Raw genomic sequence first — 54204 nt, forward strand, 5'->3', positions numbered from 1 at the left:
CACGCCCATGCCCACGGCTACCGGATCGTCGGCACCGACGAGGAGGGCAGCCCGCTCGCGGACGTCACGCTCGACGGACGGCTGATGGTCGTCGTCGGCAACGAGACCACCGGGCTGGCGTCGGGCTGGCGGGCGGCCTGCGACGAGATCGCGAGCATCCCGATGGTCGGCACCGCCTCGTCGCTCAACGCGGCCGTCGCGGGGTCCATCGTGCTCCACGAGGCCCTGCGCCGGCGCGGATGACCCGGTGGAGGCGATCCTCGACTGGGTGGTCCTGGTCATGCGCACCGTCGGCTCGCCCGGGGTCGGCCTGGCCACGGCGCTGGAGACGGTGTTCCCGCCCGTGCCGAGCGAGCTGGTGCTGCCGCTGGCCGGCTACACCGCCAGCCAGGGCCACTACGGCCTGGTCCCGGCCGTCGCCTGGGCCACCGGCGGGTCGCTGGCGGGGGCCCTCCTCCTCTACTGGCTGGGCGCCGCGTGGGGCCTCGAGCGCACCTGCGCGGTGGCCGACCGCATCCCGCTGATGCACGCCGACGACGTCCGCCGGGCCGTCGCCTGGTTCGGCCGCCACGGGCGTACGGCCGTGTTCATCGGACGCCTGGTCCCCGGCGTGCGCAGCCTGATCTCGATCCCCGCCGGCATCGACCGGATGCCGCTGCTGCGCTTCTGCGTGTTCACCACCGCCGGCAGCCTGGTGTGGAACGCCGCCCTCATCCTCGCCGGCTACGAGCTCGGCGCCCAGTGGCACGTGGTGGAGCGGTACGTCGGCGGGGTGGGCAACGTCGTCTATGTCCTGCTCGCGGTGGTGCTGGTCGTCGTGGTGGCCCGCCGGCTGCGGCACGGCGTCAGCGGCGAGCCGCGGCGTAGCACGCCACCGCATCAGCAGCCGCGACGTTGAGCGAGTCGATGCCGGCGCGCATCGGGATGGTCGCGCGGCGGTCGGCCGAGGTCTCCCACCGCGTGGAGAGCCCGTGGCCCTCCGAGCCCAGCACGAGCGCGAGCCGGTCGACGCCCGCCACGGCGTCCTCGATGGGTACCGAGTCGGCCGACAACGTCAGGGCGACGGTCGTGAAGCCGCGACCCGACAGGTCCGGCAGGGCGTCGTACCAGTCGGGCAGCCGGGTCCACGGCGTGGCGAACACCGCACCCATCCCCACCTTGACGGCCCGGCGGTAGAGCGGGTCCGCGCACCGCGGGGCCAGCAGCACGGCGTCGAAGCCGAGGGCCGCCCCGGAGCGGAACGCCGCACCCACGTTGGTGTGGTCGACCAGGTCCTCGAGCACCAGCACCGACCGCGCGCCGGCGAGCACCTCCTCGACCGTCGGCAGCGGACGGCGGTGCAGCGAGGCGAGCGCGCCGCGGTGCACGTGGAAGCCGGTCACCTGCTCGATGAGGGGCTCGGGCATCACGAAGCAGGTGCCCCCGCTCCCGGCGAGGACGTCGGCCAGCCCGTCCAGCCAGCGCGGGGCCATCAGGAACGACCGCGCCTCGTGCCCCGCCTCGAGGGCGCGACGCACCACCTTCTCGCCCTCCGCCAGGAAGAGGCCGTGCTCGGCCTCGAGGCTCTTGCGGAGCTCGACGTCGCGCAGGTCGCGGTAGTCGGCCAGGCGAGGGTCGTCGGGGTCGGTGATGTCGACGAGGTCAGCCACGGCCGTAGTGTGCCGGACGCGCCACCGCGACCACCTCGCCGATCACGATGATGGCGGGCGGGACGACCCGGTGCGCCACCAGGTCCTCGGCCAGGGCGCCGAGGGTGCTGAGCACGGTCCGCTCGGTCGGCATGGTCCCGTCGACGATCACGGCCACCGGTGTCGCCGCGGACCGGCCGCCCTCCAGCAGCGCCGTCGCGATGGCCGGCGCGTTGTCGACCGCCATCAGCAGCACGAGGGTGCCCCGCAGCCCCGCCACGGACTCCCAGGCGACCAGCGAGTCGGGGTGCCCCGGCGGGATGTGGCCGGAGATGACGGTGAACTCGTGGGCCACGCCACGGTGCGTGACGGGGATGCCGACCCGGGCCGGGACGGCGATGGCCGACGTGAGACCTGGCACCACGGTGACCGGCACGTCCGCCGCGGCGCAGGCCAGCAGCTCCTCGTAGCCACGGCCGAAGACGAAGTTGTCGCCCCCCTTGAACCGCACCACGCGCTTGCCCGCGCGGGCCCGGTCGACGATCACCGCATTGATGTGGTCCTGCGACGCGGACCGTCCCCGGGGGAGCTTGGCGACGTCGATGAGCTCCACGTCGGGGCCGAGCTCGTCGAGCAGCTCGCGCGGCGCGAGCCGGTCGGCAACGACCACGTCGGCGGAGGCCAGCGCGTGGCGGGCGGCGACCGTGGCCAGCTCGGGCTCGCCCGGTCCGCCGCCGACCAGCACGACGCCCGGGCTGCGGTCCAGCGCCTCCGAGGCGGTGAGCTGACCGTCCCGCAGCGCGGTGACGATGTCGTCGCGCAGCGACGCCGACCTGCGCGGCTCGCGGTTGCCCAGCACGCCGATGGTGACGGAGCCGTGGTGACCGACGGCGGGGGTCCACGCGGTGCCGCCGAGGGCGTCGTCGCTGCGCACGCAGAAGGTGTGGCGGCTCTCGGCGGCCGCCGCCACGCGGGCGTTGACGGCCGCGTCGTCCGTCGCGGCGACGACGTACCAGGCGCCGTCGAGGTCGGTCTCGGTGAACTCGCGCAGCACGAGCGTCAGCTCGCCGCCCAGGCCCTCGATCGCCGGGGTCACCTCCGGGCTCACCACGGTGACGTCGGCGCCGGTCGCGAGGAGGGCCGGGACGCGCCGCTGGGCGACGTGGCCGCCCCCGACGACGACGACCTTGCGGGCCTCGAGCACCAGCCCGGCGAGGTAGGGAAGGGGCTCGGCATGAGCCTCGCCAGAGGCCTCGTCGGTCCGGGTGCGACTCATGGGTGCATTGTCTCTGGCCGGGATGCGGGGGCGGTGGCTAGGTTCGCCAGATGAGCATCGAGCGACCTGTCAGCCCTGATCCGTACGACTACCTGCCGCCGACCGCGTCCTTCACCGTCACCAGCGACGACGTCACCGACGGTGCGCCGCTCAAGGACGACCAGGTGGCGCACCTGGGCAACACCTCACCCCAGCTGAGCTGGTCGGGCGCCCCCGAGGGCACCCGGTCCTACGTCATCACCTGCTTCGACCCGGACGCCCCCACGCCGAGCGGCTACTGGCACTGGTGCCTGGTCGACGTCCCGGCCGACGTCACCTCCCTCGACGCCGGCGCCGCCGCGGGCCACCTGCCGGGCGACGCCTTCCACGTCCGCAACGACGGTGGCGAGGCGGGCTTCATGGGAGCCGCCCCACCCGAGGGCGACCAGCCCCACCGCTACTTCTTCGTGGTCCACGCCGTCGGGGACGACTCGCTCGGCGTCGACGCCGACGTGACGCCCGCCGTCGTCTCCTTCAACCTCGCGTTCAAGACGCTCGGGCGCGCCGTCCTGCACGGGACCTACCAGCACTGAGCCAGCACTGAACCACCCCTGAACCACCCCTGAACCACCGCTGAACCATCGCTGACCGTGCCGAGAGGCCCGGTGGCCCGGACCGTCGCGGTCCAGACCACCGGGCCTCTTTTGCGCGTTCGGACCATGCACGAACCGTCAAGCCGTTTTGATCTGTCCTGACGGTTCTTGCGGTCGTCATATCCGAATCTTGATGAAGTTCACCGGCGTGTCCGCGCATACATCGGCGGCGTCTCGACTCTTCCCACCCCAAAGGGCTAGGGTCCCTCTCGATTGTCCGAAGATTTTCTCAAGATCCACAGCACTCCTCCGGAGGTGGATCTGCTGCTGGAGGACCGAACCGTGCGACACCCCCGCCCCCGATCGCTGATGACGAGCCTCGCGCTCGCGGCCGCCGTCCTGTGCGGCCTCCCCGCCACGGCGCAGGCCAGGACGTGGTCCGTGCCGACGAGCGTGCCGGCCTCCGCCGGCGACGCCTCCGCCCGGTCCAACGAGGGCCTCGAGGACGCGCTCATGGTGCGGATCAACGAGGCTCGCGCCCAGCACGGCCTGCGCAAGATCTGGAACTTCGACGTCTGCACCGACCAGCTCGCCGAGCGGTGGGGCGCCCGCATCGCCCGGACCGGTCTGCTCGAGCACCGGGACCAGAGCGACGTCATCCGTCGTTGCGACAACTCCTGGGCCGGCGAGACGCTCGTCCGCGGCGCCAGCCTGACACCCGACGTGATGGTCGAGCTCTGGCTCGACTCCCCCGGTCACCGCGAGATCCTCCTGAGCCCGCGCGCCCGGCGTGCCGGCGTCGCCATCACCGAGGACGCCCAGGGCCGGATGATCGGCGTCGTCAACCTGGTCCGTCACAACTGACCCACCCGTGACGCGGCACCACGCTGCCGCGCACCGCGCACGACGTACCACTCGCGAACGCGACCTGTGCCGCAGCTGCGCCCGGGTGGATGGGGCCCCGGAGGTCAGCCGCCGAGGCTGCGCAGCCGCTCGGAGTCACGCTCGGGCGACGTGAGCGGCTGCCGCTCGAGGACGAGCATGGCCCGGTCGTCGTCGCCGCGGGGCACCTGCTTGAGGACGCGCTGCGGCATGCCGGTGAAGCCGCGGGCGTCCACCGCCTGCAGGGCCACCTGGCGCAGCCAGTCGATCCCGTCGTCGAGGTCGCGGTCGGTCCTCTCGATGACCCCGTCGGTGTAGAACATCAGCGCCTCCCCGGGACGCAGCCGCCCCCTGCTCGGGGTGAACTCGGCCTCGTCGATGACGCCCAGCGCCATCCCGCGCGCGTTGTCGACCGCCCAGCCGCGCTGGCCCAGGTGCCAGTGCAGCGCGGGCGGGTGGCCCGCGCTGGTGATGGTGTAGTCACCGGTCACCAGGTCGATCTTGATGTGCACCGCCGTGGCCAGCGACTCGTCCGACTCCTGGCGGAGGAGGAAGTGGTTGGCCGCCGCCATGAGCTCGGCCGGCGGCAGGGCACCGATGAGGCCGCCGAGGGCCCCGGCGAACTGCAGCGCCTGGGGACCCACCGACGTGCCCTTCCCGCACACGTCGACCAGCGCCATCTCCAGCCAGCGGCCCTCCCGGAGGTCGGCCACGAGGAAGTCGCCGGCATAGCTGGGGCCGTTGGCGGTGATCGTCGCCGACTCCGAGCGCCACCCGTTGGGCAACGAGGGCACGACGCCCTGGCGCTGCAGCCGGTCGCGCAGCTGGGTGAGGACGGCCTCGCTGAGGGCCATCGGCAACCCGGAGCGCTGCCGGCTCGACTGGTGGATCGCCACGATGACGGCCAGCGCGAAGATCAGCAGCGCCGACGTCCGGCTCGCGGTCGCGAAGTCGCTCTCCACCGAGGTGTAGCCCGCGGCGGCGCTCAGCACCGCCACCAGCAGCAGCAGCGGCACGAACCGCAGCAGCATGGTGCCGACCATGAGGAAGAGGAACCACAGCGACACGGGCACGACGACCTCGGCCACCGCTCCGACGCCCACGGACGCCACGACGAGCGCCACGAGGAGCGTCAGCAGGAACGCCTGGCTCCCCCGTGAGCCGGTGCGCCAGCCCTCGACGCGCTGCCGGACGTACGTCGAGGTACCACGGACCACGGTTCCCCAGGCGTTCGACACCAGCGAAGGGTAGGTCGACCCCCTCGGACGGCGGGGACTAATGGGAGAACTGTTACCTGCTGGTGCTCGAGCAGCGTGTCGGGGCGGATCGGTAGGGTGCGGCCATGCCCCTGCCGCAGCAGGCCGACGTCCTCGGGCCTGACTTCCGGGTGGAGACCTTCTCCCTCCCACCGGACGACGAGGGCCCGGTCGTCGCCACCCTCGTGACGCTCGAGCCCGCGCGTCCCCACGGGCGCGCCGTCCTCCACGTCCACGGCTTCGCGGACTACTTCTTCCACGCCGAGTACGCCCGGTGGTGGGCCGACCGCGGCTACACCTTCTACGCCCTCGACCTCCGCAAGTACGGCCGGTCCCTGCGCGACCACCAGACGCCGCACTTCATCACCGACCTCGGCGAGTACTTCGGCGAGATCGACCTGGCCTGGTGGCGCATCACCCAGCGCGACGGCCACCGCGAGGTCGTCGCGTCGGCGCACTCCACCGGTGGCCTCACCATGTCGCTGTGGGCCCAGGAGCGTCGCCCGGCTGAGCTGGTGGCCATGGTGCTCAACTCCCCGTGGTTCGACATGCAGGGCCCGAAGTGGTTGCGCGGCCGCGCCGCGCGGGTCGCGCTCGAGCGCGTGGGCAGCCGCCGTCCGCTGCAGGAGATCCCGCGCCGCACCAGCGACGTCTACGGCCGGTCGCTGCACCGCGAGCACGGCGGCGAGTGGGACTACGACCTCGGGTGGAAGCCGCTGGAGTCGCGCCCGGTCCACGTCGGATGGCTCCGGGCCGTGCGCCGCGGCCACGCCCGGCTGCATGCGGGGCTGGACCTGGACTGCCCCACCCTGGTGCTGTCCTCGGCCCGGTCGTTCTTCGGCGAGCAGACGCTGGAGACCGCGACGACCCACGACATCGTCCTCGACGTCGAGCAGATCAGGCGATGGGCGTCGTCGGTGGGCCGGCACGTCACCTCGGTCGCGCTCGAGGGCGCCATGCACGACATCGTCCTGTCGCGTCCGGAGGTGCGCGCGACGGCGTACGACGTCATCGACCGGTGGCTGGCCGCATGGGTCGGGACGGGCTCGACGAGCCTCGCCTCAGACGAGCAGCACGAGCAGCGCGGCGAGGCCCACGACGGCGATCACGGCGCGTAGCAGGGCCGGCGGGAGGCGCCGGCCGACCGTCGCGCCGATCTGGCCGCCGACGACCGAGCCGAGGGCGATCAGCCCGGCGACGACCCAGTCGACGTCCGCGACGGCGATGAACACCAGCGCGGCCACGGCGTTCACGACCAGGGCGAGGACGTTCTTGGTCGCGGTGTGGCGCTGGATCGAGTCGGCCACGCCGATGCCGAGCACCGCCATGAGCAGGACGCCCTGGGCGGCGCCGAAGTAGCCGCCGTAGACACCGGTGACCGCGACGGCGGGCCACACCCACCACACGCCGTGGTCCGGGATGCCGCCGCGCGTCGCCGCCCGGGCGGCGACGCTGCGCTGGATCCACGGTCCGAGGACCACCAGCAGGACGCCGAGCGAGATGAGCGCCGGCACGATGGTGTCGAACGCCGCGGACGGCAGCCACAGCAGGAGCAGGGCGCCGACGATGCCGCCGAGCAGCGACGCCGAGCCCAGCCGGACGACCCGTGAGCGCTGGCCGGCGAGCTCGCGCCGGTAGCCGACGACCCCCGACAGGCTGCCCGGCACCAGGCCGACCGTGTTGCTCACGTTGGCCGTGACCGGGGGCACGCCGAACGCCAGCAGGGTCGGGAACGTGATCAACGTCCCCGACCCCACCACCGTGTTGATGGTGCCGGCCGCCACTCCCGCGAGGGCGACCAGCACGGCTTCGATCGGACTCACTGGCCGGCGGGTGCCCCCGGACCGGTCGCGTCGGTGCTGCCGACCGGCGGGTCGGCCGGGCCCGACAGCGGGTCGGGCTCGGTGGCCGTCGCCGCCGGGTCGATCGAGCGCGCCGTCCGGCCCGGGCGCGCTGCCCTCTCCGCTGCGGCGATCGCCTCCTGCACCGCCTCGTTGGTCGCCCGGGTCTCGGCGTCGTCCGACCCGCGGGGCAGCTGGGGCTCGGACGCGCCCATGTCCACGCGGGTGCGCGGGGTCGCGTCCCGCGGGATGCCGGCGATCTCGTGGATGGACGAGCCGAGGCCCTCCATCGCCTTGGTGATCTCGGAGGGGATGACCCACACCTTGTTGGCGCTGCCCTCGGCGATCTTCGGCATCATCTGGAGGTACTGGTAGGCGAGCAGCGACTGGTCGGGCTGGCCGTCGTGGATGGCCTGGAAGACCGTCTGGATGGCCTGTCCCTCACCCTGGGCGCGGAGGATGGCGGCCTCGCGGTCCGCCTGGGCGCGCAGGATCAGCGACTCCCGGTCACCCTCGGCGTTGAGGATGGCCGACTGCTTGTTGCCCTCGGCGGTCAGGATCGCCGACTGGCGCTGACCCTCGGCGGTGAGGATGAGCGCGCGCTTGTCGCGGTCGGCGCGCATCTGCTTCTCCATCGCGTCCTTGATCGACGGCGGCGGGTCGATCCCCTTGATCTCGACGCGGTTGACGCGGATGCCCCACTTGCCGGTGGCCTCGTCGAGCACGCCCCTCAGGCCGGTGTTGATCTCGTCGCGGCTGGTGAGCGTCTGCTCCAGGTCCATGCCGCCCACGATGTTGCGCAAGGTCGTCATGGTGAGCTGCTCGACCGCCTGGATGTAGTTGGCGATCTCGTAGGTCGCGGTCACCGGGTCGGTCACCTGGAAGTAGATGACGGTGTCGATGGACACCACCAGGTTGTCCTCGGTGATCACCGGCTGCGGTGGGAAGCTCACGACCTGCTCACGCAGGTCGATGAGGTAGCGCACCTTGTCGATGAACGGCACGACGATGTTGAGCCCGGCCGGCAGCGTCCCCTTGTACTTGCCGAAGCGCTCGACGATGCCGGCACGCGCCTGGGGCACGATGCGGACCGTCTTGGCGAGCATGACGACGACGAACAGGACGACGAGCAGGAACAGGACGAGCAAGGCTGTCGTCACTGGTCTCCCCCGATCTTGTTGTGGCGTGGTGGTGGTGTGGCGCGGTGGTGCGGCGTGGTGGTGTGCTCGCTCAGGGCTCGAGCGTGCCCACCGGGTGGACGTAGGCCGTCGCACCCTTGATCTCGAACACCTCGACGGTCTCCCCCGGGGCGATCCGCAGGTGCTCGTCGTAGGGCAGCGCGCTCCAGATCTCGCCGCCGATCTTGATCCGGCCCGGCGTCAGGCCGGTGATCTCGGCGGTCACCATGCCGCGGGTGCCGACGAGCTTGCCGTGGCCCAGGGAGAGCTCGGGTCCGCTGTGCAGGCGCTTGACGAACGCCGGGCGGACGAACGCCACCATCGCGACGGACGCACCGAGGGCGACGAGGACCTGCACGACGACGGGCAGCCCGATGAGGGCGGCGACCATGCCGACGACGGCACCGGCAGCCAGCATCGCGAGGATCAGGTCCAGGCTGAACATCTCGGCGACGCCGAGCGCGATCGACAGCGCCAGCCAGGTCTCCCAGAGATGGTCGCGGATCCAGTCCATGGCTCGACCCTATCCAGTCAGGTGGAGGACGGGCGGTGGGCCGGCCGACGCCGCGCGGCGAACCTGTCGTCGGCGCGGCTGAGCAGCAGCGGCATGCCGAACGTCTCGGACAACGTCTCGGCGGTGACGACGTCCTCCACCGGTCCCGAGTCGACCACCCGGCCGTCCCGCAGCAGGAGGGCGTGGGTGAATCCCGGCGGGATCTCCTCGACGTGGTGGGAGACGAGGACGGTGGCCGGCGAGTCGGGGTCGAGGGCGAGCTCGGACAGCGTCGCGACGAGGTCCTCCCGGCCGCCGAGGTCCAACCCGGCGGCGGGCTCGTCGAGGAGCAGCAGCTCGGGGTCGGTCATCAGCGCCCGGGCGATCTGCACCCGCTTGCGCTCGCCCTCGCTGAGGGTGCCGAACGTGCGGTCCGCGAGGTGGCTCGCGCCCATCTCGCCCAGCAGCTCGCGGGCCCGGTCGTGGTCGAGGTCGGCGTAATCCTCGCGCCACCGGCCCACCACGCCGTAGGACGCCGAGACCACCACGTCGAGGACGTGCTCGCTGCGCGGGATGCGGTCGGCGAGCGCGGCGCTGGTGAGACCGATCCGCGGGCGGAGGTCGAAGACGTCCGTGGTGCCGAGCACCTCGTCGAGGATGCCCGCGACGCCGGAGGTCGGGTGCAGCTGTGCGGCGGCCACCTGCAGCAGGGTCGTCTTGCCGGCGCCGTTGGGGCCGAGGACCACCCAGCGCTCGTCCTCCTCGACCTCCCAGGACACGTCGTCGAGCAGCAGCGACTGCCCACGCCGCACCGTGACCCCTGCGAACTCGATGACGGCGACCACGGCCTCACCCTATCCAGCACCGGTCGCGTCGCCGGCCCTGACACGGCGGGGCCGGCACGGCGAGTAGCCTCGCCCCCGATGTCGTCCTCATCGCCCGGTCCGGGCACCGGCCTGCCGCACGCGGCGACCCTGGCGTGGTGGCTCACGGCCTGGCTGCGCGGCCACGAGCAGACCGACCACGTCCTCGACGCGCTCGCCGACGACGTGCACCTCATGGCGGGCGGGTCGGCGCTGGACCTGCTCACCCACTCGCGCGGGACCGGGGCGTCGTACGCCGGCCTGGCCCTGCCGGTCGAGGGCGACCTGCTGGGACTGGGCGGCCCGCGCGACTTCAACGCCGCGGCGCTCGAGGCGGGGCAGGCCGTCGTGGTCGGCGACCTCGGCCTGGTGCCCCTCGAGCAGGGCGAGACCGTCCAGTGGCAGGCGCTCCCCGCCGCGCGCCGACAGCTCCCCGACGTCGGCGAGGCCGACCGGTCGCTGCGCGAGACGCTCCTCCGCGCCGCCGGGGACCTCGCGGACCTCGACGTGGCGCGCTGGCGACCGGAGGCGGCCGACGCGCTGATGAACCTGCACCGCCGTCCGGCCCTCGACGCACCGCTCGGCACGCCGCCGCGCTGCGTCGACCTCGCGGCCCGGGGGCTCCAGGCGTGGGCCATCGTGGACCTCGCCCTCGCGGACGACGGCGGGGCGCTGTCGTCGTACGAGGTCGAGCAGCGCCGCGGGCTCCTGCAGCCGCTGGGGCGGGCGGCGCGGCGCGCGGTCGTCGCCGCCTGCTCGCCCGAGGTGTGGCCCGACCGGTGACGGCTCACCGGTGACCGGCCGGGCCGGTCAGGTCGGCCGTCAGGCCGAGGCCCACACCCCGAGCACGTTGCCGCTCGGGTCGGTGAACTCGAAGCGCCGACCGCCGGGGAACTCGTAGGGCCCCGCGGCCACGGTGCCGCCCGCCGCCTCGACGGCCGTCACCGTGGCGTCGAGGTCGTCGGAGAAGAGCAGCACGAGCGGTCCGCCCGGACCGGGCGTGCCGGTGGCGTTGAGGCCGCCGACCTCCCCGTCGCCCGAGGCCGCGCGGATGCCGGAATAGGTGGGCCCGTAGTCGTTGAAGGCCCAGCCGAAGGCCTGCTCGTAGAACGAGCGGGCGACGGACAGGTCGCTGACGTTGATCTCGACGTAGTCGATGGTGTGGTGGACGCTGGTCATGGCCCGACGCTAGGGCGGGGCACCGACAGTCACCACCGAGGTGCGGACGCCGGGGCCGCGGTCAGCCGCCGTACTGCCCGGAGCCGTAGGGGGCGGCCGGCGGGGGCGGCGGGTAGCCGCCGGCGGCTCCCGCGTGCTTGGGGTTCGGTCCCCACTGGTTGTCCGGCTTGGAGTCGGTGCAGAACCAGACGATGAGGATGATCCAGCCGATGAGCGGGATGAGGCCGAGCAGGATCCACCAGCCGCTCCGGCCGGTGTCGTGCAGGCGCCGCACGCCGACCGCCAGCGAGGGCAGGAGCAGGGCCAGCGCACCGAGGGTGTTGAACAAGCCGCCGGTGCTGTCGTCGTAGCCGGTGCCGAGGATCGCGTCGAGGATGCTCGTGACGATCCCGACGAGGAAGTTGAACAGCGCGAAGTACCAGTACTCCGAGCGGCGTGCCCGCCCCGAGAAGTCGACGTACTTGGACAAGCACGTGCGGACCGCTGTCATGAAGTCCATCTGTTCCCCCTGGTGGTGGGCGGCGCCTGGGACGCACCGCGACGTGAGCAACGTAGGGCAGCGACGGCTCCCCCGGCCAGCACCGGAGCCGGAGCGGCGTCGCCGAGCCCGGTGAGCGGACGGCGAGGACGCTAGACGCGTGAGCGGGGATAGCCTTCGTCGCACCATGGAAGACGAGCCGAAGACCCTGCTGGTCACCCTCACGGGCAAGGACCGGCCCGGCGTCACCTCGGCGATCTTCGCCGCGCTCGCCGCAGCGCACGTCGAGGTCATCGACATCGAGCAGATCGTGCTCCGACGCCGGCTGGTGCTCGGCATCCTCGTCACCGCGCCGCGGGACTGGAAGAAGCTGCGCGACGTCATCGAGCGGACCGCGGCCGAGCTCGACATGACCGTCGACGTCGACCGGGGGGCCGGCGACAACCGGAGCCGGCGCGGCGAGCGGTCCCACATCACGATCATCGGCCACCCGCTGAAGGCGTCCGCGATGTCGGCGATCGCCGGCCGCATCGCCGACTCCGGCGCCAACATCGACAAGATCGAGCGGATGGCGCGCTACCCCGTCACCGCGATCGAGCTGCACGTCTCCGGTGCCCCGGCCGACACGCTGCGACCGCTGCTGGCGGTCGAGGCGGTCAAGCAGGGCATCGACCTCGCCGTGCAGCGCGACTCGCTGCACCGGCGCGGGATCCGGCTGATCGTCATGGACGTCGACTCCACGCTCGTGCAGGGCGAGGTCATCGAGATGCTCGCCGCGCACGCCGGCCAGGAGGCCGAGGTCGCCCGCGTCACCGAGGCGGCGATGCGGGGCGAGCTCGACTTCGAGCAGTCGCTGCGCGAGCGGGTCGCGCTGCTCGAGGGCGTGCCCGCGTCGGCGCTCGACGAGGTGTACGACTCCATCGTCCTGGCGCCCGGGGCGCGCACGATGGTGCGGACCCTGCGGCGGCTGGGCTACCGGTTCGCGATCGTCTCGGGCGGCTTCACGCAGGTCACCGACCGCCTCGCGGCCGACCTCGGCATCCACTTCGCGCGCGCCAACGAGCTCGAGATCGTGGACGGCCACCTCACCGGTCGCATCCTCGGCGAGGTGGTGGACCGGGCCGGCAAGGCGACGGCGCTGCGCGAGTTCGCCGCGGAGGTGGGCGTGCCGCTCGACGCGGTCATCGCCATCGGCGACGGCGCCAACGACCTCGACATGCTCAACGCGGCCGGCCTCGGCATCGCCTACAACGCCAAGCCGATGGTCCGCGACGCCGCGGACACCGCTGTCAACGTCCCCTACCTCGACGCGATCCTCTACCTGCTCGGCATCTCCCGCGAGCAGATCGAGGACGCCGACGCGGCCGCCGGCATCGTCACCCCGGCTCCCCCGCTGCCGGGCTGACCCCGACGGCGACGCGTCCGCTGACGTCCTCGTCGACGACCACGTCGACCAGCAGGCCGGCGCCCTGCATCGCCGCGGCGGTCAGCGGCGCCTGGTGCGCGCTGGTCTCCACGAGCAGCACCCCTCCCGGCGCCAGCCAGTCGCGGGCGCCGGCGGCGAGCCGCCGGTGGACCTCCACCCCGTCCCCTCCGCCGTCCAGCGCGGCGTGCGGCTCGTGGTCGCGGGCCTCGGGCGGCATGTCACCGATCCGGTCCGTGGGGACGTAGGGGGCGTTGGCGGCCAGCACGTCGACGCGCCCGCGCAGACGCGGGGGCAACGCCTCGAAGAGGTCGCCGAGGTGGACCCGGGCGCCCGGCGCGTTGAGACGCGCGCAGGCCAGCGCCTCCCGGCTGACGTCGGCGGCGTGCACCTCGACCGCACCCTCGACCGCACCCTCGAGACAGGCGGCGACCGGGGCCACGCCGCAGCACATCTCCACCACGACGACCGGCGCTCTCCCGGAGTGCTCGCGGGCCGCGACGTGCGCGAGGGTCGTCCGCGCCAGCAGCTCGGTGCGACGCCGCGGGACGAACACCCCGGGCGCCACGGCGAGGCGGCGCCCCAGGAAGGCGGCCCACCCCAGCACGAGCTCGAGCGGCTCGCCGGCGACGCGTCGCCCGACGAGGGCGTCGAGCTCCGCAGCCGACACCGCGGCCTCCCCGAGCAGGGCGGCCTCCTCCTCGGCCCACACGCATCCGGCCGCCCGCAACCGGGCGACGACAGCGGGACCGGTCACGCGTCCCCGGCGTGGAAGGCCTCGAGGCGACCCGTTCCCGGGCCCAGCTCGCTCCACGGTCCGCTGACGACGAACACCGCGACGGCGCCCGGCGGGAAGCCGCGCGTGAGCATGCCGGTCGTCGCCTCGTCGTCGCCGTCACCGTCGTCGAGCAGCTCCGCGAGCGACGCCATCGTCGGGTTGTGGCCGACGGCCACGAGGGTCGTCGTGGCCGGGTCGGTCTCGCGGAGCAGGTCGAACGCGGAGTCGGCGCTGGCGGCGTAGAGGCCCGCCGAGAGCCCCGGTCGGCAGTCCCAGCCGGCGGCCGCCGCGACCTCCTCCCACGTCTGCCGGGTGCGCAGCGCGTCGGAGACGAGGGCGGCGTCCGGCTCCACGCCCTGCTGGGCGAGCCAGCGACCGGCACCCTCGGCCTCGGCCCGGCCGCGGTCGGCGAGGGCGCGGTCGTGGTCCGACGCGGCCATCCCCTCCGCCTTCGCGTGGCGCATGACCACCAGCCTCCGCGGCCCGCCGCCCGATCGCTCCTGCGCTGGCTCCTGCATGGGTCCACCTTTCCAGCCGCTAGCCTGCCTGTCATGCCCAGGGGACCGCTCATGATCATCGGTGGCGCCGAGGACAAGGTGCGCAAGCCCACCATCCTCAAGCACTTCGTCGCCCTGGCCGGAGGCCCGGACGCGCGCATCGCCGTGATCCCCACGGCGTCCTCGCTCGGGCGCGAGGTCGTCGACGTCTACGACGCGCTGTTCACCAAGTTCGGCGCCGCGCACGTGGACGCCGTACGCCCCGAGTCGCGCGACGAGGCGCAGGACGCGGCACTGGTGAAGGTCCTCGACGAGGCCACCGCGGTGTTCATGACGGGCGGCAACCAGCTCAAGCTGTCGGCCATCGTGTGCGGCACGCCAGTGGGCGACGCGATCCTGCGCGCCCACGAGCGCGGGGCCGTCGTCGCGGGCACCTCCGCGGGTGCCAGCATCCAGTCCTCGCACATGGTCGCCTTCGGCGTCGGAGGGGCCACGCCCAAGCAGCGAATGACGCAGGTGGCGGCGGGACTCGGCCTCGTCCAGGACACCGTCATCGACCAGCACTTCGACCAGCGCAACCGCTACGGCCGGCTGCTGATGATCGTCGCGCAGAGCCCGCAGCTGCTGGGCATCGGTGTCGACGAGGACACCTGCGGCCTCGTCGAGGACGTCGACGGCGACCTGGTCATGCGCGTGCTCGGCAAGGGCGCGGTCACGGTGTTCGACGGGTCGCGGATGGTCTCCAACGCCTACGAGGCCACCCGCTCCTCCCCCCTCCTGGCCAGCGGGGTGGTGTTCCACACCCTGCCGGAGGGCGTCGTGTTCAACCTGACCACCCGCTCCCTGGTGGCGCGCGAGGCGGCCGTCGCCCAGGAGGACGCCGAGGAGCTGGCCGAGGCCGGCCGCGACCTGCGCCAGCTCGCCCGCGACATCGCGGCCGCCGACGCCGCCCCGGCAGCGATCCGCCGCCGGCTCAAGCTGCGCCGCTCGTCCCCGCGGCCCGGAACCACCTCCACCCCCGACCCGCAGGAGGACCCGACCCATGAGTGAGCGCCCCACCCCCGACCTCGAGATCGCCGAGACGCGCGTCTACCGCGGCGCCAACGTCTGGTCCTACGACAAGTCGATCCACCTGGTGGTGGACCTGGGCTCGCTCGAGCAGTTCCCGACCAACACCCTCCCGGGCTTCTCCGACGACCTGGTCGCGATGCTGCCGGGCCTGCGCGAGCACTCCTGCTCCCGGGGGCGGCGCGGCGGCTTCGTCGAGCGGCTCAACGAGGGCACCTGGCTCGGCCACGTCGCCGAGCACGTCGCCCTCGCGCTGCAGCAGCTGGTCGGCCACGACATCCGCCGCGGGAAGACCCGGCAGGTCAAGGGGCAGCCCGGCCGCTACAACGTCATCTACGGCTACGTCGACGAGAACGTCGGCCTCACCGCCGGCCGCCTGGCCGTCCGGCTGGTCAACCACCTCGTCGAGGGCGACCCCGACTTCGACTGGGAGACCGAGCGCGACGACTTCATCCGCCGCGCCGAGCGGACGGCGTTCGGCCCCTCCACGCAGGCGATCGTCGACGAGGCGGTCTCGCGCGACATCCCCTGGATCCGGCTCAACCAGTACTCCCTCGTCCAGCTCGGCCAGGGCGTGCACGCCAAGCGGATCCGCGCCACCATGACCTCGGAGACGTCCTCCATCGCGGTCGACATCGCCTCCGACAAGGACCTCACCACCAAGCTCCTCGGCGCCGCCGGGCTGCCGGTGCCCAAGCAGGAGTCCGTGCGCACCGAGGACCAGGCGGTGGCCGCCGCACGGCGGATCGGCTACCCCGTCGTGCTCAAGCCGCTGGACGGCAACCACGGCCGCGGGGTCTGCCTCGACCTGCAGGACGAGGCCGACGTACGCGCCGCGTTCCCGATCGCCGAGGGGCAGTCGCGCCGCGGCAACGTCATCGTCGAGTCGTTCGTGACCGGCAAGGACTACCGCTGCCTCATCATCGACGGCCGCATGGTCGCCATCGCCGAGCGGGTGCCCGCCTCGGTGACCGGCGACGGAACCTCCACCGTCGAGCAGCTCGTCGACCTCACCAACGCCGACCCCCGGCGCGGCGTCGGCCACGAGAAGGTCCTCACCCGGATCAAGGTCGACGACGCCGCGCTCGAGGTGCTCGCCGACCAGGGCCACTCGCTGGACTCGGTGCCCGCCGAGGGCGAGATGGTCAAGCTCGCGCTGACCGGCAACATGTCGACCGGCGGCATCTCGATCGACCGCACATTCGAGGCCCACCCCGAGAACGTCGAGATCGCCGAGGAGGCCGCCCGCATGGTGGGCCTCGACATCGCCGGCATCGACTTCATCTGCCCCGACATCACCGAGCCCGTGCGCGAGGCCGGCGGGGCCATCTGCGAGGTCAACGCGGCCCCGGGCTTCCGGATGCACACGCACCCGACGATCGGCGAGCCGCAGTTCATCGCCAAGCCCGTCGTCGACATGCTCTTCCCGCCGGGCGCCCCGTCGCGGATCCCGATCGTGGCCGTCACCGGCACCAACGGCAAGACCACCACGAGCCGGATGATCAGCCACATCTTCAAGGGCATGGGCCGCAAGGTCGGCATGACCTCCACCGACGGCGTCGTGATCGACGAGCGCCTCGTCATCCGCGCCGACGCGTCGGGGCCGCGCTCGGCACGGATGGTGCTGCAGAACCCGCGCGTCGACTTCGCCGTCTTCGAGGTCGCCCGCGGCGGCATCCTCCGCGAGGGTCTCGGCTACGAGCGCAACGACGTCGCGGTCGTGCTCAACGTCCAGCCCGACCACCTCGGCCTGCGCGGGATCGACACCGTCGAGCAGCTCGCGGACGTCAAGGCCGTCATCGTCGAGGCGGTGCCGCGCGACGGGCACGCGGTCCTCAACGCCGACGACCCGCTCGTGCGTGAGATGCGGCGGCGCTGCTCGGGCCAGGTCGTGTGGTTCTCCATGGAGGAGCCCGGCAGCGAGGTGCGCGACATGATCGACGCCCACTGCCGCCGCGGCGGCAAGGCCATCGTCCTCAACCCCACCGAGCGTGGCGAGATGATGGTCGTCCAGCACGGCCGCCGCGAGATGCAGCTGGCCTGGACCCACCTGCTGCCCGCGACCTTCAGCGGCCGGGCGCGGATGAACGTGCAGAACGCCCTCGCCGCGGCGGCGGCCGCCTTCGCCGCCGGTGCGCCGCTGCACGACATCCGCCAGGGCCTGCGCACGTTCTCGACCAACTACTACCTCTCCCCCGGCCGCCTCAACGAGGTCGAGGTCAACGGCGTCAACGTGATCGTCGACTACTGCCACAACGCGCCGGGCATGAAGATGCTGGGCGACTTCGTGGACCGCGTCGGGGAGTCCCTGGAGTCCTCGCACGACCTGGCCCGTCCGTCGCGGATCGGCATCATCGCCACCGCCGGCGACCGGCGCGACCAGGACATGCGCGAGCTCGGCCACATCGCCGCGCAGCACTTCGACGTCTGCATCGTGCGCGAGGACGTCGCGCTGCGCGGGCGCGAGCGCGGCGCCACCGCCAACCTGGTGCTCGACGGCCTACGCACCGCGATGGACGAGGGGGCGCGCTGCAAGCAGGTCGAGCTGTGCCTCGACGAGATCGAGGCCGTGCGGCACGCGATGAGCCGCGCCAACCGCGGCGACCTGGTCGTCGTGTGCGTGGACAAGCACGCCGAGGTCATGTCGGAGCTGGAGAACTGGTCCGACGTGGCGCAGGCCGGCTCCGTGGGCAACCCCGACGCCCCCTCCGCCGATCCCGACTACTCGCCCCAGGCGACCGACGCGTGACGGCGGCCTGAGTGCGGCTCCTCGACCTCTCCGACCTGCCCCACCGCCCCATCGAGGCCCACGGCAGCCGCGGCTTCTCGGTGGGCGCCTTCGGGATCAGCGCAGACGCGCACCTGATCGCCGTCAGCCTGGCGGCGGGCGGCACCATCGGCCGCCACCCGGCCGCCGGACGCCAGCTGCTGGTCGTGCTCTCCGGCGAGGCCGAGGTGAGCGGCGCCGAGCTGACCGTACGACGGATCGGCCCCGGCCAGGCCGCCGTCTGGGAGCCCGGCGAGGTGCACGAGACGCGCTCGCCGTCGGGCATGTCGGGCCTCATCGTCGAGGGTGACCTCGACATCGGCGCGCCCGGCGAGCAGGTCGACCCCGGGGACGTCTGAGTCGTCAGGCTCCGCTCACGGGGGCCGGGACGGCGGCCGCGCGCACCTTGCGCGACAGGACCTCCGGGGTGTCCGGGGCGCCGTCGTGCACGGCGAGCCAGTCGTACGCCTCCTGCCGCTCCGCGTGGCACATCAGTCCCACGACGTCGCCGGGCCGGGCCTGCGCGACGAGCGCGGCGAGGCACTCCACCTCCGTGCGGTGGGTCTCGATGTCGGTGACACCCACGCGGGCGGCACCGGCCCGGAGCAGGACGTCGATCTCCTCCATGGTGCGGCCGCGGAGGTACCACTCCTTGTGCCCGATGGCGACCACGTCGCTGCCCTTCGCACCGATCTCGCCGAGCGCGTCGATGAGCTCGTCGGTCCGGTCACCCACGGCACCGAGGCCGAGCAGCAGGCGTGCGCCGGGGCGGCGTACGCCCGCCATGATCTCGAGCAGCGCCTCGAGGCCGGCCTCGTTGTGGGCGAGGTCCATGACGACGGAGACCTCGCCGGGGAGCGAGAAGAAGTTCATCCGCCCCGGGTTGTGCTCGGCGTCCGGCCGGAACGACCGCAGGCCCTCGACCACGTGCTCCCGGGCCAGCCCGATGGCCAGGGCGGCCGACGCCGCGGCGAGGGCGTTCTCGATGTTGAAGCGGGACAGCCCGGCCAGGGTCATCGGCACGTCGACGAGCTCGACGAGCGGGTCCGGGTCGGCCCCGGGCACCAGGACGGTGACCCAGCCGTCGATGACCGTGGTCGCGCGGCCCCCGCTGCCGAGCACGTCGCGCACGGCGGGCGAGTCGGGGTCGCGGCTGAAGACCCAGGGCTGGGCGACGATGACGGACCGCATCGCGAGGACGCGGGGGTCGTCGCCGTTGAGCACGGCCCAGCCGTCGCGGCGGGTGATCCGCGGGACCACCGACTTCACCTCGGCGAGCTGGTCGACGGTGTCGATGCCCTGCAGCCCGAGGTGGTCGGCGGTGACGTTGGTGACCACGGAGACGTCGTTGCGGGTGATCCCGATGCCCTTGAGCAGGATGCCGCCGCGGGCGGTCTCGGTGACCGCGAGCTGGACCCCGTCGAGGCCGAGGGCGCGGGCCGCGCCGGACGGGCCGGAGTAGTCCCCCGCTTCGACCAGCAGGCCGTCGCGGTAGATGCCGTCGGTGTTGGACCAGCCGACCACGAGCCCGCTGGTGCGGGCGACGTGGGCGATCATCCGGCTGGTGGTGGTCTTGCCGTTGGTGCCGGTCACCGCCACCACGGGGATGCGGGGCGTGATCGTGGCGGGACGAGTGCCCCTCTCCGCGGTGGCGACCTCCTGCGCGGCGGCGCTCACCGCCGCCTCCACGTCGCCGGTCGTCAGGGCGTCGAGTGCGTGCGCGACCGCCTCGCCGAGCGCGCGGGCCCGGCCGCGGTTGCGCCACGGGTAGGCGACGACGAGCACTTCGGGGTCGGAGGTCGGGCGGACCCGCACCGCGAGCCGCCGGGTGCCGGCCTCACCCGCGATGGCGCGGACCAGCCGCTCGACGGCGCGCAGGGCGAAGCGCTGGCGGAAGCCCGAGCCGGCCGCACCGGGGCGGGTGGTGCGCAGCCCGATGCGGCGGGCCAGGCGCAGCACGGTGTCGTCGCCGGCCTCGGTGATCGTCGAGACGTCGAGGGTCAGCTTCACCGCGGCGCGCGGGAAGTAGAGGTTGGGGCCTTCGAGGACGCGCAGCTCGACGAGTGAGGTCACCGGGGGAAACTACCGAACCGGCGAGCGCCTCCTACAGGCCCATCGCGTGGAAGCCGCCGTCGACGTGGACGATCTCGCCGGTGGTCGCTGGGAAGAAGTCGCTGAGCAGCGCGCACACCGCCTGCGCCGTCGGCCGGTGGTCGGTCTCGTCCCACCCCAGCGGGGCGCGGTCCTTCCACGACGACTCGAGGTCCTCGAACCCCGGGATGGCCTTGGCGGCCAGCGTCTTGAGCGGTCCGGCCGACACGAGGTTGCAGCGGATGCCGTCGGGGCCGAGGTCGCGGGCGAGGTAGCGGGAGGTGTTCTCCAGCGCCGCCTTCGCCACGCCCATCCAGTCGTACGCCGGCCACGCGGTGGTGGCGTCGAAGGTGAGCCCGACGATCGACCCGCCCTGCGACATCAGCGGCCTGGTGGCCACGGCCAGCGACTTGAGGGAGTAGGCGGAGACCTGGACGGCCTGCGCCACGTCCTCCCAGGGGCCCTCCATGAACTTGCCGCCGAGCAGCGTCTCGGGGTTGCCGTAGGCGATGGAGTGGACCACGCCGTCGAGGCCGTCGACGTGCTCGCGCACCTGGTCGGCCAGCCCGGCGAGGTGGTCCTCGTCGGTGACGTCGAGCTCCAGGACCGGCGGCTCCTGCGGCAGCCGCCTGGCGATGCGCCGGGTGATGCCGAGCGCCCGGCCGAAGTTGGAGATCAGCACCGTGGCGCCCTGCTCCTGCGCGACCTTCGCGGTCGCGAAGCCGATCGAGCTGTCCATCGTCACGCCGGCGACGAGGATGCGCTTGCCGTCGAGGATTCCCATGTGCGTGTGTCCCTTCGTGTGCGTGCTGGCGTGCGTGCGGGCTGCGTGGGGCGGGTGGTCAGTGGCCCATGCCGAGGCCGCCGTCGACGGGGATGACCGCACCCGTGACGTACGCCGCCCCGTCGGAGGCCAGCCACGTGACCGCCGATGCCACCTCGGTCGGCGACGCGTAGCGGCCCAGCGGCACCTGCGCCTTGATCGCGGCTCGCTGCTCGTCGGTGAGGACGTCGGTCATGTCGGTCTCGACGAAGCCGGGCGCCACGACGTTGGTGGTGATCGAGCGGCTGCCGAGCTCGCGGGCGAGCGAGCGGGCGACGCCGACGAGGCCCGCCTTGGAGGCGGCGTAGTTGACCTGACCGGCCGAGCCGAGGAGCCCGACCACCGACGAGATGAGGATGATGCGACCGCGGCGCTGGCGCAGCATCCCCTTCGCGGCGCGCTTGGCCAGGCGGAAGGTGCCGGTGAGGTTGGTGTCGATCACCGACGACCAGTCCTCCTCGCTCATCCGGAGCAGCAGCGTGTCCTTGGTGATCCCGGCGTTGGCGACGAGCACCTCGACCGGGCCGTAGGCCTCCTCGACCTGGGCGAAGGCCGCCTCGACGGCCGCGCCGTCGGTGATGTCGCAGCGCACGTCGAGCGCCCCGTCGGGCGCACCGCCGTTGCGGGTCGTCACGGCGACGCGGTCACCCTGGGCCAGGAACGCCTCGGCGATCGCGCGGCCGATGCCGCGGTTGCCGCCGGTGACCAGGACGGTGCGGGGAGTGGACTCGGAAATGTCGCTCACGCCTTCCGACGCTAGTGATTACCGGGGGGTAGGCGGAATCCCACGGTCGGGCTCACTCGTCCTCGAGGCGGAAGCCGACCTTCATCCCGACCTGGAAGTGCTCGACCACCCCGTCCTTGGCCTGGCCCCGGATCTGGGTCACCTCGAACCAGTCGATGTGGCGCAGGGTCTTGCCTGCGCGCTCGATGCCGTTGCGGACGGCCTGGTCGATGCCGTCGGGCGAGGTGCCGACGATCTCGGTGACGCGGTAAGTGCGGTTGGTCATGGTGTCCTCCTGCTGTCGGATGCGTGCCGGATGTGTGACGGTGCCGGCGGTCCCCCGCGACCGCCTGGACGGGTGGTCCGTTGAGGGTAGCGACGTAGACTCGGAGACATGGCCAAGCCCGAAGCCGTACGCATCACGACGGCTCGCAGCAGCGCCGCCGACGACATGCGATCTCGCCAGCGGCGCTACGCCGTGTCCATGACCATCCGACTGGTCTGCTTCATCGCCGCCGTCGCCGTGGGACCCGGCCCGCTGCGCTGGGTGCTCGTCGCCGCCGCCGTCTTCCTGCCGCTCTTCGCGGTCGTCGCCGCCAACGCCAACGACCAGCGCGACGACGGATTCCGACTGCCGGCCTCCCCCGGGACGCACGAACTGACGGCGCGGGACGACGAGGACTGAGGAAGAGAAATCGCCTGAATTGGCCCCTCCGGAGGTTTGGTTTTCACCCACCGCCGTGGCAGGATCGCTCACGCGAACGCAGCATCCCCCGTCTGCGCTCGCACTCGAGGTGCCGGACAGCTCCCCCCCGTGGCTGTCCGGCACCTCTACTTTTCTCCCCTCCCCTGCCAGCCGCCCGTCGTCACCCCGGAGGTCCTGCGTGGAGCTCGACCGCGACATCTGCTCCGCCAAGGGATGCCAGGCCGACGCCGCGTGGGACCTGCAGTGGAACAACCCGAAGATCCACACGCCCGAGCGGCGCAAGTCGTGGCTCGCGTGCGACGAGCACCGGTCGTCGCTGTCCGACTTCCTCGGGGCCCGAGGGTTCCTGAAGGACGTCGTGCCGCACCGGCCCGTCGCCGACGGCACGCCCGGGTAGATCCGCCCGCGCGGGGAACTGGGGGCCATGGTGGACAGCGACCTTCGCAGCACGACCGACGCCTGGGGCGTCCAGCACCGGTGGATCGACGCGGACGACGTGCCGCACCGGGTCTCCGAGGACACGGTCAGGCGCCTGCGCGACGTCATCGGCGTGCCGCCCGACGACCTCGAGCAACGCGCTCCGCTCGTCACCAGGCCCGGCCGCGACCTCGGCCTCGGCGCGGCGGTCGTCACGTGCGAGGACGGCACCCGGTGGGAGCTGGACGGGCCGCTGCCCGACGACATGCCGCTCGGCTACCACCGCGTGCGGGCCGGCGACGGACCCGAGCGGTTGCTCGTCGTGTCCCCCGGTCGCTGCTGGCTCCCCGACGAGCGGACGTGGGGCTGGGCGGTCCAGCTGTACGGCGCCGGCTCCGCCGCGAGCTGGGGCATCGGCGACCTCGGCGACCTGCGGACGCTCCGCGAGTGGACCGAGCGGGAGGGCGGCGGCTTCCTGCTGGTCAACCCGCTCCACGCCGTGGCCCCCACCCTGCCGCTCGAGGCGAGTCCCTACCTGCCGGCCACCCGGCGCTTCCGCAACCCGGTCTACCTCCGCGTCGCGGAGGTCCCCGGACACTCGGCCGCGGACGTCGACGCCGACGCGGTGCGTCGTACGGCGCAGTCGGACCTCGTCGACCGCGACGCGACGTGGGAGCTCAAGCGGGCGGCGCTGCACCGCGCTCACCAGCGCAGCGGCGGAGCCGACGGCGACCCGGCCTTCTCCACCTGGCGCGCGGAGCGGGGTCCGGCCCTCGAGGAGTTCGCGACGTGGTCCGCGCTGGCCGAGGAGCACGGACCCGACTGGCACACGTGGCCGGTCGGCCTGCGCCGCCCCGACGGCGAGGACGTCGCCGACTTCCGGCGTACGCACGAGGAGCAGGTGGGCTTCCACGCCTGGCTGCAGTGGCAGCTCGACGTGCAGCTGCGCGCGGCCACCGGCGACCTGACGGTCATCCAGGACCTGCCCATCGGCGTGTCCGGCGGCGGTGCCGACGCATGGGCCTGGCAGGAGGGACTCGCGCAGGGCATCACCGTCGGCGCCCCGCCCGACGCGCTCAACACCCTCGGCCAGGACTGGGGATCGCCGCCGATGGTGCCGTGGCGGCTGCGCCTGGCCGACTACGCGCCGTTCATCCAGTCCGTGCGCAGCACCATCTCGGGCGCCGGCGGCCTGCGCATCGACCACGTGATGGGCCTGTTCCGGCTGTGGTGGATCCCCGAGGGCGCCGGCGCCACCGAGGGTGCCTACGTCCGCTACCCCAGTGACGACCTGCTCGACATCGTCGCCCTGGAGTCGCACCGGGCCCGGGCCGTGGTCGTCGGCGAGGACCTCGGCACCGTGGAGCCGCACGTCCCGGAGGCGTTGAGCAGCCGGGGTGTCCTGTCCTACAAGGTGCTGTGGTTCGAGGAGGACGACCCCGAGAAGTGGCCGGTCGAGGCGCTCGCCACGGTGACCACCCACGACCTCCCGACGGTCGCCGGCCTCTGGACGGGATCCGACGCCGAGGACCAGATGGCGGCGACCGGGATGCCCGAGGAGGACGTGCGCAGCGGCCGCGAGGACCTGCTCGAGCGGCTGTCGCGCTCGGGGTTGTCGTCGCAGGCCACGCCGGCGGAGGCCGTCGACGCCGCCTACCGCGAGCTGTCCCGCGCCCCGTCGCTGCTGCTGTCGCTCTCCCTCGAGGACGCGGTCCTGGAGGAGCGGCGTCCCAACGTGCCCGGCACGGTGGAGCGGGCGAACTGGAGGCTGCGGCTGCCCGTCGCGGTCGACGAGCTCGGCGACGTGCCGTCGGTGCAGCGGCTCGTCCGCGTGGTCACGGAGGCGATGTCGGGCGGTCCTGCCTGAGGTCGCCCGTCGGTGGCCCGTCGGGGGCCCGTCGGGAGCCGGGTCTCAGCCGCCGATGGCGGACATCGGGCGGTCGGGCTGGAGGAACGTGACGTCGTCGATGCCGTGACCGGCACGCTTGCCGCGCATGGCGATGACCCACCGCTCGGCGATCTCCTGGTCGCTCGCGCCCGAGCGCAGCGCCGTACGGAGGTCGGACTCCTCCCGCGCGAACAGGCAGTTGCGGACCTGGCCGTCGGCGGTGAGGCGGACGCGGTCGCAGTCGCCGCAGAACGGCCGGGTGACCGAGGCGATGATCCCGACCGTGGCCGGTCCACCGTCGACGGTGAACAGCTCGGCCGGCGCGCTGCCGCGCGGCTCGCCGTGCGGCGTCAGCACGAACTCGCCGGAGAGCGCCTCGAAGATCTCGTCGGCCGTGACCATGGAGGCTCGGCTCCAGTCGTGCTGGGCGTCGAGGGGCATCTGCTCGATGAAGCGGAGCTCGTAGCCGTGCACGAGGCTCCACCGCAGCAGCTCGGGGGCCTGGTCGTCGTTGGTGCCGCGCAGCAGCACGGCGTTGAGCTTGATGGGGCCCAGTCCGGCCGCGCGGGCCGCCTCGAGCCCGGCGATGACGTCGGAGAGCCGGTCGCGGCGCGTGATGGTGGCGAAGGTGTCGGGACGCACGGTGTCGATGCTGGCGTTGATCCGGTCGAGCCCGGCGTCGGCCAGCGCCTGGGCCGTACGGGTGAGGCCGAGCGCGTTGGTGGTGAGCGACGTCTCCACGCCGAGGGCATGGGTGCGGGCGACGATGTCGACCAGGCCGCGACGCAGCAGGGGCTCGCCGCCGGTGAACCGCACCTCGGCGATCCCGAGGCGCTCGACCCCGATCGTGATCAGCCGGACGACCTCGTCATCGGTCAGTGTCTGCTCGGTGGGCAGCCAGTCCAGACCCTCGGCGGGCATGCAGTAGCTGCAGCGCAGGTTGCACCGGTCGGTGAGCGAGACACGGAGGTCCGTGGCCACGCGGCCGAAGCGGTCCGCCAGAGGTGTCGTCACGTCCACCAGTGTATGCGGGCACCTGTCGGACGGTCAGGAGCCGCCGGATAACCTCGGCGCGTGCACAAGCTGCGGTTCCTGGTCTCGCGCCGCTGGATCGCCTTCGCGCTCGTGGTCGTCTTCCTGGCGTGGGTCGCGTGGCGCCTCGGTGAGTGGCAGTTCCACCGGCTCGAGGACCGCCGCGAGCGCAACGAGATCATCGAGCGCAACGAGAAGGCCGGCGCCGACCCGATCACCGAGGTGATGGCGCCCGGCGAGCCCGTCGACCAGGGCTCGGAGTGGCGCATCGTCGAGGCCACCGGCACCTATGCCGCCGAGGACACCGTCATCGTGCGCTACCGCACCCGCGACGGCGCCGCCGGCGTGGACGTCGTGGTGCCGCTCGAGCTGACCGACGGCACGAGCGTGCTGGTCGACCGCGGCTGGTATGCCACCGACAACCGCGGCGTCGCGACCACCGACGTCCCCGCCCCGCCGCCCGGCGAGGTCACCGTGACCGGCTGGGTGCGCCGTGACGCCGAGGGCGACAGCACCGCCGTCACCGACCAGTCCACGCGCGCGGTCAGCAGCGAGCGGATCGGCGAGGCCCTCGACCGCGAGGTCGTCAGCGGTTGGCTGGACCTCCGCTCCGAGTCGCCCGAGCCGGACACCGCGCTGGAGCCGGTGGAGCCGCCCGAGCTCGACGAGGGTCCCCACTTCTTCTACGGCCTGCAGTGGTGGTTCTTCGGCGCGCTGGCGATCTTCGGCTTCTTCTACCTCATCTACGACGAGTGGCGCGGGGGTCGCGGGCCGTGGGGTCGGGTGGACCGGGAGCGGCCCGGAGCTCCTCGCGCCGCCGACGACTCAGAGGCTGCGGAGCAGGCCGCCGTCGACGGGAAGCATCACGCCCGTCAGGAATGACGCGGCCGGCGAGAGCAGGAACGCGGCCACGGCGCCGAACTCCTCCGGCTCGCCGTAGCGACCCAGCGGGATGCTCGCCTCGGCCGCCCGCCGCGCCGCCTCCGGGTCGCCGGTCGAGGCGTCGAGCTCGGCGACCCGCTCGGTCGCGATGCGCCCCGGCAGCAGCCCGTTGACGCGTACGCCGCGCGGGCCGAGCTCGTCGGCAAGGGTCTTGGCGACCATCGCCAGGCCGGGTCGCAGGCCGTTGGAGATCGCCATCTCGGGCAGCGGCGCGCGGACGCTGGAGGACAGCACCAGGCCCAGCGAGCCGCCCGCGGGCAGCGCGGCACCGATCTCGCGGGACAGGCGCACGGCTCCGAGGAACACGGACCCGAAGGCCGTGCTCCACTGCTCGTCGGTGATCGCGGTGACCGCCCCCTTCGGCGGTCCCCCGACGCTGATCAGCGCACCGTCGAGCCGGCCCCAGGCGTCGTCGGCGGCGGCGAGCAGCCGGGCGGGCGTCCCCGGGTCGGCGTTGTCGGCCACCACGGCGACGGCGGCCTTGCGACCGGCAGTGTCGTCGAGCGCGGCGACCGCGGCGTCCAGGGACTCCTGCGAGCGGCCGGAGAGCACGACGCGCGCCCCCTCCGCGACCAACGCGTCGGCGCTCGCACGGCCCAGCCCGCGCGCTCCCCCGGTGACGACGTACACCCGATCGGTCAGCTGCAGGTCCATGGCGCGAGCCTAGCGGGGGCGGGCGTCGGGCCCGTGCTGTCCCGAGCGTCATCCGAGGGCGTACGTATCGGAGCGGGTCCGGATGACGCAGCGGAGGTCAGCTGGCGGCGGGGGTCGCCGGCTGGGGAGCGCTATCGCGGAACTGCGTCGCGTGGAGCGTGGAGTAGAGGCCACCGGCGGCGAGCAGCTCGGCGTGGGTGCCCTGCTGGACGACCCGCCCGTCGTCGAGCACGAGGATGAGGTCGGCGTTGCGGACGGTGGACAGTCGGTGCGCGATCACGAGGGAGGTGCGTCCCTCGAGCGCCGCGTCGAGGGCCTGCTGGACCGCCGCCTCGGACTCGCTGTCGAGGTGGGCCGTCGCCTCGTCGAGGACGACGATCGAGGGCGCCTTGAGGAGCAGGCGCGCGATGGCGAGGCGCTGGCGCTCACCGCCGCTGAGCCGGTAGCCCCGGTCGCCCACGACCGTGTCGAGGCCGTCGGGCAGCGCTCGCACGAGGTCGGCGATCTGCGCGGCCTCGAGCGCGGCCCAGATGCCGCGGTCGTCGGCGTCCGGCCGGGCGTAGAGCAGGTTGGCCCGGATGGTGTCGTGGAACATGTGGGCGTCCTGGGTGACGTAGCCGACGACGTCCTCCAGCGACTGCAGGGTCACGTCGCGCACGTCGTGCCCGCCGACCCGGACGGCCCCGGACTCGACGTCGTAGAGCCGGGCGACGAGGTGGGTGACCGTCGTCTTGCCTGCGCCGGACGGGCCCACGAGGGCGACCATCTGGCCCGGCCGGGCGGTGAACGTGACGTCGTGGAGCACCTGGCCGCTGTCGCGCGACTCGGTGCGGGCGACCGTCTCGAGGGAGGCGAGGGAGATCTCGTCGGCCCGGGGGTAGGTGAAGGCGACGTGGTCGAACTCGAGCCGGGACGCGGTGGGCGGCAGCGCGACGGCGTCGGGCTTCTCCCGGATGAGCGACGGCAGGTCGAGCACCTCGAAGACGCGGTCGAAGCTGACGAGCGCGGTCATCACGTCGATCCGCACGTTGGACAGGCCCTGCAGCGGACCGAGGAGGCGGGTGAGCAGGACGCCGAGCGCGACGATCGTGCCCACCGACAGGTCGCCGCGGATGGCCAGCCAGCCGCCGATGCCGTAGACGAGCGCCAGGGCCAGCGACGGCACGAGCGTCATGGCTGCGAAGAAGATCCGGGTGAGGAGCGAGATCCGGATCCCCAGGTCGCGCACGACCGCGGCCTTGCGGGCGTAGGCGACGTCCTCGACCTCACGGCGGCCGAAGAGCTTGAGGAGCATGGCGCCACCGACGTTGAACCGCTCCGTCATCGCGTTGCCGAGGTCGGCGTTGCCGTCCATCTGCTGTCGCGACAGGTCGGCCAGCCGAGCGCCCACCAGGCGCGACGCGAGCAGCAGGATCGGGAACAGCGCCAGGCACAGCACGGTCACCGGCCAGCTCAGGAAGAGCATCGTCACGCCGACGACGACCGCAGCGATGATGTTGGAGACGGTGCCCTGGAGCGTGGAGGTGAAGGCCCGCTGGGCGCCGATCACGTCGTTGTTGAGCCGGCTGACGAGCGCACCGGTCTGGGTGCGTGTGAAGAAGGCAAGCGACTGGCGCTGGACGTGGGCGAAGACCTGGGTGCGGAGGTCGTAGATCAGCCCCTCGCCGATGCGGCTGGACAGCCAGCCGGTGACCAGCCCGAACGCCGCGTCGACCACGGCCACGAGCGCGACGAGGGCCGCGAGCCACACGACGAGGGTCGTGTCGCCGGTGCGGACGCCGTCGTCGATGATCGCCTTCAGCAGCAGCGGGGGCACGACCACCAGCGCGGCGTCGACGACCGTCACCCCGAGGAACGCCGCGATCAGCCGCCGGTGCGGGCCGGCGAACCCCAGGACCCGGCGCACGGTCCGGCGCTCGATCTTGTTGTCGACGACGCTCCGGTCGCTGCGCAGGAACCGCCACGGCGGGCCACCTGCCCCTGGCCCCATCGTCATGCGTGCTCCTTTGTCCCGGTCACCACCTGAACCCGCGGCGCACGATCATTGTTCCTCGGGCCACCGACAACGAGGCGCGTACGCCCCCCGGCTCAGGCGAGCGCGGCCGCGACGGCGCGGAACCGGCGTACCTGCGCCTCGCGCTCGAGGCGGCGCTGCTCGTCGAGGTCGCGGTCGCCCGCGCCCTGCAGCAGGGCCTTGGTCTCGGCGACGACCCCGGGCATCGGCGCGACGAGGGAGGCCGCGAGCCCGGCGACCGCGTCATCGAGCTCCGCGGCCGGGACCGCGGCCGTGGCCAGCCCGATGCGGACGGCCTCCTCGGCGGTGACCACGCGTGCGGTCGCGCAGATCTCCAGCGCCCGGGCGTAACCGACGTGCTCGACCAGCGGCTGGGTGCCGGTCAGGTCGGGGACGAGGCCGAGCGCGGACTCCTTCATCGAGAACATCGCGTCCTCGGCCACGACCCGCAGGTCGCAGGACAGCGCGAGCTGGAAGCCGGCGCCGATGGCGTGGCCGCGCACCTTGGCGATCGAGACGAACCGCGGGTCACGCAGCCAGGTGAACCCGCGCTGGAACTCCTCGATGCGGGCCGAGGCCTCCTCGTCGCTCAGGGCCAGCAGGCCCACGACGCTCTCGTGGCCGTCCTCGAGGGACGCCGTGGGGTCGAGCATGGCCCGGTCGAGGCCGGCCGAGAAGCTGGCGCCCTCCCCCGCCACCACGACGACCCGCACCTCGTCGGGCAGGGTCCGGCCGATCTCACCGAGCGCCAGCCACATCGCGGGCGTCTGCGCGTTGCGCACCTCGGGCCGGTCGAGCGTCACGGTGGCGACGGGCCCCTCGACGTGCAGGCGGAGTCCGACGGTCGCGAGCTGCTCGGGAGTCATGCCCCGCACGTTACTACCGGCGAGTAGATGACCGGTCCGGCCCCGGCCTCAGGCCAGGGACACCAGGTCGGCGTACTCCTCGTTCCACAGGTCCTCGTCGCCGTCGGGCAGCAGCAGCACCCGGTCGGGGTCGAGCGCGCGGACCGCACCCTCGTCGTGGGTGACGAGGATGATCGCGCCGGTGTAGCTGCGGATCGCGTGCAGCACCTCCTCGCGGGAGGCCGGGTCGAGGTTGTTGGTCGGCTCGTCGAGCAGCAGCACGTTGGCGCTGGAGACGACCAGGATCGCGAGCGCGAGCCGGGTCTTCTCGCCACCGGACAGCACCCCGGCCGGCTTGTGGGCGTCGTCACCGGAGAAGAGGAAGGAGCCCAGCACCGAGCGAGCCTGGGTGTCGGTCAGCTCGGGCGCGGCGCTGTGCATGTTCTCCAGCACCGTGCGGTTGACGTCGAGCGTCTCGTGCTCCTGGGCGTAGTAGCCCATCTTGAGGCCGTAGCCCGGGACGACCTCGCCGGTGTCGGGCTTGTCGACCCCCGCCAGGATCCGGAGCATCGTGGTCTTGCCCGCGCCGTTGAGCCCGAGGATGACCACCCGGCTCCCCCGGTCGATGGCCAGGTCGACCGCGGTGAACACCTCGAGCGACCCGTAGGACTTGGACAGCTCCGTGCCCATGAGCGGCGTCTTGCCGCACGGCGCCGGCTCGGGGAACGCGATCCGCGCCACCTTGTCGGCCTGCCGCTCACTCTCGATGCCGGACATCATCTTCTCGGCGCGCTTGAGCATCGACTGCGCGGCCTGGGCCTTGGTCGCCTTGGCCCGCATCTTGTTGGCCTGGTCGGTGAGCACCTTGGCCTTGTTCTCGGCGTTCTGCCGCTCGCGCCTGCGGCGCTTCTCGTCGTCCTCGCGCTGGGTCAGGTAGTTGTGCCAGCCCATGTTGTAGACGTCGATCACGGCGCGGTTGGCGTCGAGGTGGAAGACCTTGTTGACGGTGGCCTCGAGCAGGGCGTTGTCGTGGCTGATGACCACGAAGCCGCCGCGGTGCGCCTTGAGGAAGTCGCGCAGCCAGACGATGGAGTCGGCGTCGAGGTGGTTGGTCGGCTCGTCGAGCAGCATGATCTCCGCGCCGGAGAACAGGATGCGCGCGAGCTCGACGCGGCGCCGCTGGCCGCCGGACAGGGTGCCGATCGGCTGGGCGAGGATGCGCTCCTCGATGCCGAGCGCCGCCGCCATCTGGGCCGCCTCGGACTCCGCGGCGTAGCCGCCCCCGGCGTGCAGCTCCGCGTCGGCGTTGGCCCACCGCCGCATGCCGCGCTCGTGGACCTTCTGGTCCTCGCTGGCCATGTCGACCTCGGCCTCGCGCAGGCGGCGTACGACCGCGTCGAGGCCCCGGGCCGACAGGATGCGGTCGCGGGCGATGACCTCGGGGTCGCCGACGCGCGGGTCCTGCGGCAGGTAGCCGACGTCGCCACTGCGCAGCACCTGTCCGGACGCGGGCTGTCCCTCTCCGGCGAGGATGCGGGTGAGGGTCGTCTTGCCGGCTCCGTTGCGCCCCACGAGGCCCACCTTGTCGCCTGCGGCGATGCGGAAGGTGACGTCCTCCATGAGGAGCCGCGCGCCGGCTCTGACCTCGAGCTTCTGGGCGGTGATCATCTCGGGCCACATCCTACGAAGGGGTGGAGCGCGGAGCCCCATCGGCGACCCAGGGGCTACTGTGCGCAGAGGTCACATCCCGTGGCGGAACGGCGTCACCACGTGCGGAAAGGCAGCACCATGCGCTTCAACCCCAAGGCCGACATCAGCCGAGGCCGCGTCCGCGACGCGGGCGGCGGCCGTGGCGGCATGGGCGGCGGCGGGATGCGGATGCCCCTGCCGGGCGGCACCCGCGCGGGCGGTGGCATCGGCGGCGTCCTCATCGTCATCCTCTTCCTCGTGCTCACCCAGTGCATGGGCGGCGGTGAGGGTAGCGGCGGCGGGCTGCCGGGCGGCAGCACCGGCGGCTCCCTCGGCCAGGCGCAGGGCATCAACGAGAACGACGAGCGCTACGCCAACTGCCAGACCGGGCAGGACGCCAACGAGGACCCCGACTGTGCCCGGGTGGCCGTCGCGGTGTCGCTCGAGCAGTACTGGGCGCAGGCGCTGCCCCAGCAGTCCGGCACCCAGTTCGACCCCGCCCAGATCAACACCTTCGCCGGCGCCGTGTCGACCGGGTGCGGCCAGGCCTCCTCGCAGGTGGGTCCGTTCTACTGCCCGCCCGACCAGCAGATCTACCTCGACACCACGTTCTTCGAGGACGTCCTCCAGGGCCAGCTCGGCGGCCAGGGCGGCGATTTCGTCGAGCCCTACGTCCTCGGCCACGAGTACGGCCACCACATCCAGAACCTGCTCGGCACCATGGGTCAGGTCCGCACCCAGCAGGGCCCCGACTCCGACGCCGTACGCCTCGAGCTGCAGGCCGACTGCTACGCCGGCATGTGGACCCGCGACGCCAGCGACGGCGACGGCATCCTCGCCGAGCTCGACGAGGGCGACATCGCCGAGGCGGTCGACTCGGCCAAGACCGTCGGCGACGACCGGATCCAGCAGAAGTCGGGCGGCCGCGTCGACCCGGAGGGCTGGACGCACGGCTCGTCGGAGCAGCGGATGCGCTGGTTCATGACCGGCTATGAGCAGGGCACGCTCGAGGCGTGCGACACCTTCTCCGCCAGCCAGCTCTGAGCCACCGGTCCGGTCGCCCGGGTCAGTCGAGCAGCGCCTCGATCTGACCGACCTGGCGCTGCATGGCGCGGATGTAGGGCGCCACGCTCGGGTGGCGGAACTTGCCCGCCAGTGCGCCGTCACCGTCGGCGACCCGCGCCAGCGCCCAGTCCAGCCGTGTGAGCGCGGTGTAGACGGCCATCACCCGGGCGCCGGTCAGCACCTGCTCGGCAGTGGCCAGGCCGGGCGGGAGGGCGGCGACGTACGCCTCCACGAGGGGCTCGACGTCCTCGCGGGTGGCCAGCGAGAGGTAGCCGAGGTCGGCGCCGACGGGTCCGCGACCCAGGTGGGCCCAGTCGATCGCCACGGCGTCCCCGTCCGCGCGTCCGGGGATGTTGGCCACCGAGGGGTCGCCGTGCTGGGCCACCCGGGGCAGGGCGTCGCAGCGGTCGAGCCACACGGTGCGGTGCGACCACAGGTGGTCGGCGATGTCGGCCATCGGCGTCCGCGCCAGCGTGCGCCAGCCGCCGCGGCGATCGACCAGCGCGAGCCGGCTGCGCAGCTGGTCGCGGGCCAGCCAGGCGTGCGCGCCGAGCTCGGCGGCGGCGAAGCGGCCCAGCGACGCGGCCAGCCACAGCCCCGGCACGTCGTGGTGCTCGACGCGCTCGTGGACCAGCGTGATGCCCTCCGCGTCCTCCTCGACCCGGACCACCGGCGCCTCGCGCAGCCCGGGGGTGCCGGCGACGACGCCGCTGAGGGCCACGTCCGCCGCCCGCCGCCAGTAGTTCACGTCGTGCGGGACGAGGGTCCCCGAGGGGTCGTGCGGCTCGGGGGTGCGCAACCGCTTCACGACCACGTCACGGCCGCGGTGCGTGGCCGACCAGACCCCGACCGTGGCCGGGCCGGCGCCCGGCAGTCGCTGCCATCCCGGCTCGGGCTGCCACATGTGCAGGACGCTAGCCGATCGGACAGCTCCGGAGGCCCGACGCGCGCCGGCCGTCAGGCGTTGATGACCTCGACGACGAGGGCCTGCGCGTCCCCGACGACCGCGTCCAGGACGGCCCGCCGCGGGTCCGGGACGGCGTGCCACGGGCCGACGACGGTGAGCCCGGACAGCCGCGGGTCGGCCAGCACCGCCTCGACCGCCGGGTGGTCGCCGCCGGTCACCAGCGGTCCGGAGGACGGCAGGATCCGGGCGGCGTGGTCGGCGGCGGCGTCGTAGGCCTGGCGCGCCTGGTTGTCCCGCCGCCGGGCGAACCGCTGCTGGCTCTGCCCGCCCGCCTTGGTGCGCCCCTGCACGTGGCGCTGGCCGATCTTGTGCTCCACCATCTCGGTGCCGCGCAGCCGGGCGACGGCGAAGCCGCCCTTGCGCACGAGCAGCACCCCCCACTTCCCCGGCGCCATGGCCGCGGACGCGAAGGCGGCGGCCTCGGCCGGACCGTCGTACGCCGTCGCGAACGGAAGCCGGGCCGAGAAGTGCGAACCGTCCTCGGCCTCCCCGCGCAGCCCGCCGTCGTCGACGGCGAACCTGGCCGCGCCGTGCCGGGCGACGAAGTTGTCGACCCACCGCTCCCACCGCGCGGTGGGGACCAGGACGTGGGGCACGGCAGGGACGCTACCGGGCGCTCGACCGGTCAGGCGCTGCGGCCGGTCCCGTCGCTCACGCGCGGGAAGGGGCTCAGCGAGAACACCGCCTCCACGGGCACGTCGAAGAACGCGGCGATGCGCAGCGCGAGGTCGAGGCTGGGGCTGTTCTCTCCGCGCTCGAGGTAGCCCACCGTCTGGTAGTGCACCCCGAGCGCCATGGCGAGGTCGCGGCGCGTCACGCCCTGCTCGGCGCGCAGGAGGGCGATGCGGTTGTGGACCACGTCGCTCACTTGACCCACTGGGACGCCGCCTCGCGGGCGGCGGCGACCTGCGAGCCGGACTGGCGGCGCGCCATCCGGCGCAGCAGCGCCGGCGCGACGAGGGCACCCACGACCGCCCAGGCGCCCAGCACCGCGACGGTCTCCCAGGTGCGCCACGAGTCGCCGATCTCCGCGCTGGCGTAGGAGTCGGGCAGGAACGCCGAGCGCATCCCGAGGCCGAGCCAGTACATCGGGAAGACCTGCGCGACCACCTGGACCCAGCCCCAGAGCGCCTGCACGGGGTAGAAGATGCCGGAGATGCCGGCGAGCACCATGACCGGCAGCATCCCCCACATCCCGACCTTCTGGACGCCGGGCACGAGTGCGCCGATCATCATCCCGATCGGCAGCGTCGCGAGGAGCCCGAGGACGAGCACCCACACCATCGTGAACCACCCGCTCGGGTCGGCCATCAGGTCGTCGAAGAGCAGGAAGCTCGGGACGAGCACGGCGACGAGCTGCGGCACCATGCTGGCGGAGTGCAGCACGAGCTGCCCGGCGAAGTAGCCGACCAGGCCGTGGGGCACCGCCTTGGCCCGCAGCAGCGTCCCGTCCTCCTTCTCCATGGCCAGGCTGTAGGCCGGCCCGATGACGAGGCCGAAGGCGACCAGGCCGCCCAGGATGCTCGGCAGCGCGACCGACGGCAGCAGGAGTCCGGTGTCGTCGACCGGGGTGTCGCGGCGGAGGTAGAGGTAGCCGACGGCGAGGAAGGCGGTGAAGAGGTAGAACCACTGGTCCTGCGAGCTGCGCAGGCTCTGCACGAACTCGGTCCACCCGCGTCGCACTCCGAGGCGTACGGCGTGGGGCACGGTGCCGGCCGGCGTCGGGCTGCTCATCACACCACCTCCGTGAAGGCGCGGGCGGCGGCGTCGGCCTGCCCGGACTCGTGCCGCTGCACGAGGTCGAGGTAGGCGTCCTCGAGGCTCGCCCGCCGGACCTCGAGGTCGACCACCGGGTCACCTGGCTCGTCGAGGAGGCGGCGTACGAAGTCCGTGGCGTCGGCGGTCGAGTGCACGAAGCGCTCGCCCCCGCGCGACCACTTCACCTCGACCTCGAGCGCGGCCCGCAGGGCGAGCTGCTCGGCGGTGTCGTCGGCGACGATCCGCCCGCCCGCCAGGATCAGCACGCGGTCGGCGAGCTTCTCGGCCTCGTCCAGGTCGTGCGTGGTCAGCAGGATCGTGGTGTGCTCGAGGTCCGCGAGCCGGTGCACGACGTGGTGGAACTCGCGGCGCGCCTGCGGGTCGAAGCCGGCGGTGGGCTCGTCGAGGAAGAGCAGCTCGGGCCGGCCGATGATGCCCATCGCCACGTCGAGGCGGCGTCGCTGCCCGCCCGAGAAGGTCGCGATCTTCTGGTCCGCGAGGTCGTCGAGGCCGACCACCTCGATCAGCTCGTCGGTGGGCACCGGCCGCGGCCGGTCGGGCGTGGAGTAGGCGGTGTAGTAGCCCCCCACCTGGTCGAGGAGCGTCCGCGGCGTCCACCGCGCGTGGTCGCGCCACGACTGCAGGACCACGCCGGTGCGGGCCCGCCAGGCCTCGCTGGCGCGACGCGGGTCCTCACCCAGCACGACGACCTCGCCGGCGGACCGCTCGCGGAACCCCTCGAGGATCTCGATGGTGGTCGTCTTGCCGGCGCCGTTGGGCCCGAGCAGGCACACGACCTCGCCCGGCTCGATGGCGAAGTCGACGCCGGTCAGCACGTCCTTGTCGCCGTAGCGCATGCGCAGGTCGCGAACCTCGATGACGGGTGCGGTGCTCACCCGTTGAATGTAGTGCGTGTGCTGTCGATGTAGCAAGAGTGCTACAACGCCGACGGCAACCCGTCCTGCACGGCAGGAGGCGGGACGAGCTCCGCCAGGTCGCGGCGGGCGAAGGCGCCGGGCGCCATCCCGTGGGCTCGGCGGAACGCCCGGTTGAACGCGGCCTCGGACTGGTAGCCGACGCGCTCGGCGACCCGCGCCAGCGACAGGGTGCGCTCGCGGACCAGCCGGGCGGCCAGGTCCATCCGCCAGGCGGTGACGTAGCCCATCGGCGCCTCGTCGAGGGTCTCGCGGAACCGCGCCGCGAACGCGGAGCGCGACATCCCGGCCTCGGCGGCGAGCGAGGCGAGGCTCCACGGGGCGCCGGGCTCGGCGTGGAACGCGGCCAGCGCCCGTCCGACCTGCGGGTCGCGGAGGCCGGCGACCCAGCCGCGGTCGTGCGTCCCGGACTCCAGCCAGGAGCGTACGACCTGGACGACGAGGATGTCGGCGAGGCGGGCGGTGACCACGTCGCTGCCCGGGCGCGGGTGGCGCGACTCGGCTCCGATGACGTCGAAGGCGGCGCGCATCCACGCGGCGTCGCCGCCGTCGCCCGCGGGAAGGACCCGCGGCAGGCTGCGCAGCAGCCGGGCCACTCCGAGCCCGGTGAAGCTGACCGCGCCGCAGACGACCTCGCTGCGCGGACCCGGACCGTCGATGCGGAGGCGCTCGTAGCGCTCCCCGAGCTCGACGCGGGGCAGGTCGAACAGCGGCGTCGCAGGGCTGCCCGGTGCGTCGAGGATGGCGTGCCCCGTGCCGGTCGGCACCAGCACCATGTCACCCGCGGACATCGTCGTGTGCTCGCCGTCGACCTCCAGCACGAGCCCGCCCTCGGTCACCAGGTGGAACACCACGGTGCCGGGCAGGGGCGGGATCTCGATGCCCCATGGCGCCGAGAGCTCGGACACGGCGTAGAACACCCCGGTCATGCCGAAGTCCGTGAGGGTGTCGGTCAGCACGTCGCGGTCCACCCCTCGAGTGTGTCGCGCGCCGGACGATCGGGCAAGAGTCGCGGCGGATCTGGCATTGATCGTCCAGGCCACCGGCCGCAGGCTGGGAGCAACCCGGGAGCGGCCCGGAAGGATCCGAGGAGGAAGTCATGAAGGTTCTCGTGGTGGGAGCAAGCAGGGGCACCGGCGCCGAGCTGGTCGCGGAGCTGGCGGGGCGCGGTCACCTGGTGACGGCGTACGCCCGCCGGCCGGGCGAGCACGGCGAGGAGGTCCGGACGGTCACCGGTGACGTCCTGGACGCCGACAGCCTGGCGAAGGCGATGATCGGCCAGGACGCCGTGGCGGTCACCCTCGGCATCCCCGACAACCCGTTCCGGGTCCGGCTGACCCGGCGCGCCAGCTCGCGGCTCGACGTCCGGTCCGCCGGCACCGCGGCGGTGGTGGCGGCGATGCGCGAGCAGGGCGTACGACGCCTGGTGGTGCAGTCGACCTACGGGATCGGCGACACCTACCGCCACCTCCCCCTGGCGCTCAAGGCGTTCTTCACCCTGGCGATCCGCCCGCAGGTGCGGGACCACGAGGTGCAGGAGAGGCTGGTCCGCGAGAGCGGCCTCGCCTGGACCATCGTGCGGCCGACCGTGCTCCACGACGACCCCGCCGAGGAGCCGGCGTACGTGAGCACCGACGACCGCGCTCCCAGCATGCGGGTCTCGCGGCGCCAGGTCGCCCGGGTCGAGGCCGACGCGCTCGAGGACGACGGCCGGGTGTCGCAGGTGCTGAGCGTGACCGCGCCGGCCTGAGGTGGGTGTCTGTGGGCGTCCGCCGCGTCTGGAGTCCCCGGCGTCTGGAGTCCCCGGATATCCGGGGACTCCAGCGTCAACGCGGAAGATCCGAGCCGCCACGTGACTCGGATCTTCCGCGATCAGCTCGCGCCGGTCAGAGGAAGTCGAGCGGGTCGAACTCGTCGATGGGGATGACCCGGACGCGTGGCAGCGCGGAGTTGAAGGCCGCGATGTCGTACTCCAGGTCGAAGATGCGCAGGCCCGGCAGGTTGCGGAACTGCGAGTTCACGAACTCCGTGAAGCCGATGACACCGACCTGCCGGCTCCCGTCGCACAGCGCGGAGACCTGGTCGACGAAGTCGCCGTCGTGGCTGACCAGCACCACGTCGGCCGGGCGGTCGACGAGGGCCTCGGCGGTGCGCTGAATGGCGATGTCGACGATCTTGCCCTCACCGCTCAGCGGGATCGGCTTGAAGCCGATCGCGAGCAGCGCCTGCACGAAGCTGGTCGGCAGCTCGGTGCTGGCCGCCAGGAAGAAGAGCCCGGTGACGTCCTGGTCGAAGGCCCGCTCGGCCCACTCCAGGAGCCGGTCCCAGCGGGGCCGCTCCTCCGGCCGCGGGCGCCGGCCCAGGATCGAGGTCCCCAGGGTGGCGTCGATGTTCTCCCCGTCGACGAGGAGGTAGGTCATCCGCTCGGCCATGCGAGGACTCTCCCACACGGCCGGCGCCGCGGATCGTCGCCGACGCTCCCGTCAGCGCCGGTAGACGACCGTGAACGACTCGACGACCTCGTCGCCGCTCACCGCCACGTCGGCGACCTCGACGAGCGCCCGCGGGACACCGGAGCCGTCGCACAGGATCGACAGCACGCCGACCTGCGGCAGCTCGCCGTCGTAGTCCGCGGTCGCGGCCGTCGTCCGGCCGCGCTCGTCGGCCAGCACCTGGGCCACGAAGGCGTCGGACTCCTCGGCCGAGTCGCCGTAGGCCCACGCCGGAGGCGGCACCGACTCGAGGGTCGTCGGCCCGAAGTAGGTCGGGGCGGCGTTGAGCTTGGCGTGGAAGCGGGCGAGGTTCCAGAAGCTGCGCAGCTCCTCGTGGTCGAAGTCCTCGGACAGGTCGACCTCGGGCTCGCTCATGCCGGCCAGCCTATCGGGCACCCGGGTCACGCCACGGCAGCGACGTACGCCGCGAACTCGCGCGCCGCGTCCATCGAGCCGGGCCGTGGCGCGGCCTCGCGGTCGAGGCCGAGGTCGCGGTCGGCGAGCACCTGCTGGAGCAGCGGTCGCCAGCGCGGGTCGCCGTGGACCATCGCCCACCGCAGCGCGTCGCGCTTGCTGGCCACCTGGCCGGTGCGCACGGTGTAGAGGCTGCGACAGGCCTGCACGACGAGGTAGCGCTGGCACCACGCGACGTCGGGTGGGCACCAGCCCAGGACGTCGTCGGTCAGGGTCGCCAGCCCGGCGCGGGCCTGCTCGCGCAGCACGTCGTCGGGCACCGGGTCGACCAGCTCGACCCGGCACGGCCCGGCCAGGGTGATGCCGTGCTCGCGCAGGACCCACCGCGTCCACGCCTGGTTGCAGTGGTCGGACAGGACCAGCTCGTCGGAGCCGTGGTCGACGTACCACCACGCGCGACCGAGGCCGTCGACCGAGCGGAGCTCGTCCGCCACGGCGTACGAGCCCTCGAGGTGGGCGAACCAGTGGCCGTCGCGGTGCGGCAGGTCGCGGTGCAGCGTGCGCAGGGCGGCGACCTGCGCCGCCGTCGGGTGGTCGCGGACCACCACCAGGAAGTCGCAGTCGCTGTGCAGGTCCCCCGCACCGAGGGCGAACGACCCCTGGAGGTAGGCGCCCACGAACGACTCGCCGAGCGCGGACTGCGCTCCGGTGACGAGGTCGTGCAGCACGCCGTTGAGCTCGGCGTAGCGCGTGGGGTGGGGATTCAGCACGGCTGAAGTGTGCGCCTGCCCGGGTCGCGCCGCCACGGAATATCGGGCCCCGGGCTACCGTCGGAGACCCCACCTACTCGGAGGTCCCCCATGGGTCGTCTGCTCGTCTCCGGCGCCGCTGCTGTGCTCGGCCTGACCATGCTCACCGGCGCACCGACCGCCACGGCGAGGGCGGTGCCGCTCGACGGCACCTTCCCCTCCCGGATCGCGCTTCCGAACGGCTTCCAGCCCGAGGGGATCGCCATCGGACCGGGCCCGACGGCCTGGTTCGGCTCGCGCGCCGACGGCGACATCTACGAGGTGTCGCTGCGCACCGGCCGCGGCCGGGTGATCAGCGAGGGCCCCGGCACCCCCTCGGTCGGGCTGAAGTCCGACCGCCAGGGACGTCTGTACGTCGCCGGCGGCGCGTCCGGCACGGCCCGGGTCGTCGACACCGACACCGGCGAGCTGCTCGCCGACCTGACCCTCACGACCGGGACCAGCTTCGTCAACGACGTGGTGCTCACCCGCGACGCGGCGTGGTTCACCGACTCCTCGCAGCCGCAGCTCTACCGCCTCGCGCGCACCTCGCGCGGGCCGGCCGCCAGCGCGACCACCGTCCCGCTCACCGGCGACTGGGTGCAGGGCGCGGGCTTCGGCGCCAACGGCATCAGCACCACCCCCACCGGCCGCCACCTGCTCGTGGTCAACTCCACCAGCGGGCTGCTCTACCGCGTCGACCCGACCACGGGTGCCGCGACGGAGGTCGACCTGGGCGGGGCGTCGCTCACGATGGGCGACGGCATGCTCCGGCAGGGCCGCACGCTCTACGTCGTGCGCAACCGGTCGAACCAGGTCGCCGTCCTGCGGCTCTCGCGCGACGGGCTCAGCGGCCGGCTGGTGCGCACCATCACCGCCGCGGACCTCGACGAGGACACGAGCTTCGACGTGCCGACGACGGTCGCGCGGTTCGGTGCCGACCTCTACCTGCCCAACGCGCGCTTCACGACGCCACCGACCCCCACCACGGAGTACTGGGTGACGAAGGTGCGCGCGCGGGCCGGCAGCTGAGGCTCAGACGTTGAAGCCGAGGGCCCGCAGCTGCTCGCGGCCGTCCTCGGTGATCTTGTCCGGGCCCCACGGCGGCATCCAGACCCAGTTGATGGCGACGTCGCCGACCAGGCCCTCCAGCGCGGACTCGGTCTGGTCGGTGATGACGTCGGTCAGCGGGCACGCGGCCGAGGTGAGCGTCATGTCGAGCACCGCGTTGCTGTGCTCGTCGAGGTGCACGCCGTAGACGAGGCCGAGGTCGACGACGTTGATCCCCAGCTCGGGGTCGACGACGTCCTTCATCGCCTCGGTGACGTCGTCGACGGTCACCGTCGACGTGCCGCCGCCCGCGACGGCCTCGGGGACCTCGGGAAGGTCGCTGTGGTCGAGCTGCTGGTGGGTGGACTCGGTCATCGGGTCTCTCCTTCGGTGGGCACCGACTGGGTCTCTGCGGACTGGCTCTGGGCCTGGGCGGTCGCGTCCTTCCACGCCATCCAGGACAGCAGGGCGCACTTCACGCGCGCGGGGAACTTGGCGACGCCGGCGAACGCGATCCCGTCCTCGAGGACGTCCTCGTCCGGCTCCACCTGTCCCTTGCCCTGCATGAGCTCGAGGAAGCTCTGGTGGATCGACATCGCCTCGTCGACGGGCTTGCCGATGACGAGGTCGGTCAGCACGGAGGCGGACGCCTGCGAGATCGAGCAGCCGACGGCGTGGTAGGACACGTCCTCGACGAGCCGGCCTCGCGCCGTGTCGGACAGGTGCACGCGCAGGGTGACCTCGTCACCGCAGGTCGGGTTGACGTGGTGCACCTCGGACTCGAACGGGTCGCGCAGGCCCCTGTGGTGCGGGTTCTTGTAGTGGTCCAGGATGATCTCCTGGTAGAGCGAGTCGAGGTCGTTGCTCATCAGGCCACCTTGAAGTAGCTGCGGGTCTGGTGGAGCGCCTCGACGAGCGCGTCGATCTCGGCCGGCGTCGTGTAAAGGTAGGACGACATCCGGGTCGAGCTCTGCACGCCGAAGCGGGCGTGCGCCGGCTTGGCGCAGTGGTGACCGGCACGCACCGCCACGCCGCGCGAGTCGAGCACCTGCGCGATGTCGTGGGGGTGGACGCCCTCGAGCTCGAACGACACGGCACCGCCGCGCTGGGTCACGTCGAGCGGGCCGAGGACCGTCAGGCCCGGCACGGACTGCAGCCCCTCGAGGGCGTACGCCGTGATGGCCTGCTCGTGGGCGTGGATGGACTCCAGGCCGATGTGGTCGAGGTAGTCCAGCGCGCACCCGAGCCCGACCGCCTCGACGATCGGCGGCGTGCCGGCCTCGAAGCGGTGCGGCGCCCTGGCGTACGTCGAGCGCGCCATGGTGACCGTCTCGATCATCTCGCCGCCGCCGTGGAAGGGCGGGAGCGTGTTGAGCAGCTCCTCGCGACCCCACAGCACGCCGATCCCGGTCGGCCCGCAGACCTTGTGGCCGGTGAAGACCAGGAAGTCGCACCCGACCGCCTGGACGTCGATCGGCAGCTGCGGGGCGGCCTGGGAGGCGTCGATCACCGAGATCGCGCCGGCCGCGCGGGCGCGGGAGACCAGGTCGACGACCGGGTTGATCGTGCCGAGCATGTTGGACACCCAGGTGAACGCCAGCACCTTGGTGTTCTCGTCCACCAGCTGGTCGGCGTTGCCCAGGTCGAGCTGGCCCTCGTCGGTCAGCCCGAACCAGCGCAGCTCGGCACCGGACCGCTCGCAGGCGAGCTGCCACGACACGATGTTGGAGTGGTGCTCCATCTCGGTGATGACGACGTTGTCGCCGGGGCCGAGCTCGATCGTGCGGGCGAGCAGGTTGAGCGCCTCGGTGGCGTTCTTGGTGAAGACGACCTCGTTGCGCGACGGCGCGTTGAGGAAGCTCGCCACCTTGTCGCGCGCGCCCTCGTAGGCCTCGGTCGACTCCGCGCCGAGCTGGTGCATGGCGCGGGCGATGTTGGCGTTGTGGCGCTCGAGGTGGTCGACCATCGTGTCGATGACGACCTGGGGCTTCTGCGAGGTGTTGGCGCTGTCGAGGTAGACCAGCGGCACCCCGCCCGCGAGCGTGCGCTCGAGGATCGGGAAGTCCTTGCGGATCACGTCGAGGTCCGGCAGCAGTCCGTGCATCGTGGTCCTCCTCTCCAGTGGGTCGGCTGAGCGGTCGCTCAGGCGGTGACGGTCTTGACGTACTTGACGTAGCCGTTGGCCTCGAGCTCGTCGGCGAGCTCCTTGCCGCCGGACTCGGCCACCTTGCCGTCGACGAACACGTGCACGTGGTCGGGCTCGATGTAGCGCAGGATGCGGGTGTAGTGGGTGATGAGCAGGACGCCCTTGCCCTCCCGCGCGCGGAAGCGGTTGACGCCCTCGGAGACGACCTTGAGGGCGTCGATGTCGAGGCCGGAGTCGGTCTCGTCGAGCACGGCGACCTTGGGGTCGAGCAGCTCGAGCTGCGCGATCTCGTGGCGCTTCTTCTCACCGCCGGAGAAGTTCTCGTTGACGTTGCGGGTGCCGAACGACGAGTCGAGGTTGAGCTGTTGGAGCGCGGCGTTGACGTCCTTGACCCAGGTGCGGAGCTTGGGGGCCTCGCCGTCGATCGCGGTCTTGGCGGTGCGCAGGAAGTTCGACACCGAGACGCCGGGGACCTCGACGGGGTACTGCATGGCGAGGAACAGGCCGGCGCGGGCGCGCTCGTCGACCGACAGGGACAGGACGTCCTGGCCGTCGAGGGTCACCGAGCCGCCGGTGATCGTGTACTTGGGGTGGCCGGCAATGGAGTAGGCCAGCGTCGACTTCCCCGACCCGTTGGGGCCCATGATCGCGTGGGTCTCGCCGTCGTTGATGGTGAGGGTGACGCCCTTGAGGATCTCCTTGGGGCCGTCCTCGGTGTCGACGGTGACGTGGAGGTCGGTGATGACGAGCTTGCTCATGCGGGGGTGACTCCGTTCAGGGTGGTCTCGGTGTCGACGTAGACGTCGGTGCCGCGCACGTCGACCGGGAAGGTGGCGACCGGCTCGGTCGCGGGGAGGTTGGTGGGCTTGCCGGTGCGAAGGTCGAACATCGACCCGTGCAGCCAGCACTCGATCTGGCAGCCGCCGTCGTTGGTGGCGACCTCGCCCTCGCTGAGGGCGACCTCGGCGTGGCTGCAGAGGTTCTCGATGGCGAAGACCTCGTCGCCGTCACGGGCGATGGCGATCTCGTGGCGGCCGAGGGTCACGGCCAGCGCCTGGTCGGCGGGGACCTCGTCCAGCGCGCACGCGCGCTCGAAGCCCATCAGGCACCCGTCCCGAGGACGCCGCCCTTGAGGACGTTCTTGGCGAGCTCGGCCTCGACGGTGGTCAGCAGCCGGTCCTCGATCGAGGGGACGCCGACCTTGCGGATGAGGTCGTTGAAGAAGCCGTGCACCACCAGGCGCTGCGCCTCCTGCTCGGAGATGCCGCGCGACTGCAGGTAGAACAGGTGCTCGTCGTCGAAGCGCGCCGTCGCGGAGGCGTGGCCGGCGCCCTCGATCTCGCCGGTCTCGATCTCGAGGTTGGGGATCGAGTCGGCCTGGCAGCCGTCGGTGAGGACCAGGTTGCGGTTCTCCTCGTAGGTCTCGATGCCCTCGGCGACCTTGCGGATCAGGACGTTGCCGACCCAGACGGTGTGCGCCTTCTCGCCCTGCAGCGCGCCCTTGTAGATGGCGTTGGACTTCGTGCGCGGGGCGGTGTGGTCGGCGAAGATCCGGTGCTCGATGTGCTGGCCGGCGTCGGCGAAGTAAAGGCCGAGCAGCTCGGCCGAGCCGCCGGGACCGTCGTAGGTCACGTTGGCGTCCATCCGGACCAGGTCGCCGCCGAAGGAGATGGCCGCGTGCCGGTAGCTCGCGTCGCGACCGACCCGCGCCTGGTGGTGCGACAGGTGGACGGCGTCGTCGGCCCAGTCCTGGATCGAGACGACGGTGACGTCGGCCCCGTCCCCCACGGCGATCTCGACGACCGCGGCGACGGTCGAGGAGCCGGTGTGGTTGAGCACGACGATCGCCTTGCTGTGGGCGCCGAAGCGCAGCGCCACGTGCCCGGCCTCGGTCACCAAGACGTCCGTGCCGTCGAGGTCGACGACGATCGGCTCGGCGACCTCGGTCTCGGCGGGCACGTCGACCAGCAGGCTCGCAGGCACCTCGGCCAGGACGCGGGCGGCCCAGCGGGTGTTGGGGACCAGGCCGGAGATGCCGCGCAGGCCGCGGGCCTCGTCGCCGGAGACGACCTCGATGCGGACGCCGTCGGGGGTGTTCCACGTGGCCGAGGTCGCCGGCCGCATGAACTCGGCGTCGGCGTGCAGGCCCCTGAGCCGCTTGAGCGGCGTGAAGCGCCAGATCTCCTCGCGGCCCGTCGGGACCTCGTGGTCGGCGACGTCGTACGAGCCGACCGGGTGGAGGTGGCTCTCCACCCGGACCTGCTCGGGGGTCTGCTCCAGCGCGGAGCGGACGGATTCGGTGGTGACTGTCACTGCGTCTCTTTCTGGTTCCTCGGCCCGGACGCCCGCGTCGCGGCGTCCCCGACCGGCGGGGTGGTGGTCAGGCGGTGGCGGCGATCAGCCGACCGCGCCCTCCATCTGCAGCTCGATGAGGCGGTTGAGCTCGAGGGCGTACTCCATCGGCAGCTCCTTGGCGATCGGCTCGACGAAGCCGCGCACGATCATCGCCATCGCCTCGTCCTGCTCCATGCCGCGCGACATGAGGTAGAAGAGCTGGTCGTCGGAGACCTTCGAGACGCTCGCCTCGTGACCCATGGACACGTCGTCCTCGCGGATGTCGACGTAGGGGTAGGTGTCGCTGCGGCTGATCTGGTCGACGAGCAGCGCGTCGCACAGCACGTTGGACTTCGAGCCGTGCGCGCCCTCGTTGACCTGGATCAGCCCCCGGTACGACGTGCGCCCGCCGCCGCGCGCCACCGACTTGCTCAGGATGGACGACGAGGTGTGCGGCGCCGCGTGCACCATCTTGGCGCCGGCGTCCTGGTGCTGGCCCTCGCCCGCAAAGGCGATGGACAGCGTCTCGCCCTTGGCGTGCTCACCCATGAGGTAGATGGCGGGGTACTTCATCGTCACCTTGGAGCCGATGTTGCCGTCGACCCACTCCATCGTCGCGCCGGCCTCGCAGGTCGCGCGCTTGGTGACGAGGTTGTAGACGTTGTTGGACCAGTTCTGGATCGTCGTGTAGCGGACGCGGGCGCCCTTCTTCACGATGATCTCGACGACCGCGGAGTGCAGCGAGTCCGAGGAGTAGATCGGCGCGGTGCAGCCCTCGACGTAGTGCACGTAGGAGTCCTCGTCCGCGATGATCAGCGTCCGCTCGAACTGGCCCATGTTCTCGGTGTTGATCCGGAAGTAGGCCTGCAGCGGGATGTCGACGTGGACGCCCTTGGGCACGTAGATGAACGAGCCGCCGGACCACACCGAGGTGTTGAGCGCGGAGAACTTGTTGTCACCGACCGGGATGACGGTGCCGAAGTACTCCTTGAAGAGCTCCTCGTGCTCCTTCAGCGCGGTGTCGGTGTCGACGAAGATGACGCCCTTCTCCTCGAGGTCCTCGCGGATCGAGTGGTAGACGACCTCCGACTCGTACTGCGCGGCGACGCCCGCGACGAGGCGCTGCTTCTCCGCCTCGGGGATGCCGAGCTTGTCGTAGGTGTTCTTGATGTCCTCGGGCAGCTCCTCCCAGGACGTGGCCTGCTTCTCGCTGGAGCGCACGAAGTACTTGATGTTGTCGAAGTCGATCGTCGACAGGTCCGAGCCCCACGTGGGCATGGGCTTGCGGTGGAAGAGCTTGAGGCCCTTGAGGCGCAGGTCGAGCATCCACTGCGGCTCGGACTTCTTGCCGGAGATGTCGCGCACGACGTCCTCGTTGAGGCCGCGCTTCGCGCCGGCGCCGGCGTCGTCCTTGTCGGCCCAGCCGAACTCGTAGCGCCCGATGCCCTTGAGCTCGGGGTTGAGGTCTTCGATGCTCAGGTTCTGGGTCATGACTGCTCCTTCGTGGGGTCCTGCTCGAGGTCCGGCTTGAGGGTCTGGGGGATGCAGGTGGTGCAGACGCCGTCGCCGTGGGCGATGGTCGCCAGGCGTTGGACGTGGGTGCCGAGGACGCGGCCGATGGCCTCGGTCTCGGCCTCGCAGAGCTGGGGGAACTCGTGGGCGACGTGGGACACGGGGCAGTGCTGCTGGCACAGCTGCTCGCCCATGCTGACGCCGTTGACCGGCGCCAGGTCGCGCACCGAGGCGGCGTAGCCGTTCTGGGTGAACACCCGGGCCAGCGCCTCGGCGGGGCTCAGCTCGGGGTCGACGGCCGTGACGGCGGCGTAGTCGCCCTCGACGAAGGCCACCCGGCGGCGGGCGAACTCAAGGACGGCGCCCTCGCCCTGCGTCTCGGCCAGGAACCGGAGCGCCTGCACGGCGAGGTCGTCGTACTGCTGGTCGAAGCTGTCGCGACCGGCCTCGGTGAGGCCGAACACCTTGGCGGGCCGCCCGCGGCCCCGGGTGCCGTAGACCTTGCGCTCGCGCGACTCCACGACTTCCTCGGCCACGAGGTGGTCGAGGTGGCGGCGCACGGCCGCGGCGGTGAGGTCGAGGCGCAGGGCGAGGTCGGCGGCCGTGCTCGGGCCGTTCTCGAGGATCGACCGAGCCACCCGGTCACGGGTGGGAGCGTCCCCGTCGGGGGTCGCAGCGGTTGTCCTCACGAATTGCACAACACCAGTGTGACGTTATTGCTTCCGCGTCTTCAAGGAAGGTTGCCCTTAGTGGTCGGGCCCGTGAGCGCGGTCACCGCGTCGACCAGCGAGGCCACGAGGCGACGGCCCTGGTCGTCGATGAGCTCGCGCGGCAGCTCGCGGAGCGGACCGCGCGCCGTCAGCGTGGCATAGCCGTGCACCCCGGACCAGCAGGTGATGGTCGCGTCGCCGACGTGCTCCTCGGCCAGCCGGCCCTCGCGCACCAGGGCGGCCAGCGCCAGCTCGAGCTGCTGGTAGGGCGAGAGCCCCGAGCGCGCCGTGGCCTCCGGGGACGTCGAGCTGAGCATGTCGTCCATCGCGAAGAACGCCGCGTCGAACAGGCCCGGCTCGTCGAGCGCGAAGGCGATGTAGGCCTCCCCCACGGCCTGGAGCATCTGCCGGCCGTCGGGACCGTCGGCGTCGTTGCGGACCTCGAGCCGGTCGTCGACCGCGGCGGCCAGCTCGGCGAGCGCACGCTGGGCCACCGCGCGCACGAGCGCGTCGCGGTCGAGGAAGTGGCGGTAGGCCGCACGCGGGGTGACGCCCGCACGCCGGGTGACCTCCCGCATCACGATCGCCTCCGTGCCGCCGGTGCGGGCGGCCTCGAAGGCCGTCTGCACGAGGGCGACGCGCAGGTCGCCGTGGTGGTACGCGGTCTGGACCATGCGGCAAGTCTACGGTGTAGACATTTCGATGTCCACGGTGTAGACAAGGAGGACGCGGACCGAGCACCACCGATTCGCGGACAGCAGCGGACAGGACCTGACCGCATTCGACCCCAAGGTGAGTGACATGACGAGCTCGGTGGCCATCGAGGCCCGCAACCTGGTGAAGACGTTCGGCGACAAGACGGCCGTGGACGACGTGAGCTTCACCGTGCCGACCGGATCGGTGCTGGGCCTGCTCGGGCCCAACGGCGCCGGCAAGACCACGACCGTGCGGATGATGACGACCCTGACCCGGCCCACGTCGGGCACCGGGTCGGTGGCCGGTCACGACATCCTCACAGCCCCGCGCGACGTACGACGCAGCATGGGGCTGACCGGCCAGGCCGCCACCGTGGACGAGCTCCTGACCGGCAAGGAGAACCTTCAGCTGATCGGGTCGCTCTACGGCCTGTCCCCCGCCTACATCCGGCGCGCCACGAGCGACCTGCTCGAGCGCTTCTCCCTCGCCGAGGCCGGCGACAAGATCGCCAAGACCTACTCCGGCGGCATGCGCCGGCGCCTCGACCTGGCCGTCAGCCTCATCGCGACGCCGCCGGTGCTGTTCCTCGACGAGCCGACCACCGGGCTCGACCCGCGCAGCCGGCTCGAGCTGTGGGAGGTCCTGCGCGACCTGGTCAGCGACGGCACCACGCTCCTGCTGACGACGCAGTACCTCGAGGAGGCCGACCAGCTCGCCGACAACATCGTGGTCATCGACCGCGGCACGGTGATCGCCGAGGGCACGCCGCTGCAGCTCAAGGACCAGTCGGGGGCCGCGTCCCTGGTCGTCACCGTCTCCCACGCCGAGGACCTGCCGATCGCCGAGCAGATGCTGCGCGCGCACGTGGAGGCGGTGCACGTCGAGCCGGGCGCCCGCCAGCTCACCGCACCGGCCGAGGGCCTCGAGCACATGACCCGCGTCGCCAGCCTCTTCGCGGAGAGCCGGATCGAGCTCGACGACCTCGGCCTCAAACGACCCAGCCTCGACGACGTGTTCCTGCACCTGACCGGCCACCGGGCCGAGGACGCGCCCGCCGGCGACCACGAGAGCAACGCCACCGAGGAGGTGCCCGCATGACCAACACCGACCAGGGCTCGCGCCTGACACCACGCCCCGCGCTCGAGCGCCCCGAGATCGTGCAGACCGGCCTGGCGCGCCAGTCGCTCGCCATCGTGAGGCGCAACCTGACGCACATCAAGCGCATGCCGGAGATGCTGCTCGACGTCACCATCCAGCCGGTGATGTTCGTCCTGCTCTTCGCCTTCGTCTTCGGCAGCTCGATCGAGGTCGACACCGAGGGCGGCTACAAGGCGTGGCTGCTCGCCGGCATCATGGCCCAGACGATCGCCTTCGCCTCCTTCATCGTGGCGGTCGGCCTGACGGCGGACCTCGAGAAGGGCATCGTCGACCGGATGCGCTCGCTGCCCATCAACCCCGCCGCGGTGCTGGTCGGCCGGTCGATCTCGAGCCTCATGCACTCCTCGATCGGCCTGGTCATCATGTCGGTCACCGGCCTGTTCATCGGCTGGCGCATCCACACCAACGTCGCCGAGGCTGCCCTGGGCTACGTCCTGCTGCTGGGCTGGGGCTTCGCGATGATCTGGATCGGCATCTGGGTGGGCTCCGCCATGCGGTCGGTGGAGGCCGTCAACGGCGTCATGTTCGCCACCATGTTCCCGATCACGTTCCTAGCCAACACCTTCGGGCCCACCGACAACATGCCCAGCTGGCTGCGGACGGTCGCGGAGTGGAACCCGATCTCCAGCCTCACCCAGGCCGTGCGGGAGCTGTGGGGCAACGACACCCCGCTGCCCGCCGACGCGGCCCTGCCGCTGCAGCACCCCGTCGCCTTCACCATCGGCTGGATCGTGCTGATCACCGTGGTCGTGGCGCCCCTGGCGATCCGGACGTTCAACCGGCGCACCGCCGACTGAGTCCCCGCACGCCCCGTGGACGGGCGGGCTGGCACCGCTTCCTAGACTGACCGGGTGCCGCCCGCCCCCTCCTCCGTCGACCCGGCCGTCGACATCTCGGGGCTCGTGATGGCCTACGGCGACAAGGTGGCCGTCGACGGCCTCTCCCTCGACGTCGCCCGCGGCTCCATCACCGCGGTCCTCGGACCCAACGGTGCCGGGAAGACCACGACGCTGGAGACCTGCGAGGGCTACCGCGTCCCGCAGCAGGGCACCGTGCGCGTGCTCGGGCTCGACCCGCAGCGCGACCGCGCGGCCCTGCTCCCCCGGATCGGCGTGATGCTCCAGTCCGGCGGCGCCTGGAGCGGCGTACGGGCCGGGGAGATGCTGGAGCACATGGCCTCGCTGCACGCGCACCCGCTCGACACCGCGATGCTGAGCGACCGGCTCGGCCTCGGCGACTGCGGCCGTACGCCCTACCGGCGGCTGTCCGGCGGGCAGAAGCAGCGGCTGGGCCTGGCCATCGCCCTCGTCGGCCGGCCCGAGCTCGTCTTCGTCGACGAGCCCACCGCAGGGATGGACCCGCAGGCGCGGCGCACCACGTGGGAGATGCTGCGGGAGATCCGCGCCGACGGCGTGACCGTCGTGCTCACCACTCACCACATGGACGAGGCCGAGCAGCTCGCCGACCGCATCCACATCATCGACCGGGGCACCGTGATCGCCAGCGGCACGCCCGCCGAGCTCACCCGCGGGGGACGCTCCGCCACGATCCGCCTCGTCGTCAACCGGCCGTTCCCCGACGGTGCCCCCGAGTCGCTGCGCGCCGAGCTCGGCCCCGAGACGGAGGTGCGCCAGCTCGACGAGGTCAGCATGCTCATCCACGGCCCTGCCGACTCGAGCACGCTCGGCCTCGTCTCGCGGTGGTGCGAGCGGCACGACGTGCTGCCCCAGACGCTGAACCTCGGCCAGCGCACCCTCGAGGACGTCTTCCTCGAGCTCACCGGACGCGAGCTCGCCCCGTGAGCACCTCCGGCACGAGCGCCACCGCGCGCACCTTCACCCCCGCGCCCGGCGCCGCCGCCCTCTCCCGGATGGTGCTGGCCCAGTCGCGCATGGAGGCGCGACTGATGCTGCGCAACGGGGAGCAGCTCCTGCTCGCCATCGTCATCCCGGTCATCGTCCTCGTCGGCGGCGTCGCCGCGGCCGGACGCATCGGGATCGACCTCGACGGCCACCGCGCCGTGGACGTCCTCACCCCGGGCGTCCTGGCCCTGGCCGTGATGTCCACCGCCTTCACGTCGGTGGCGATCGCGACGGGCTTCGAGCGCCGCTACGGCGTCATCAAGCTGCTCGGCTCGTCGCCGCTGCCCCGCCACGGACTCCTGCTCGGCAAGGTCCTGGCCCTGCTCAACGTGGTGGCGCTGCAGCTCGTGGTGCTCGTGGTCGTCGGCCTGGTGCTCGGGTGGGAGCCCACGCCGGCCGACCCGCCCCGCTCGGTCGTCGGCCTGGTGCTTGCGGTGGCCCTCGGCACGGCGGCCTTCGCCTCGCTCGGCCTCTTCGTCGCCGGCGTGCTGCGCGCCGAGGCCACGCTGGCGCTGGCCAACCTCGTCTACCTGCTGCTCATGGCCGGGGGCGGCGTCGTCCTCCCCGCCAGCACCTACGGCGCCGCCTCGTCGGTCATCCAGTGGCTGCCCTCAGGAGCCTTGGGCGAGGCGATGCGCGCCGCCCTCGTCGAGGCCGACGTCGACGTCCGGTCCCTGCTCGTGCTCGCCGCGTGGACGGCGATCGGCACGGTGCTCACTGCTCGAACCTTCAGGTGGGAATGATGCACGTCGTGCTCGACCGGCTCTCCCGGTTCCTCTGGCCCCTCGCGGTCGCCAACCTGGTCGCCAACATCGGCATCGTCGTCACCGGCGCCGCCGTGCGGCTGACCGGGTCCGGCCTGGGTTGCCCGACCTGGCCGCGGTGCACGGATGCGTCGTACGTCGCCCACGGCGAGCTGGGCCTCCACGGGGCCATCGAGTTCGGCAACCGGCTGCTCACCTTCGCGCTGGCCGCGATCGCCGTGCTCTGCTTCCTCGCCGCCCTCGGCGCTCGCCACCGGCGCGCCACCCGGCTCTCGGTCGTCATCGGCCTCGGCATCCCGCTGCAGGCGGTGCTCGGGGGCATCACGGTGCTGACCGACCTCAACCCGTGGATCGTGGCCGGACACTTCCTGCTGTCGATGGCGATGATCATGGTGTGCGTCGCGCTCGTCGACGAGCTGCGCAGTCCCGACCGGGACGTCGCTCCCCCGCTGCCCCGGGCGCTCGCCTGGGCCACCCTGGCCGTCGGCTGGGTGGTGCTCTACCTCGGCACCGTCGTCACCGGCGCCGGTCCGCACGCCGGCGACACGGAGTCGCCCCGCAACGGCCTCGACCCGTCGACCGTCTCGCAGGTGCACGCGTCGTCGGTCTACGTCCTGGTCGCGCTCACGGTCGCGCTGCTCGTCGTGGCGCGACGTGGTGGCCACCGGTGGCTGGCGACGGTGACCGCCCTGGTGCTGCTCGTCGAGGTGCTGCAGGGCGTGCTCGGCTGGGTGCAGTACTGGCTCGACCTGCCGGTCGGCCTGGTCGCCCTGCACATGCTGGGAGCGGCGCTGCTCGCCGCGGGTCTCGCGCGGATCGGCCTCGCGGTGCTGCCGCACCGGGCCGTGCACGAGGCGAGCGCAGGCGGCGAGCCGCAGCCCCACGCTGCGACCCGCCTGCCCTAGCCCTCCCCGGGTCCCTCCCAGGACCGGTCGTACGTCGAGCCGGTGCGACCCGGACGGGTCAGCGCTCGACCTTGCGCGCGAAGACGACGGTGCGCTTGGCGTAGTCGTCGGCCTTGCAGCCGACGAGCACGATGCGCGCCGGCCCCGACACGGAGTAGAGCGATCCCATCCGGCGCTTGGCCGGCCAGAACTCTCGCCGCGTCACCTCGAAGTCGCAGCCGCCGACGGTGACGACGTCACCGCGACGGAGCTGCCCCCACCTGTCCGCCACGCCGTTGCCGGCGCGCCAGGCGTGGCCGGCGTAGACGGTGCTGCCCGTCGGGTCGCAGGGCGGGTCGCCCTGCGCCCACGTGTAGACCGCGCCGCGGAGGCGCGAGCCGACGGCCAGCGTGTTGTTGCGCGCCGCCACCTGGATGACGGCCGCGTCGGTGCCCAGCGTCGGGATCCGCAGCCGGTCAGGGGCGGCGTGGGCCGCCGCTCCCTGACCGACGAGGACTGTGGCGCCGAGCGTCACGCCCACGAGGAGGCGTGCCAGCACGGTGCCGCGCATCAGGATCCGGTGTTCGGCGCGATCTCCGGGGCGGCCGCGCACGGCCGGGTGCTGAAGGTCATCTTCCACACCCGCTTGCCCTCGAGCCGGTAGG

The 54204-nt window shown here is 72.6% G+C and carries 62 protein-coding genes (2 of these 62 running past the window's edge); 22 read left to right on the plus strand and 40 right to left on the minus strand.

The window, feature by feature from the left end; all coding sequences use genetic code 11:
- Positions 1–243 carry the 3' end of a TrmH family RNA methyltransferase gene (locus SHK17_RS11735; RefSeq protein ID WP_322919311.1) on the plus strand. 552 nt of this gene lie to the left of the window's left edge, so the window shows 243 of its 795 coding nt (coding positions 553–795); its start codon lies off the left edge, out of view; the stop codon is at positions 241–243.
- Between the two features lie 4 nt (positions 244–247).
- Complete coding sequence (locus SHK17_RS11740; protein WP_322919312.1) at positions 248–898, plus strand: DedA family protein; 651 nt, start codon at positions 248–250, stop codon at positions 896–898.
- On the opposite strand, the gene SHK17_RS11745 is transcribed toward SHK17_RS11740, so the two are convergent.
- A complete protein-coding gene (locus SHK17_RS11745; protein ID WP_322919313.1) occupies positions 846–1649 on the minus strand; it encodes a TrmH family RNA methyltransferase in 804 nt (267 codons plus the stop codon). The genes SHK17_RS11740 and SHK17_RS11745 overlap by 53 nt on opposite strands.
- Entirely contained in the window at positions 1642–2904 is a 1263-nt protein-coding gene (cobA, locus tag SHK17_RS11750) for a uroporphyrinogen-III C-methyltransferase (RefSeq protein ID WP_172274889.1), read from the minus strand. The genes SHK17_RS11745 and cobA overlap by 8 nt, the downstream gene beginning before the upstream one ends.
- 50 nt (positions 2905–2954) lie before the next feature.
- On the opposite strand from cobA, the gene SHK17_RS11755 reads away from it, so the two are divergent.
- Together SHK17_RS11755 and SHK17_RS11760 are read left to right on the plus strand one after the other, a co-directional pair.
- Complete coding sequence (locus tag SHK17_RS11755) at positions 2955–3476, plus strand: YbhB/YbcL family Raf kinase inhibitor-like protein (protein WP_172274887.1); 522 nt, start codon at positions 2955–2957, stop codon at positions 3474–3476.
- Positions 3477–3818: 342 nt separating this feature from the next.
- Positions 3819–4340 carry a CAP domain-containing protein gene (locus SHK17_RS11760; protein WP_172274884.1) on the plus strand — a complete coding sequence of 174 codons (522 nt, stop codon included), beginning with the start codon at positions 3819–3821 and terminating at the stop codon, positions 4338–4340.
- Between the two features lie 104 nt (positions 4341–4444).
- Here the strand turns inward: SHK17_RS11760 and SHK17_RS11765 are convergent, their stop codons facing one another.
- Positions 4445–5596: a SpoIIE family protein phosphatase gene (locus tag SHK17_RS11765; RefSeq protein WP_172274882.1), complete on the minus strand. Its 1152-nt coding sequence runs from the start codon at positions 5594–5596 to the stop codon at positions 4445–4447.
- 104 nt (positions 5597–5700) lie between these two features.
- On the opposite strand from SHK17_RS11765, the gene SHK17_RS11770 reads away from it, so the two are divergent.
- Positions 5701–6732, plus strand: a complete 1032-nt coding sequence (locus tag SHK17_RS11770) for an alpha/beta hydrolase (protein WP_322919314.1) — start codon at positions 5701–5703, stop codon at positions 6730–6732.
- Here the strand turns inward: SHK17_RS11770 and SHK17_RS11775 are convergent.
- From SHK17_RS11775 to SHK17_RS11790, 4 genes are all read right to left on the minus strand, one after another.
- Positions 6676–7437: a TSUP family transporter gene (locus tag SHK17_RS11775; RefSeq protein WP_172274876.1), complete on the minus strand. Its 762-nt coding sequence runs from the start codon at positions 7435–7437 to the stop codon at positions 6676–6678. The genes SHK17_RS11770 and SHK17_RS11775 overlap by 57 nt on opposite strands.
- Positions 7434–8561, minus strand: a complete 1128-nt coding sequence (locus tag SHK17_RS11780) for an SPFH domain-containing protein (RefSeq protein WP_322922027.1) — start codon at positions 8559–8561, stop codon at positions 7434–7436. Before SHK17_RS11780 ends, SHK17_RS11775 begins: the two co-directional genes overlap by 4 nt.
- Positions 8562–8685: 124 nt before the next feature.
- Positions 8686–9147, minus strand: coding sequence for an NfeD family protein (locus tag SHK17_RS11785; protein WP_172274874.1), 462 nt, complete (start codon positions 9145–9147; stop codon positions 8686–8688).
- 17 nt (positions 9148–9164) lie between these two features.
- Positions 9165–9971, minus strand: a complete 807-nt coding sequence (locus SHK17_RS11790) for an ATP-binding cassette domain-containing protein (RefSeq protein WP_172274871.1) — start codon at positions 9969–9971, stop codon at positions 9165–9167.
- A gap of 78 nt (positions 9972–10049) precedes the next feature.
- Between SHK17_RS11790 and SHK17_RS11795 the strand changes: the two genes are divergently transcribed.
- Positions 10050–10772, plus strand: a complete 723-nt coding sequence (locus tag SHK17_RS11795; protein WP_322425281.1) for a hypothetical protein — start codon at positions 10050–10052, stop codon at positions 10770–10772.
- Between the two features lie 39 nt (positions 10773–10811).
- Here the strand turns inward: SHK17_RS11795 and SHK17_RS11800 are convergent, their stop codons facing one another.
- Together SHK17_RS11800 and SHK17_RS11805 are read right to left on the minus strand one after the other, a co-directional pair.
- The gene (locus SHK17_RS11800) at positions 10812–11168 is read right to left on the minus strand and encodes a VOC family protein (RefSeq protein WP_322425282.1); all 357 of its coding nucleotides are present in this window, start codon (positions 11166–11168) and stop codon (positions 10812–10814) included.
- Between the two features lie 61 nt (positions 11169–11229).
- Positions 11230–11667 carry a DUF805 domain-containing protein gene (locus SHK17_RS11805; protein WP_322425283.1) on the minus strand — a complete coding sequence of 146 codons (438 nt, stop codon included), beginning with the start codon at positions 11665–11667 and terminating at the stop codon, positions 11230–11232.
- Positions 11668–11833: 166 nt separating this feature from the next.
- On the opposite strand from SHK17_RS11805, the gene serB reads away from it, so the two are divergent.
- Positions 11834–13051: a phosphoserine phosphatase SerB gene (serB, locus tag SHK17_RS11810; RefSeq protein ID WP_322919315.1), complete on the plus strand. Its 1218-nt coding sequence runs from the start codon at positions 11834–11836 to the stop codon at positions 13049–13051.
- Here the strand turns inward: serB and SHK17_RS11815 are convergent.
- Both SHK17_RS11815 and SHK17_RS11820 read right to left on the minus strand, forming a co-directional pair.
- Positions 13023–13826: a putative protein N(5)-glutamine methyltransferase gene (locus SHK17_RS11815; RefSeq protein WP_322919316.1), complete on the minus strand. Its 804-nt coding sequence runs from the start codon at positions 13824–13826 to the stop codon at positions 13023–13025. The genes serB and SHK17_RS11815 overlap by 29 nt on opposite strands.
- Positions 13823–14311, minus strand: coding sequence for a SixA phosphatase family protein (locus SHK17_RS11820; RefSeq protein ID WP_322919317.1), 489 nt, complete (start codon positions 14309–14311; stop codon positions 13823–13825). Before SHK17_RS11820 ends, SHK17_RS11815 begins: the two co-directional genes overlap by 4 nt.
- A gap of 87 nt (positions 14312–14398) precedes the next feature.
- On the opposite strand from SHK17_RS11820, the gene SHK17_RS11825 reads away from it, so the two are divergent.
- From SHK17_RS11825 to SHK17_RS11835, 3 genes are read left to right on the plus strand one after another with little or no spacing between them, the layout of a single operon-like run.
- A complete protein-coding gene (locus SHK17_RS11825; protein WP_322919318.1) occupies positions 14399–15394 on the plus strand; it encodes a cyanophycinase in 996 nt (331 codons plus the stop codon).
- Complete coding sequence (gene cphA, locus SHK17_RS11830; RefSeq protein WP_322919319.1) at positions 15387–18161, plus strand: cyanophycin synthetase; 2775 nt, start codon at positions 15387–15389, stop codon at positions 18159–18161. Before SHK17_RS11825 ends, cphA begins: the two co-directional genes overlap by 8 nt.
- Before the next feature lie 11 nt (positions 18162–18172).
- On the plus strand, positions 18173–18538 hold the full coding sequence (locus tag SHK17_RS11835; protein WP_172274846.1) for a cupin domain-containing protein: 366 nt from the start codon (positions 18173–18175) through the stop codon (positions 18536–18538).
- Between the two features lie 4 nt (positions 18539–18542).
- Here SHK17_RS11835 and SHK17_RS11840 read toward each other — a convergent pair whose 3' ends face one another.
- The 4 genes from SHK17_RS11840 to SHK17_RS11855 all read right to left on the minus strand — a co-directional run bounded on the left by SHK17_RS11840 (position 18543) and on the right by SHK17_RS11855 (position 22103).
- Positions 18543–20252: a Mur ligase family protein gene (locus tag SHK17_RS11840; protein WP_322919321.1), complete on the minus strand. Its 1710-nt coding sequence runs from the start codon at positions 20250–20252 to the stop codon at positions 18543–18545.
- Between the two features lie 31 nt (positions 20253–20283).
- Positions 20284–21054, minus strand: a complete 771-nt coding sequence (gene fabI / locus SHK17_RS11845) for an enoyl-ACP reductase FabI (protein WP_172274837.1) — start codon at positions 21052–21054, stop codon at positions 20284–20286.
- A gap of 58 nt (positions 21055–21112) precedes the next feature.
- Complete coding sequence (gene fabG, locus SHK17_RS11850; RefSeq protein ID WP_322922028.1) at positions 21113–21829, minus strand: 3-oxoacyl-[acyl-carrier-protein] reductase; 717 nt, start codon at positions 21827–21829, stop codon at positions 21113–21115.
- 61 nt (positions 21830–21890) lie between these two features.
- Positions 21891–22103: a dodecin gene (locus SHK17_RS11855; protein WP_056606449.1), complete on the minus strand. Its 213-nt coding sequence runs from the start codon at positions 22101–22103 to the stop codon at positions 21891–21893.
- 108 nt (positions 22104–22211) lie between these two features.
- Between SHK17_RS11855 and SHK17_RS11860 the strand changes: the two genes are divergently transcribed.
- The 3 genes from SHK17_RS11860 (at position 22212) to malQ (ending at position 24807) form a co-directional block, all read left to right on the plus strand.
- Positions 22212–22502: a DUF3099 domain-containing protein gene (locus tag SHK17_RS11860; RefSeq protein ID WP_172274828.1), complete on the plus strand. Its 291-nt coding sequence runs from the start codon at positions 22212–22214 to the stop codon at positions 22500–22502.
- A 199-nt stretch (positions 22503–22701) separates the two neighbouring features.
- Positions 22702–22920 (plus strand): acetone carboxylase, encoded by a 219-nt coding sequence (locus SHK17_RS11865; protein WP_172274825.1) that lies wholly within the window; start codon positions 22702–22704, stop codon positions 22918–22920.
- Positions 22921–22950: 30 nt separating this feature from the next.
- A complete protein-coding gene (malQ, locus tag SHK17_RS11870; protein ID WP_322919322.1) occupies positions 22951–24807 on the plus strand; it encodes a 4-alpha-glucanotransferase in 1857 nt (618 codons plus the stop codon).
- Positions 24808–24852: 45 nt separating this feature from the next.
- On the opposite strand, the gene moaA is transcribed toward malQ, so the two are convergent.
- Entirely contained in the window at positions 24853–25842 is a 990-nt protein-coding gene (gene moaA, locus SHK17_RS11875) for a GTP 3',8-cyclase MoaA (protein WP_322919323.1), read from the minus strand.
- Between the two features lie 60 nt (positions 25843–25902).
- Here moaA and SHK17_RS11880 point away from each other — a divergent pair, with 60 nt between their 5' ends.
- Positions 25903–26742: an SURF1 family cytochrome oxidase biogenesis protein gene (locus SHK17_RS11880; protein ID WP_322919324.1), complete on the plus strand. Its 840-nt coding sequence runs from the start codon at positions 25903–25905 to the stop codon at positions 26740–26742.
- Here the strand turns inward: SHK17_RS11880 and SHK17_RS11885 are convergent.
- The 4 genes from SHK17_RS11885 to SHK17_RS11900 form a co-directional block, all read right to left on the minus strand.
- On the minus strand, positions 26686–27456 hold the full coding sequence (locus SHK17_RS11885; protein ID WP_322919325.1) for an SDR family oxidoreductase: 771 nt from the start codon (positions 27454–27456) through the stop codon (positions 26686–26688). The genes SHK17_RS11880 and SHK17_RS11885 overlap by 57 nt on opposite strands.
- A 97-nt stretch (positions 27457–27553) precedes the next feature.
- A complete protein-coding gene (locus tag SHK17_RS11890) occupies positions 27554–29446 on the minus strand; it encodes an ABC transporter ATP-binding protein (protein WP_172275140.1) in 1893 nt (630 codons plus the stop codon).
- A 98-nt stretch (positions 29447–29544) separates the two neighbouring features.
- On the minus strand, positions 29545–30336 hold the full coding sequence (locus tag SHK17_RS11895) for an enoyl-CoA hydratase/isomerase family protein (protein WP_322919326.1): 792 nt from the start codon (positions 30334–30336) through the stop codon (positions 29545–29547).
- A 48-nt stretch (positions 30337–30384) separates the two neighbouring features.
- On the minus strand, positions 30385–31983 hold the full coding sequence (locus tag SHK17_RS11900) for an ABC-F family ATP-binding cassette domain-containing protein (protein WP_322919327.1): 1599 nt from the start codon (positions 31981–31983) through the stop codon (positions 30385–30387).
- Positions 31984–32103: 120 nt separating this feature from the next.
- On the opposite strand from SHK17_RS11900, the gene ypfJ reads away from it, so the two are divergent.
- A complete protein-coding gene (gene ypfJ / locus SHK17_RS11905) occupies positions 32104–33048 on the plus strand; it encodes a KPN_02809 family neutral zinc metallopeptidase (RefSeq protein WP_322919328.1) in 945 nt (314 codons plus the stop codon).
- Between the two features lie 22 nt (positions 33049–33070).
- Here the strand turns inward: ypfJ and SHK17_RS11910 are convergent, their stop codons facing one another.
- Genes SHK17_RS11910 through SHK17_RS11935 form a run of 6 tightly spaced genes read right to left on the minus strand, consistent with a single transcriptional unit; the run spans position 33071 to position 37700 of the window.
- Positions 33071–33973 (minus strand): phosphotransferase, encoded by a 903-nt coding sequence (locus tag SHK17_RS11910; RefSeq protein WP_322919329.1) that lies wholly within the window; start codon positions 33971–33973, stop codon positions 33071–33073.
- Positions 33974–34026: 53 nt separating this feature from the next.
- The gene (locus tag SHK17_RS11915; RefSeq protein WP_322919330.1) at positions 34027–34632 is read right to left on the minus strand and encodes an acVLRF1 family peptidyl-tRNA hydrolase; all 606 of its coding nucleotides are present in this window, start codon (positions 34630–34632) and stop codon (positions 34027–34029) included.
- 29 nt (positions 34633–34661) lie between these two features.
- Entirely contained in the window at positions 34662–34904 is a 243-nt protein-coding gene (locus SHK17_RS11920; RefSeq protein ID WP_172274796.1) for a helix-turn-helix domain-containing protein, read from the minus strand.
- Entirely contained in the window at positions 34901–35770 is an 870-nt protein-coding gene (locus tag SHK17_RS11925; RefSeq protein ID WP_172274793.1) for an ABC transporter permease, read from the minus strand. Before SHK17_RS11925 ends, SHK17_RS11920 begins: the two co-directional genes overlap by 4 nt.
- Positions 35770–36690 (minus strand): ABC transporter ATP-binding protein, encoded by a 921-nt coding sequence (locus tag SHK17_RS11930; protein ID WP_322425298.1) that lies wholly within the window; start codon positions 36688–36690, stop codon positions 35770–35772. The genes SHK17_RS11925 and SHK17_RS11930 overlap by 1 nt, the downstream gene beginning before the upstream one ends.
- Before the next feature lie 41 nt (positions 36691–36731).
- Positions 36732–37700: an AraC family transcriptional regulator gene (locus tag SHK17_RS11935; RefSeq protein WP_322919331.1), complete on the minus strand. Its 969-nt coding sequence runs from the start codon at positions 37698–37700 to the stop codon at positions 36732–36734.
- A gap of 128 nt (positions 37701–37828) precedes the next feature.
- Between SHK17_RS11935 and SHK17_RS11940 the strand changes: the two genes are divergently transcribed.
- Positions 37829–38479: an NAD(P)-dependent oxidoreductase gene (locus SHK17_RS11940; protein WP_322919332.1), complete on the plus strand. Its 651-nt coding sequence runs from the start codon at positions 37829–37831 to the stop codon at positions 38477–38479.
- A 136-nt stretch (positions 38480–38615) separates the two neighbouring features.
- On the opposite strand, the gene SHK17_RS11945 is transcribed toward SHK17_RS11940, so the two are convergent.
- The 3 genes from SHK17_RS11945 to SHK17_RS11955 are packed head-to-tail and all read right to left on the minus strand — an operon-like array spanning position 38616 to position 40405.
- Positions 38616–39161, minus strand: coding sequence for an NYN domain-containing protein (locus SHK17_RS11945; RefSeq protein ID WP_172274785.1), 546 nt, complete (start codon positions 39159–39161; stop codon positions 38616–38618).
- Between the two features lie 51 nt (positions 39162–39212).
- A complete protein-coding gene (locus SHK17_RS11950; RefSeq protein WP_322919333.1) occupies positions 39213–39596 on the minus strand; it encodes a hypothetical protein in 384 nt (127 codons plus the stop codon).
- 26 nt (positions 39597–39622) lie between these two features.
- The gene (locus SHK17_RS11955) at positions 39623–40405 is read right to left on the minus strand and encodes an aminoglycoside adenylyltransferase domain-containing protein (RefSeq protein ID WP_322919334.1); all 783 of its coding nucleotides are present in this window, start codon (positions 40403–40405) and stop codon (positions 39623–39625) included.
- A gap of 90 nt (positions 40406–40495) precedes the next feature.
- Here SHK17_RS11955 and SHK17_RS11960 point away from each other — a divergent pair, with 90 nt between their 5' ends.
- Positions 40496–41455, plus strand: coding sequence for an SMP-30/gluconolactonase/LRE family protein (locus tag SHK17_RS11960; protein WP_322425299.1), 960 nt, complete (start codon positions 40496–40498; stop codon positions 41453–41455).
- Positions 41456–41458: 3 nt separating this feature from the next.
- Here SHK17_RS11960 and SHK17_RS11965 read toward each other — a convergent pair whose 3' ends face one another.
- The 9 genes from SHK17_RS11965 to SHK17_RS12005 form a co-directional block, all read right to left on the minus strand.
- Positions 41459–41848, minus strand: coding sequence for a metal-sulfur cluster assembly factor (locus SHK17_RS11965; RefSeq protein WP_172274777.1), 390 nt, complete (start codon positions 41846–41848; stop codon positions 41459–41461).
- Positions 41845–42342 (minus strand): Fe-S cluster assembly sulfur transfer protein SufU, encoded by a 498-nt coding sequence (gene sufU / locus SHK17_RS11970; RefSeq protein WP_322919335.1) that lies wholly within the window; start codon positions 42340–42342, stop codon positions 41845–41847. The genes SHK17_RS11965 and sufU overlap by 4 nt, the downstream gene beginning before the upstream one ends.
- The gene (locus SHK17_RS11975) at positions 42342–43577 is read right to left on the minus strand and encodes a cysteine desulfurase (RefSeq protein WP_405030368.1); all 1236 of its coding nucleotides are present in this window, start codon (positions 43575–43577) and stop codon (positions 42342–42344) included. The genes sufU and SHK17_RS11975 overlap by 1 nt, the downstream gene beginning before the upstream one ends.
- Positions 43578–43615: 38 nt before the next feature.
- Entirely contained in the window at positions 43616–44377 is a 762-nt protein-coding gene (sufC, locus tag SHK17_RS11980; protein ID WP_322919336.1) for a Fe-S cluster assembly ATPase SufC, read from the minus strand.
- On the minus strand, positions 44374–44721 hold the full coding sequence (locus SHK17_RS11985; RefSeq protein ID WP_172274766.1) for a non-heme iron oxygenase ferredoxin subunit: 348 nt from the start codon (positions 44719–44721) through the stop codon (positions 44374–44376). Before SHK17_RS11985 ends, sufC begins: the two co-directional genes overlap by 4 nt.
- Positions 44721–45932, minus strand: a complete 1212-nt coding sequence (gene sufD, locus SHK17_RS11990) for a Fe-S cluster assembly protein SufD (protein ID WP_172274763.1) — start codon at positions 45930–45932, stop codon at positions 44721–44723. Before sufD ends, SHK17_RS11985 begins: the two co-directional genes overlap by 1 nt.
- A gap of 84 nt (positions 45933–46016) precedes the next feature.
- Positions 46017–47444, minus strand: a complete 1428-nt coding sequence (gene sufB / locus SHK17_RS11995; RefSeq protein WP_172274761.1) for a Fe-S cluster assembly protein SufB — start codon at positions 47442–47444, stop codon at positions 46017–46019.
- Complete coding sequence (locus SHK17_RS12000; RefSeq protein ID WP_322425302.1) at positions 47441–48103, minus strand: helix-turn-helix transcriptional regulator; 663 nt, start codon at positions 48101–48103, stop codon at positions 47441–47443. Before SHK17_RS12000 ends, sufB begins: the two co-directional genes overlap by 4 nt.
- 92 nt (positions 48104–48195) lie before the next feature.
- Positions 48196–48849 carry a TetR/AcrR family transcriptional regulator gene (locus SHK17_RS12005; RefSeq protein WP_322919337.1) on the minus strand — a complete coding sequence of 218 codons (654 nt, stop codon included), beginning with the start codon at positions 48847–48849 and terminating at the stop codon, positions 48196–48198.
- 127 nt (positions 48850–48976) lie between these two features.
- On the opposite strand from SHK17_RS12005, the gene SHK17_RS12010 reads away from it, so the two are divergent.
- The 5 genes from SHK17_RS12010 to SHK17_RS12030 are packed head-to-tail and all read left to right on the plus strand — an operon-like array spanning position 48977 to position 53560.
- Positions 48977–49969 carry an ATP-binding cassette domain-containing protein gene (locus tag SHK17_RS12010; protein ID WP_172274752.1) on the plus strand — a complete coding sequence of 331 codons (993 nt, stop codon included), beginning with the start codon at positions 48977–48979 and terminating at the stop codon, positions 49967–49969.
- Positions 49966–50826, plus strand: coding sequence for an ABC transporter permease (locus SHK17_RS12015; RefSeq protein WP_172274749.1), 861 nt, complete (start codon positions 49966–49968; stop codon positions 50824–50826). The genes SHK17_RS12010 and SHK17_RS12015 overlap by 4 nt, the downstream gene beginning before the upstream one ends.
- Before the next feature lie 54 nt (positions 50827–50880).
- Positions 50881–51831, plus strand: coding sequence for an ABC transporter ATP-binding protein (locus SHK17_RS12020; protein ID WP_322425303.1), 951 nt, complete (start codon positions 50881–50883; stop codon positions 51829–51831).
- Positions 51828–52634, plus strand: coding sequence for an ABC transporter permease (locus tag SHK17_RS12025; RefSeq protein ID WP_322425304.1), 807 nt, complete (start codon positions 51828–51830; stop codon positions 52632–52634). The genes SHK17_RS12020 and SHK17_RS12025 overlap by 4 nt, the downstream gene beginning before the upstream one ends.
- On the plus strand, positions 52634–53560 hold the full coding sequence (locus tag SHK17_RS12030) for a COX15/CtaA family protein (RefSeq protein ID WP_253943613.1): 927 nt from the start codon (positions 52634–52636) through the stop codon (positions 53558–53560). The genes SHK17_RS12025 and SHK17_RS12030 overlap by 1 nt, the downstream gene beginning before the upstream one ends.
- 58 nt (positions 53561–53618) lie before the next feature.
- Here SHK17_RS12030 and SHK17_RS12035 read toward each other — a convergent pair whose 3' ends face one another.
- Positions 53619–54110 carry a class F sortase gene (locus SHK17_RS12035; protein ID WP_172274746.1) on the minus strand — a complete coding sequence of 164 codons (492 nt, stop codon included), beginning with the start codon at positions 54108–54110 and terminating at the stop codon, positions 53619–53621.
- Positions 54110–54204 carry the end of a hypothetical protein gene (locus SHK17_RS12040; protein ID WP_322425306.1) on the minus strand. Its footprint extends 1114 nt past the window's final position, so the window shows 95 of its 1209 coding nt (coding positions 1115–1209); the start codon falls outside the window, past its right edge; the stop codon is at positions 54110–54112. The genes SHK17_RS12035 and SHK17_RS12040 overlap by 1 nt, the downstream gene beginning before the upstream one ends.

Origin of the sequence: Nocardioides renjunii (assembly GCF_034661175.1) — a bacterium.
GTDB classification, from domain to species: domain Bacteria; phylum Actinomycetota; class Actinomycetes; order Propionibacteriales; family Nocardioidaceae; genus Nocardioides; species Nocardioides renjunii.

Excerpts from the sequence above, each read along its gene's own strand:
- SHK17_RS11890 (WP_172275140.1), bottom strand. The coding sequence starts at position 29,446 with ATGGGGCCAGGGGCAGGTGGCCCGCCGTGGCGGTTCCTGCGCAGCGAC.
- cphA (WP_322919319.1), top strand. The coding sequence starts at position 15,387 with ATGAGTGAGCGCCCCACCCCCGACCTCGAGATCGCCGAGACGCGCGTC.
- serB (WP_322919315.1), top strand. The coding sequence starts at position 11,834 with ATGGAAGACGAGCCGAAGACCCTGCTGGTCACCCTCACGGGCAAGGAC.
- SHK17_RS11900 (WP_322919327.1), bottom strand. The coding sequence starts at position 31,983 with ATGATCACCGCCCAGAAGCTCGAGGTCAGAGCCGGCGCGCGGCTCCTC.
- SHK17_RS12010 (WP_172274752.1), top strand. The coding sequence starts at position 48,977 with ATGACGAGCTCGGTGGCCATCGAGGCCCGCAACCTGGTGAAGACGTTC.
- sufU (WP_322919335.1), bottom strand. The coding sequence starts at position 42,342 with ATGAGCAACGACCTCGACTCGCTCTACCAGGAGATCATCCTGGACCAC.
- SHK17_RS11925 (WP_172274793.1), bottom strand. The coding sequence starts at position 35,770 with ATGAGCAGCCCGACGCCGGCCGGCACCGTGCCCCACGCCGTACGCCTC.
- SHK17_RS12015 (WP_172274749.1), top strand. The coding sequence starts at position 49,966 with ATGACCAACACCGACCAGGGCTCGCGCCTGACACCACGCCCCGCGCTC.
- SHK17_RS11965 (WP_172274777.1), bottom strand. The coding sequence starts at position 41,848 with ATGACCGAGTCCACCCACCAGCAGCTCGACCACAGCGACCTTCCCGAG.
- SHK17_RS11945 (WP_172274785.1), bottom strand. The coding sequence starts at position 39,161 with ATGGCCGAGCGGATGACCTACCTCCTCGTCGACGGGGAGAACATCGAC.
- SHK17_RS11780 (WP_322922027.1), bottom strand. The coding sequence starts at position 8,561 with ATGCTCGCCAAGACGGTCCGCATCGTGCCCCAGGCGCGTGCCGGCATC.
- SHK17_RS11825 (WP_322919318.1), top strand. The coding sequence starts at position 14,399 with ATGCCCAGGGGACCGCTCATGATCATCGGTGGCGCCGAGGACAAGGTG.
- SHK17_RS12035 (WP_172274746.1), bottom strand. The coding sequence starts at position 54,110 with ATGCGCGGCACCGTGCTGGCACGCCTCCTCGTGGGCGTGACGCTCGGC.
- ypfJ (WP_322919328.1), top strand. The coding sequence starts at position 32,104 with ATGCGCTTCAACCCCAAGGCCGACATCAGCCGAGGCCGCGTCCGCGAC.
- SHK17_RS11985 (WP_172274766.1), bottom strand. The coding sequence starts at position 44,721 with ATGGGCTTCGAGCGCGCGTGCGCGCTGGACGAGGTCCCCGCCGACCAG.
- SHK17_RS11755 (WP_172274887.1), top strand. The coding sequence starts at position 2,955 with ATGAGCATCGAGCGACCTGTCAGCCCTGATCCGTACGACTACCTGCCG.
- SHK17_RS11950 (WP_322919333.1), bottom strand. The coding sequence starts at position 39,596 with ATGAGCGAGCCCGAGGTCGACCTGTCCGAGGACTTCGACCACGAGGAG.
- SHK17_RS12005 (WP_322919337.1), bottom strand. The coding sequence starts at position 48,849 with ATGGTCCAGACCGCGTACCACCACGGCGACCTGCGCGTCGCCCTCGTG.
- SHK17_RS11770 (WP_322919314.1), top strand. The coding sequence starts at position 5,701 with ATGCCCCTGCCGCAGCAGGCCGACGTCCTCGGGCCTGACTTCCGGGTG.
- SHK17_RS11855 (WP_056606449.1), bottom strand. The coding sequence starts at position 22,103 with ATGACCAACCGCACTTACCGCGTCACCGAGATCGTCGGCACCTCGCCC.
- sufB (WP_172274761.1), bottom strand. The coding sequence starts at position 47,444 with ATGACCCAGAACCTGAGCATCGAAGACCTCAACCCCGAGCTCAAGGGC.
- SHK17_RS11820 (WP_322919317.1), bottom strand. The coding sequence starts at position 14,311 with ATGCGCCACGCGAAGGCGGAGGGGATGGCCGCGTCGGACCACGACCGC.
- SHK17_RS11800 (WP_322425282.1), bottom strand. The coding sequence starts at position 11,168 with ATGACCAGCGTCCACCACACCATCGACTACGTCGAGATCAACGTCAGC.
- SHK17_RS11910 (WP_322919329.1), bottom strand. The coding sequence starts at position 33,973 with ATGTGGCAGCCCGAGCCGGGATGGCAGCGACTGCCGGGCGCCGGCCCG.
- SHK17_RS11975 (WP_405030368.1), bottom strand. The coding sequence starts at position 43,577 with ATGCACGGACTGCTGCCGGACCTCGACGTGATCCGCAAGGACTTCCCG.
- SHK17_RS11885 (WP_322919325.1), bottom strand. The coding sequence starts at position 27,456 with ATGGACCTGCAGCTGACCGATCGGGTGTACGTCGTCACCGGGGGAGCG.
- sufC (WP_322919336.1), bottom strand. The coding sequence starts at position 44,377 with ATGAGCAAGCTCGTCATCACCGACCTCCACGTCACCGTCGACACCGAG.
- fabI (WP_172274837.1), bottom strand. The coding sequence starts at position 21,054 with ATGGGAATCCTCGACGGCAAGCGCATCCTCGTCGCCGGCGTGACGATG.
- SHK17_RS12030 (WP_253943613.1), top strand. The coding sequence starts at position 52,634 with ATGCACGTCGTGCTCGACCGGCTCTCCCGGTTCCTCTGGCCCCTCGCG.
- SHK17_RS11940 (WP_322919332.1), top strand. The coding sequence starts at position 37,829 with ATGAAGGTTCTCGTGGTGGGAGCAAGCAGGGGCACCGGCGCCGAGCTG.
- SHK17_RS11785 (WP_172274874.1), bottom strand. The coding sequence starts at position 9,147 with ATGGACTGGATCCGCGACCATCTCTGGGAGACCTGGCTGGCGCTGTCG.
- SHK17_RS11960 (WP_322425299.1), top strand. The coding sequence starts at position 40,496 with ATGGGTCGTCTGCTCGTCTCCGGCGCCGCTGCTGTGCTCGGCCTGACC.
- cobA (WP_172274889.1), bottom strand. The coding sequence starts at position 2,904 with ATGAGTCGCACCCGGACCGACGAGGCCTCTGGCGAGGCTCATGCCGAG.
- SHK17_RS11795 (WP_322425281.1), top strand. The coding sequence starts at position 10,050 with ATGTCGTCCTCATCGCCCGGTCCGGGCACCGGCCTGCCGCACGCGGCG.
- SHK17_RS11805 (WP_322425283.1), bottom strand. The coding sequence starts at position 11,667 with ATGGACTTCATGACAGCGGTCCGCACGTGCTTGTCCAAGTACGTCGAC.
- SHK17_RS11860 (WP_172274828.1), top strand. The coding sequence starts at position 22,212 with ATGGCCAAGCCCGAAGCCGTACGCATCACGACGGCTCGCAGCAGCGCC.
- SHK17_RS11895 (WP_322919326.1), bottom strand. The coding sequence starts at position 30,336 with ATGACTCCCGAGCAGCTCGCGACCGTCGGACTCCGCCTGCACGTCGAG.